Source organism: Flavobacterium suaedae (assembly GCF_014642915.1).
Lineage (GTDB): Bacteria > Bacteroidota > Bacteroidia > Flavobacteriales > Flavobacteriaceae > Flavobacterium > Flavobacterium suaedae.
On sequence record NZ_BMJE01000009.1, the window covers coordinates 57,672 to 114,422 of the forward strand.

Genomic DNA, 56,751 nt, shown 5'->3' on the forward strand with positions numbered 1-56,751 from the left:
GTTTTTGTTTAGAAAACTTCTTCGCAAAATACTCAGCAGAAAAGGAGTATGATATATTTTTACCGATTAAACCAAAAACTTTTTTAGTGCTCAATTTCCTTGTATTACTGTTTTATAGTTAGTGTATATGGAATTTTTACTCTTACTCTTGCAGGCTTACCATCTACCTTACCGGCAACCCAGTTAGGCATTTTTGCCATAGCTTTTTTTATCTCGTCTTCAAGCACATCAATGTCACTATAAAGTGAAATGTCAGTATTCGTTTCTATATTAGTAATTCTTCCGTTCTTTTCTACCACAAACGAGATTATAACGCGTATTAAATTGGCTTTTTTTCTAATACTATTAGGAACCCATAGCTTTTTATGAAACAGTTTGTAAAACTCATTCATTCCTTCTTCATAATAAGGGTAAATATCAGCATCGTTAAACTCGTATATTTTATTAGGGTCTGCTTTTTCTTTTACAGGTGAAGTTTTAGGAACCGAATAGCGTTCAAATAAACCGTTTTGTGCAAAACTTACTGTAGAGTAAAGAGTTACTAGTAATAATAGAAATAATTTCATAGACTTATAAAAAAATACCCGACAAAGTTAACATTTCTGCTGACTTTGTCGGGTAAGGTTAAATTAAACTATAGTGAAGTTTATTTATTTCTATATTCGTTTATAACATCCTGCACAACTTTTAAGTTCCAAACCGTAGGGAAAAATTCTTCAAGTAATACATGGTTACGATAGTTATGTCTTAAAGCATTACTAAGGTGATATATTCCTTTTTCGTTTTCCATACGCATGAAATATAACCCTGCAAGGCGGTATTCTATTTCATACTCATCAGGGAAATACTCTAACGATTGTAATAAGGTTTGTATAGCAGTATCATCTTCACCTAAAAAGTGTAATGTATCTATCCAGAATAACCAAGTATCAAGCTGGTAGTCGCCATATTCTACCGCTTTACGGTAGCCTTCTTCTGCTTCCTCGTAATGTTTAAGCGTTTTATTGATTAAAGCATAACGTTTCCAGTACAGTTTATTCTCATTATCTATACCTATTGCTTTGTTTACATAATAAAGTGCTTTCTGGAAGTTTTTACGACGTACGTAAAAATCAGTTATAGCAATCCAGGCTTTATCCAGTAAAGGATCTTCGTGTACCGTTTTCAGGTAATACTTTAAAGCCTTTTCATGGTTGCCTAAACGCTCATAACACTTACCGACACGCAGTAGTGCAAAAGAGGTAGGATCATCTAAATCCATAGTAATGTTATAGCACCCAATTGCCTCCTCATATCTTTTTAGCCTTTCTAAAGTTTTAGCCTTTTCAAGAAATGCACCTAAAAAGCTATCATCAATAAGTGTGGCATAATCAAAAGCGCGTAGTGCTAATTCATACTCTTTAAGTGTATAGTGTTGCCTGCCCAGTTGGTGCCAAGCTACTTCGCTATACGGTTCTTTATCAATAAACTTGTTTAAAAATTCAACCGCTTCCTTGTTCTGGTCTAAAAAGTCAAAACAGTAAACTACATTATATAATGCAGAGTGGTCTTCAGTATCTTCTTCAAGACATTTAATAAAGCTGTCTTTAGCAAGCTCCAAGTTATCCATAAACAGGTATTCCATACCCATTAATGAATATACATCGGCATAGTCATCAGTATATTGTAAAGCTGTTTTTAACGATTCAACAGCTTTTTCATGCTGGTCGCGTTTCGATAAAATATTAGCTTTTTGTATATAGATTTCCTCATTTGTAGGCTCTATAGCATAAAGCTCATTTAAAAGTCTTTCTGCTATTTCAAGTTTATTGTCGAATACCAAAAGTTCTACCTGAACTAGTTTAAGACCTGTAGATTTAGGATGTTGTTCCTGTCCTAATTTAAGGGCTTTACGGGCAAGATTAATTTTTCCGGTATCAAGATAATGAAGAATAATATCTTCAAATTCTTCGGAGTCAAAGAAGAATACTTTGTTGGTTTTCAACATCGATTCGAACTTTGATAAGGATAAACTGTGGTTTTCTTCTTCGTGACTCAAATTCATACTCCTTCTTTTTTAAAATTCTCCTTCTTAAAGTTACTAAATGTTTTGCTTTTAAGGAATTTACTGCATATTGTTTTAAACAACTTATTAACAGCTTTTAGCTATATATATTAGTTTCTTTCTTTAAGAAGCTCATCCATAACTTCAATAATAATGCCACATCCTTCCTCGATTTCTTTTTCAGAAATAGTAAGCGGAGGGGTTATTCGTATAGCAGTACCTTCAAATAACAGCCAAAATAAAATCAAACCTTTTTTATGGCATCGTAATATAACTTCGTTAGTAATATCAGCGCTTTCAGTCATTGCAGCAAGCATTAATCCTTTACCGCGGACTTCCTTAATCAGTGGATGCACTAATAACTTTCTGAATAACTTTTCTTTTTCCAGCGCCTGCGCCATAATGGCAGTTTCTGTAATTTCCTGTAAAGTTGCCAAACAGGCAGCCGCAATAACAGGATGTCCGCCAAATGTAGTAATATGCCCCAGTTTCGGGTCATGGCTTAGTAAATCCATCATTTCAGCAGATGCTGTAAATGCACCTACAGGCATACCTCCGCCCATACCTTTACCAATTATAATTACGTCAGGAACAACATCATAGTTTTCAAAACCGAACAGTTTACCTGTACGACCAAAGCCGGGTTGTATCTCATCTAAAATCATTAGCGTACCGGTTTCATTACAGCGTTCTCTTATTTTTTTCAAGAAGTTGTTTTCAGGCTGTATAAAACCTGCACCTCCCTGAATAGTTTCCAGTACTATACCGGCTGTCTTTTCAGTAATTTTATTAATATCTTCCTCATTATTGAAAGTAATAAAATCAACATCAGGAATAAGGGGGCGAAATACTTGTTTGCGTTCTTCAAACCCCATTATACTCATAGAACCCATCGTGTTACCATGGTAAGCATTACGGCAAGACAGTAGCTGACTTCTGCCTGTAACCCTGCGTGCCAGCTTTATAGCACCCTCGGTTGCCTCTGTGCCGGAGTTGGTAAGGTAGGTTTTATTAAGTTGTGGTGGCAGGTGTTTTGCCAGTAGTTTACAAAATTCTGTAGCGGGATGTTGTGCATATTCGCCATATACCATTACATGGGTATATTTATCCAGCTGGTCTTTAATAGCTTGGTTAACTCTTGGGTTTTTATGCCCCAAACTTGTAGCCGAAACTCCTGCTACAAAATCAAGGTATGCTTTATTATCGGTATCATATATATATGAACCCTCGGCGTGTGAAACTTCAAGCCCCAAGGGGTGAGGCGAAGTTTGCGCCTGATATTTATAAAAATCTTTAATCATATGTATACTACTGTTGGGGAATAGAATAGTGGTTATAATAACATAACGAATAATCAGCCTTATTTATTTTCAGGCTTTTTATCACTGTTTTTCTCACTTTGTTCTTTGTCGTAATTAAGCGTTTCAGGAAGAACCTCCATAGGTTTGTCTTCCTTTTGTTTTTGCTTTTTACTTTGTTTCAGTATTTTTTCGTGCAGTTCTTTTTCTTCAGGAGGGAAAATGTCTTCTTTTGTTTTAATCCGCTCATCGCCCCGCCATACAAAATTCCTTAGCTTTCTTACGTTTTGAGGGAGTTCATCAGGAGGGTAGGATTTACTTTCTATTTTATTTATAGAACGAACGGAAACTATTTGATTATCCCGCAGCTTCATTTTTATTTGGCTGCTTACGCCTTTATCAATACCGATTAGTTCATCTTCATCATTATACATATAGTATATTTTCTCAGTATTTTTAACCATATCTACTTCATACAGCTCATTGTCTTTAAACTTACCGTAAAGGTTTTGTCCTTTTACTTGATTGTAGCCTGTGCCTAAGGTGTCTTTTTGTATTATAAACGCTTTGTTTAATACTTTTAAGGAATCAATTTGTTCTGTTTCAGGATTCGATATAAGGTGGATAACCTCTCCTGTCATTTGGTTTACACCATTCCATACTACAGGTTTGCCAATTAACTGTGTAAGTCCTGTAACTTCTTCAGAATGTATAGAGTCACATTTTCCACTCATATCCGTTTTATAGAAACGAGCATTATTATAACCTCTTATTACTCTTTCTCCTTCTTTACCCGTAATAACTATTCGCTTAGCATGGGTGTAAAGCGAATCGGTTTCAACCAGTGTGACAGCAACGGCATGCTTGGTTATAAACAGGGAATCTTTATTTCTGTATACCTCGGCATAGTGCCCGCGTACATTAAATTTATTTACAGTATCGGTTACTTTTACATTATTAGTAGCCGATGAAAACTCTCTTTTCCGGTCATAGTAAATACTATCTCCTTCTATAAGCTGCGTGTCATATTTTATATAGGAATTAGTGAGGAGTTTTGCAAAATTTAGCTTGGTATCATAGAAACCTTTCTCGGTATAGATAAGGTTCTCATCGCTTGTTATAGTAGTAGGGCCAAATACATAAGCATGTCCTGAATTGGTGTAATAATCTAAATGGTTAGACTTCATTACATACTCAGGGTTTGTTAGGGTAACAGCGGTTAAAAACTGATATTTTTGCTGATTTATATAATAACGCCCCGACCGACTTTTTAGGGTGTTATCCTCATTAACTATAGTGCCGTATGAGTTATAGTATGCCTCCTGTTTTCTCCGGTCAAAATAAATAGTGTCAGTTGTAAGCCTCATATCAGGAGAGCGCATTACTACATTTCCACTGGCAAAAGCTAAGTTTTCATTTCCGTTATATTCTGCATAACGGCTATCCATAAATATAGTATCCCCCTGATTTATTTTTACGTCACCAAATGCTTTTACATAGTTTTCATCAGGATACTGGTAGGCTTTATTACAAAACATTTTTACACCGTCGTGTACTATTTTTACATGCCCTGTAAAAACAATAGCCCCCGGTATTTCGGTTTGGTTACGGTCTGTAAAGTCAGCGTTTTCTATAATAACAGTCTTCTTTTCCTGTGCCTTAAGCATAGCAGGCATCAGTATAAAGCAACTTATAAGGAAGAAAAAAAGTTTTTTCAAAAGAGTTTAAATTTTAATGCAAATTTAGGTAAAATACATTAGAATATATTGTAGCTGTACAAGCATATAATTTAAACTTAAAATTTAGGCTTATAGTATTTATGGGGTAATAAAAAAAGCCGCTATTAAGCGGCTTTTTTTATATTATTTTATTATTGTTTGTTTTCTGTCAGGACCAACTGATATAACTTTAATTGGTACTTCCAGTTCTTTTTCAATAAACTCAATATATTCTTTAAATTCAATAGGAAGCTCGTCAAAACTGGTCATTTCTGTTAAGTCGGCTTTCCAGCCTTTTTTCTCAACATATACCGGAGTAACGTTTTCAGGCTCTATGTTATACGGTAGGTGATCTATCTTTTCACCTTTATACTCATAAGCGGTACATACTTTTAGTGTTTCAAATCCTGAAAGTACATCACCTTTCATCATGTATAGTTGTGTAACACCATTTACCTGTACTGCATATTTTAATGCAACAAGGTCCAGCCATCCGCAACGTCTTGCACGCCCTGTAACAGCACCAAACTCATTACCTACTTTAGCCATAGTAGCACCTACTTCATCAAAAAGTTCAGTAGGGAAGGGGCCACTACCCACACGAGTAGTATAGGCTTTAAAAATACCGAATACATCTTTTACTTTGTTAGGTGCTATACCTAAGCCCGTACAAGCTCCGGCAGCAGTAGTAGTAGATGAAGTTACAAATGGGTATGTACCAAAATCAATATCAAGCAAAGAGCCCTGAGCACCTTCTGCAAGTATTGATTTTCCGTTTTTCATTGCATTGTTCAGGTATTCTTCACTATCAATAAATGTAAGCTCTTTTAAAGCTTTAACAGCAGTAAAGAATTCATCTTCAAGCTCTTTTAAGTTGTATTGTAGGTCTACATCATAAAAACTAATCATAGCTTGGTGCTTATCTGCTAAAGCTCTGTAACGTGCTTCAAAATCAGCTAATTCAATATCACCTACACGAATACCGTTTCTGCCGGTTTTATCCATATATGTAGGACCAATACCTTTAAGGGTAGAGCCTATTTTAGCTTTACCTTTAGAAGCTTCTGATGCAGCATCTAAAAGACGGTGTGTAGGTAAAATAAGGTGTGCTTTTCTCGAAATTAAAAGTCTTGACTTAATATCAATATTAAATTTTCCAAGCCCTTCCAGTTCTTTTTGGAATACAACAGGATCCATAACTACCCCGTTACCGATAATGTTTATTGAATTTTCATGAAATATACCGGATGGTATAGTGCGAAGTACATGTTTAATACCGTCAAATTCTAAAGTGTGACCTGCATTAGGTCCACCCTGAAAACGGGCAATTATATCATATTTAGAGGTAAGTACATCTACAATTTTACCCTTACCTTCATCACCCCATTGCAATCCAAGCAGCAAATCTACTGTCATTAGTTTATGTTGTTTTGTTTATATGTAGTTGTTGTTTAGTTCTTATTCAAAACAAAAACCAATCCTTTTCAGGGTTGGTTTGCTGTTATTTTATAAGTCAGCTTAAAGATTTAATTTTCCTCTTCTGCTGTTTCTTTCTTTTTACTTCCGTATAAGTATAAAGAGTGATTGTGTATTTCTATACCAAAAATTTCTTCTATTGTTTTTTTAATAGATTGTATTCTTGGGTCACAAAACTCTATAACCTCTCCGGTATCAGTCATTATAATATGGTCGTGCTGTTTGTCAAAATAAGACTTTTCGTAATGTGCCTGGTTTTGCCCAAACTGGTGTTTACGAACTAAACCGCATTCCAATAACAATTCTATAGTATTATATAGTGTTGCACGACTAACACGGTAGTTTTTATTTTTCATTTTTATATACAGCGACTCAATATCAAAATGTTCTTCGCTATTATATATTTCCTGGAGTATGGCGTAGCGTTCAGGTGTTTTCCTGTGTCCCTTATCCTCCAGAAATTTTGTGAAGACATTTTTTACAATCTCCTGGTTTTTATCGTTATCCATTATCATAAATATGAAAACACAAAGATATATTAATTTTTGTGAAGTTAAAGACCGTTTTTATAAACCCTTACTTTTTATGCATTTGCAATTCGGGTAACCTTATCAATACCATCAATTTTTTTGATGTTTTCAATAAGTTTTTTCAGTATAGTATTGTTTTTTACCACAACAGTTAAATGCCCGTTGAATACCCCGGCATTACTGCTAAGCGAAATACTTTGAATGTTAACCGTCATGTTGTTAGATACAATTTTGGTAAGCTCGTTAGTAAGCCCCAGTGTATCCATACCTGTAATTTTAAGGGTAGCTTTAAACTCTTCCTGAGAGGAATCTATCCATTTGGCAGGGAGTATTCTATATGCGTAATTTGACTGTAACCTTATAGCATTAGGGCAGTCTTTTTTATGCACTTTTATACCCTCGTTTATGGTAATAAAGCCAAAAACTTTATCTCCCGGTATAGGGTTACAACAGTTTGCCAGTTTGTAGTCCAGTTTATCTTCATCTTTACCAAATACAAGCTGGTCGTAATTACGGCTGATTTCTTCTCTTTCAATTTGCTCCTGTGGTACAGAAGGCGAACGTTTAATTTTATTTTTAAAGAAGTTAACCAGCGTATTGTTTTTCTTAGCGGCGTAGTCCTTTAGCTGTTGGTTGTCAATAGTACCAACACCAACACGATAGAATAAATCTAAACTGGTTTTTAGCTTAAAGTAATTAACCAGTTCATTAACCACATTTTCATTTAAAGTAATTTTCAAGTGGCGTAGTTTTCTTGTTAACAACTCTTTACCGTCAGAAGCAATACGTTTAGTATCTTCATTCAGTACATTTTTAATTTTGTTTCGGGCGCGTGAGGTAGTTACATAATCTAACCAATGCGGGTTAGGTTTTTGGTTTTGCGATGTAATAACTTCTACCTGATCACCACTATTTAAAACATAGTTTAACGGTACCAGTTTACCATTTACTTTTGTACCTCTGGTATGCGTACCTACCTCTGAGTGTATACTAAAAGCAAAATCCAGAGAGGTAGCTCCTTTCGGCAGCGATTTTATTTCACCTTTTGGAGTAAATACATAAATTTCTTTAGAGTATAGATTTAGTTTGAAATCCTCTACAAAGTCTACTGCGTTGCCGGATGTAGTTTCCAGTGCTTCTTTCAGTAAGTTTAACCAAGTTTCCAGTCCATGCTCTTCTGTAACGCTGCCTTGTTTGTATTTATAGTGCGCTGCATAACCTTTTTCGGCTATTTCGTCCATACGCTCACTGCGTATTTGTATCTCTACCCAACGTCCTTTGGGTCCCATTACGGTAATATGCAGTGCCTCATACCCTGTAGACTTTGGCGAAGAAATCCAATCCCTCAGTCGGCTTGGGCTTGGGCGGTAGTGGTCAGTTACAATAGAGTATATTTTCCAGGCAAGAAATTTCTCTTCGCTTGGTTTTGCTTTATAAATTATGCGCAGGGCAAACTTATCGTACACTTCTTCAAAGCTAATACCCTGATTAAGCATTTTACGACGAATAGAGTAAATAGATTTAGGACGCCCTTTAATGGTATATTCAATGCCTTCGGTATCTAAAGATTCTGAAAGTATTTCGGATATATGTGCTATGTAGGCATCCTGCTCTTCCTTACTTTCTTTTATTTTACCTAAAATCTTGTTGTAAACACCGGGTTCTGTATATTTTAAACCTAAATCTTCAAGTTGATTTTTAATGTTGTATAGCCCTAGCCGGTGCGCTAAAGGGGCATATATGTACAGTGTTTCAGAAGCTATTTTGGCTTGCTTATAGTCTACCATAGAATCCATGGTCTGCATATTATGTAGTCTGTCAGCAATTTTAATGAGTATTACCCTTACATCGTCATTAAGAGTAAGCAGCATTTTACGGAAATTCTCTGCCTGTAACGATATTTCCTGATCGGTTTTTACCTTGGCTATTTTGGTTAACCCGTCTACAATTGTAGCAATTTTAGGATTAAACATTTTTTCAATTTCTTCTACCGTAATTTCAGTGTCTTCTACCACATCATGCAGTAAAGCACTGGCAATAGAGGTAGCACCTAAACCTATTTCGGCAGCTACAATTTTTGCTACAGCAATAGGGTGGAAGATATAAGCCTCTCCCGATTTTCTCCTTTGGTCTTTATGTGCTTCTACAGCAACATCAAAAGCTTTGCGTATAAGTTTTTTATCATCGTCGCTAAGTGTTTGATAACTGATGCGTAAAAGTTCTTTATACTCTTTTGCAATTGCTTTGTTTTCCTGCTCTATATCTATCTCTGTCATATACGGTATTCAATATAGATTAAAATTAGTGAAAAGTTTTTTCAGTAACAATAACGCATTACTGTTTGTTTAAGGAATAGCGGTAATTTTTTAAGAATATTTTTGTAACAGTACTTTATCTGTTCCTTTTTTTATTGCAGAACGATAAAACCACTCCGCAAAAGGTTTTATAACTTTAAAAAAAGGCGATGCGGGATGTGTGTCGCCCCACCTGTATAATAGTGCAGCGTGAAATGGATTTTTAGGGATTTGATTTTTAGAAAAGGTTTTGCCATCTCTTACTAAACCAAATAGTACCTTTATAAAATTTTCAAAGTCGGGTTGCCCTTTTATCAATCGTACTCTGAAAATTATTTCTTCATCACTATCATTAAAAAAACGATGAATATGGTGCGGCGGAACTAAAAAATGTTCTCCGGGTTTTAAGTAGAGTTTCTTTTTATTGTAAACCACCCCGAGGTTACCTTTTACAGCATGGAACTCTTCGCTAAAGCGGGTATGATAATGTAGAGGGTTTCCTCCGCCGGGTTTTAAACTTACTTCAAGAAAACTGTATTCTCCGTTAGTTTCATCAGAGGTTTTTAAAATACTGGCATATTCACCATTAATAGGGTTGTAATATGTTTTAGTTTTCTTCAAAACCGCGCTGCCTTTTCGCTTCAAAAATAAGTATGGCTGCTGCTACCGATACATTCATGGAGTCTATTTCACCCTGCATGGGGATTATAATATTTTGCTTGGCGGCATCACGCCATTCCTGTGTTAGCCCTGTTGCTTCTGTTCCTACAACTAAAGCGGTAGGGGTGGTGTAGTCTTGTGTGTGGTAATACGTCGAGTTTTGCAATGTAGCACAATACATATTTATCCCTTTTGTTTTTAGGTAGGCTATCACTTCATCAGTAGTGCCTGTGGCGATGTTATTAGTAAACAAACACCCAACACTGGAGCGGATTATATTCGGGTTATACATATCGCTCTTTGGGTTAGCGATAATAACAGCATCAACATTGGCAGCATCGGCAGTGCGGAGCATAGCGCCAATATTACCCGGTTTTTCAGGGGCTTCGGCCACTAAAATTAAAGGATTTTCATTCAGCGATAAATTTTCTAATGAAAGTTCTTTAGTTTCAGCTATGGCAATTACTCCCTCAGTAGTATCTCTGTATGCCAGTTTTTTATATACTTCTCTGCTTATTTCAATACGTTCCGCATTATACCCTGAAAGTTTTGTTGCTTCCTCTTCAGTAAGCATATCCTCTACAAAAAGTATGGTTTTTATGGTGTAACCGCCTTTTAAGGCAAGCATAATTTCACGTTGCCCTTCAATAATAAAAGTGCCTGTTTTTTTACGCTCTCTGCTTTTTTCCTGTAGCTGAACAAGTGATTTTATATAGGGGTTTTGTATACTGGTTATTTGTTTCATTACGCTATTTAAATTGCCTTCAGCAAAAGTAAGAACAAATTATAAAAGCCTATAGTATACCTCTTGCTTTAATTTCAAGGTATTTATTTATACTGTCTATAGTAAGGCTTTCAGGTTTTGTAAGTATTGAGTGTATACCGTATTTTCTTAGCTCATTTACTATAAGCCTTTTCTCAAAAGCAAACTTCTCGGCAATAACCTGATCATACACCTCCTGAGTGTTATCTGCTTTTTTATTTATAAGTTCTTCAAGCTCTGTGTTTTCAAAAAATACGACTACCAAAAGGTGGCTTTTTGCAATACCTTTAAGGTAGGGTAGTTGTCGGTTAAGCCCGTCTAAAGTTTCAAAGTTAGTATAAAGCAGAATAAGGCTACGCTGTGTAATGTTTCTTTTAATATCAGCATACAGCCTGCCATAATCACTCTCAAAGAAATCTGTTTTTATATTGTAAAGGTTTTCCAGTATGCGTTGCATTTGCGAGCCTCGTCTTTCTGCAACCACACGGTTTTCTATTTTTTTAGAGAAAGCAAATATCCCTGCCTTATCCTGTTTTTTTAGTATTACATTACTTAAAACTAGTGATGAATTTATGGCGTAATCCAAAAGGCTAAGCCCGTTAAAGGGCATTTTCATAACCCTTCCTTTATCAATAGCCATGTATACGCTTTGCGATTTTTCGTCCTGAAACTGGTTAACCATTAACTGATTTTTTTTAGCGGTGGCTTTCCAGTTTATAGTACGAATATCATCGCCCGAAACATACTCTTTAATTTGTTCAAACTCCATAGTATGCCCCAGCTTGCGTATTTTTTTAATACCATATTGATGCAGTTTATTAGAGAATGCTATAAGGTCATATTTTCGTAACTGAATGTAAGAAGGGTAGGTGGGAACCATAGTGCCTTCTTCAAAAATATAACGACGCGAAGCTAACCTAAGGGGAGAAGAAACATATATGTTCAATCGCCCGAAATGATATTCGCCACGCGCTACAGGGCGCAGGTTATATTCTGATGTATGTATTTTTCCTGCACTTACATTACGTTGTATATCAAAATCTCTTATTTGAAATTGCTCAGGCATTTCATCAATTATTTTTACCCTTAAAGGAAAAGAATAATTGTTTTCTACCGAAACTGCTACAGGGTTTTCATCTCCGTTAGAGAATTTTTCCGGTAATGTCCGCCATGCTTTTACACTTTGTTTAGTGGCAAAAAGCAATAGTATATCCAGTAATGTAAAGGCTGTAAAAACATAAAAGAGCAACCATACGGCATTATAAATTACCGGGAAAAAAGCAGACACGGTAAAGCATACTAAAATGCCGCAAAACACATAGAAAAAGAAATTGTTTAGGTATAAGCTCTTAATAAACTTCATTAACGCGGAATTTCTACAGAGTCAATTATTTGTTTTATAATATCAGGGCTTGTAAGTCCTTCCATTTCACGTTCCGGTGCTACTACAACACGGTGTTGTAATACAGGTACGGCAGCTTCTTTAATATCTTCCGGTGTTACAAAATCTCTGTTTCGCAGTGCAGCAAAACCTTTCGCTGCATTTAATATTGCTATTGAAGCACGTGGTGAAGCACCCAGATATAAAAAGGCATTTTCACGCGTGTTGGTTACTATTTTGGCAATATATTCTAGCAGGTGTGGTTCTACCATTATTTGCTTAACAATAGACTGGTATTTTACTATAGCCTCCTGTGTTAATACAGGTTTTATGTTTTCCAGCTTTTTACCGTCTTTCAGTGCATTTTCTCTTTCCAGTATAGTAATCTCTTCGTTTAAGTTGGGATAGTCTATACTAATTTTGAAAAGAAAACGGTCTAACTGTGCCTCAGGTAGTTTATAAGTACCTTCCTGCTCTACAGGGTTTTGTGTAGCAATGGTAAGAAAAGGTGCTTCCATTTGGTATTGGGTGCCCTCAACAGTTATCTGGCGTTCTTCCATAACTTCAAACAATGCAGCCTGTGTTTTGGCAGGAGCACGGTTAATTTCATCAATTAAAATAAAGTTTGAAAAGATAGGTCCTTTTTTAAAGTTGAATTCAGATTTTGAAAGGTCAAAAACAGATGTACCCAATATATCCGAAGGCATAAGGTCGGGTGTAAACTGTATTCTGCTAAAATCAAGTGACAGTGTTTTAGAAAGTAACTTGGCAGTAATAGTTTTAGCTACTCCCGGTACACCTTCTATCAGTACATGCCCGTTAGAAAGAATGGCAACTAAAAGCTGGTCTACCATTTTATGTTGCCCAACAATAACAGAGCCTATTTCCTCTTTTATTGCCACAATACTTTGCTGTAATTCAGAAAGGTCTATTCTGGACTGGAAATTAATGTTATCCTGACCTGTTTCAACAGTATTGTTCTCTACACCTGTATTTTCAGTTGTACTGCTCTCTGTTACGTTTTCAGAAGTGTTGTTTTCAGGGTTTTGCCCTGTTGGGTTTATATCTTCCGGCTTGTTGTTTTCAAATTCTGTCATAACCTTAATTTTTCAATTGCTTTGTTAATAGCTACCAAATCAGCTTCGGTAGTAGTAGGCCATTGCCTGTGTTTTTTAATCAGGTATACTGCGGCTTTAATATCTTCAATAGGTTTCCCTGTTTTTATGTGTAGTTTTTCTATAAAAATATCATCCAGATTATGAGTGTCAATCATATAGTCGGTTCGTACTTTTTCAAGAAAATATATAATTTTTTTATCGGCAATAGTATGGTGGTCACCCTCCTGATAGTATAAATTACCTATAGTTTTAGCAAAATCTATAGTAGTATTTCTAACAGGTGCTATTTCCTTCATAATACGCTGTTTTCTTTTCGCATTAAATATAATAAATATCAGTAGCGCTAAAAGACCAAAGTAATAAGCATTACGCAACCCGTCTTTAGACAGGATATATCGTAAAGGTGAGCCTGACAGCCGTTCGTTATGATTGCTGCCTGTATTCCAGTATATATTACCTTCAGGTAGGTGTGATAAGACTTTTTCTGTGTATTGGTAATGGTTACCTTTTAATAAGTGGTAGTTGGTAAAAACTACAGGCTGGTTATGCAGTAGGAAAGCTCCGTTACCGTAGGTAACTCTTATAAAGTTAGTTTTTTTCTGATGTAAAAAATCATGGTATCCTAAAACGGTAGTGTTTAAAGTGTCTACACTTTTAAAAAAGCTATAATTAGTTCCGGTTTTAAAGTAATACTTTTCTTTTTTGTTTGTTGAAAGATATAGGGGTATGGAATCGTTATAAAAATAGTTGTTTCCCATTTCTATTTTAAGAGTATCTAATATTGAAGAAGGAAACTCATTCATACTCAAAAAAACAGTATTTCCGTATTCGGCAAAATACATTAGCTCTCTTACAGATTCATCATCCATTGTATTTTTATCGCTAATATTTATTATACTGCCTTTTACGGTATAATTGTTTATATCATAGTCATAATGATTATCAAAGAATTCATAAGGTGTAATGTTAAACTTCTTGACTGTATCATTTTTAAATAAACCATCAATTTCCTGATCAAAAATATATAAACCAAAAGGTATTTTATCATTTACATTATAGGATAGAGACCAGTCAACAGGTTTAGGTTTAGAAGCATCAACAGCTATTATAATCCCCATAAGGATAACCAGCAACACGACATATATGGTAGCTTGTTTATTCATTGGTTATTATAATTTATGCAAGGTTTTTTTAAATGCACTTTGCACTTTGTTAAAAGCTTCTTCATCAATTGTAAATTCCCCATACCAAATGTAATCATACAGGTAGGACAGATAGCGGAACTCTTCTCTTAGTTCATTATTATTTATTTCATAATAGTAATCAGAGTTTGTTTTATCAGGATGCCATTTAATTACTTCACGTTCAGATAATTCTTTAAGTACCCATATATAGTAATAGCGAACGGCTAACCTGTAGTTACCTGATTTTATGGTTTTTTCAACCAGTGCCTTAGCATCCAGTTGTTGTATATTCTCTTCTGTTATGTCTTCTGCGGTAATTTTTTTACTTGATTTACCGAAAATCCATCCGCTTTCTTTATCAAGTATAGAGCGAACAATCATATAGACAGCGAAAATAACTATTACTCCGGCTAAAATATAACCAAGAATACTTAATATAGATGGTCCTTCGGATCTTCCTCTTTTTCTTCCAAAAAGGTCGTCAAAAAACTTAGCTACACTGTCCCAAAACCTATCCCATGCATTTTTAGCTTTTGTTTTAGGCTCATATTCAAACTCATCATCAGTATAATTATCCTTAATATTTTCTCCGAATTCCCTTTCTACATATACATCACTGCTATCTGCAATTGTGGTAACATTCACATTATTTGTTTCTTCTAACTGTAGAGCTTCTTCAACAGAGTTAACTACAGGTTGTGCAAATAATGTTACGCCCCAAAAAAGTAATATGTATAGTAAAGCTTTACTCAATGTCTTTTCCTATTAAATCAATGTCATCGTGAAGTGAGTTGTTTTCTCTTTGCTCAATATTACTATAGTAAATAACTCCTTGGTTTATCATAATAACATTCTGCATTAAAAACTGTATTATAGATGATATTATTAAGGTTATAAGTAGTACTATACCTAAGGTTGAAAAAGTTTCCTGTTGGTTAAATGAGTTAGGTTCACTACTGCTCATAGTAATAAAACTGCTAAGTGTAGAAGCAATAAATGTAATAGCAGTTTGTATTATATAACAAACAATTAAGAAAATGGCACTTGTACCTACATTAGGCCAAAACTTAGATGTTACCAGTGTATACCCCGTGCCAAACGACCAAAAATATCCTGTTTCTCTGTCGGTTGTATATTCATAAAAAGACTGGGATACCCAGTTAACCATAAGGGCGGTTACAAATATTATAAGTGGTATACCTATTAATATCAAAACGAGTAAACCACTAATAGCAAATAGTATAACTCCTATTGGCAGGAATGTTATACTAGAGAAAAGAATAAAAAGAATTACTTTCCAAATTCTTGCTTTAATACCTTTTATAATGTTTTTGGTAGTAATAGGCACTTTATCGGCTAAAAGTTTAAAGTATACTACAGGGAACAAGTAATTTATTGCAGAAATTAATAAAAGTACTAGTACGCATACTATACCAAATACAGCATAGTACCACTCATTATTACCAAAATAATTTTCCAGCATTTGCTCCTGCTGAAGGCTGCCTGTAAGGAAAATATTTTCAAAGAAAACATTTGAAAGCAGATATACAAGTAAAGCAAACAGCAATATAAAGCCACCTGCAATTTTTATATAATTACTAAAATAACCTTTTCCTTCTTGCCTGAAGAATATAAAAGTGTCATTAATTAAGTCGTTAAAATTTCTGTTTTTATAAACTTTAAACATTAGCCGGATGATTAACTTTTTTGTTTACCCTAAAAGGATATATTAAATAATAATAAGATATAAGTGCTAAGGTAAACAGTATAATAAATATATTTAAAAAGCGAGGCATGTCAGGAGAGTATCGCGTAACAAAACCTTCCAATATACCCGCAGCAATAGTAAAGGGCATAGTACTTAAAACTATTTTTAACCCGTTTTTAAGCCCCATTTTTAATGATGCTACACGAGAATATGTTTTAGGAAATAGTATAGAGGCTCCTAAAACCAGTCCCGCAGCAGCTTCTATAACAATTGCAAAAATCTCCATAGAGCCATGAATCCATATACCGCGTACACTTTCCCAAAAAACATCCTGTTCGTAAAAAAAATACTGGAAAGACCCAAGCATAATACAGTTCTGGAATAATACCCAACCTGTTCCTATACCTCCGAATATTCCCATTATAAATGAAAATATACCAACTCTTAAATTATTAAAAGTAATACCAAATGCGCTCCCCCAGTTACTCCCACTTTTATATACCGCTACAGGGTTGCCTTTCTCTATATTTTCTAATGTCATGTTTACATAGTGGTCGCCCATTATTAAACGAACAAAAGCTCCATCATTTGCAGCAGAGATAACCCCCATAGCTGTAAAAACAGAGAAGAGTATAAAAGCATATAATATATATCGCCTATTTTGGTAAACAATAAGCGGAGCTTCGGTTTTAAAGAAATAAACCAGCCTGTTAGTGTCCTGCCGCTTGGTTTTATATATTTTTTGGTAGATAATAGAAGCTAAGTGGTTTAAGTATACAACCGTCTTACTTTTAGGGTAATACGTTTGTGCATAGGAGAGGTCATTTACTAAATGGATGTAAAGGCTGGCAAGTTCGTCAGGACTTTTTTTTGATTTACCGAAAATAGCTTGCTCAAATTCAAGCCATTTTTCTTTATTTTGTTTAATAAAAGCAACCTCTCTCATAAGAGCAGCTAAAATAGGAAATATGTCACAACTTTCAATAAATACCACCCAAAATGTAAATATAAATTTTGAAGCAGCTTCCTTAGGTGAGCGAATATTAGCTTATCTGTTGGATTTGGTAATATGGATAGCTTACTCTATTGTGCTGAGGATTATTTTAAAATTAGCAGATTTTGATTCTTTATTATCAGGATTAGATAACTGGTCTGTAATGACAATATATATTATACTTTACCTGCCTGTTATATTTTATGCGCTTGTTATGGAAAGTTTAATGGAAGGGCAAACGCTTGGGAAAAAGATAATGAAGATAAAAGTTATTAAAATAGATGGCTATCAGGCAAGTTTTGGCGATTATTTAATACGATGGATTTTCAGACTGATAGAAGTTACCCCTCCGTTATCCTTTATAAGTGTTATTGCTATGATGGTTAATAAAAAAACACAAAGACTGGGCGATGTTGCTGCCGGTACGGCAGTTATTAGTCTTAAAAATAAGATAAATATTAACCATACCATTTTACGAGAGCTTCATAATGACTATATTCCCGTATATCCGTTAGTTATAAAGCTAAGTGATAATGATGTAAGGATAATAAAAGAAACGTTTGAGACCAGTATTAAAAATACTGATTGGGTTATGATTAAAAAATTACAGGATAAAATAGAATCAGTAACCGGAATAAAATCAACATCTGCTAACGCTACGTCTTTTATAGAAACGGTTCTGAACGACTATAACTACTATACTCAAAAAATGTAATGTTTTACCTGCTTGATATTTTAGGAACCCTCGCATTTGCTATTTCAGGTGTGCTTACTGCTATTAATAAAAAAATGGATTTATTCGGCGTTTTTATAATAGCCTTTGTAACTGCATTAGGAGGAGGTACTTTGCGTGATATGCTTATAGGGCATACTCCTGTAAGCTGGATGCGTGACCTTAACTATGTGTATGTAATTGCAGCAGGTTTTTTTATCGCTTTAATTTTCAGAGGCAGGTTAAGTAAGTTGCGTAAATCGCTTTTCCTGTTCGATACTATTGGGTTGGGAGTGTTTACTTTAGTAGGTTTGGAAAAAGGACTTATAGCAAAGCTAAATCCAACTGTTTGTATAGCACTTGGTACTATGACAGCTTGTTTTGGCGGTGTAATACGCGATATTTTATGTAACGAAATTCCTGTTGTTTTCCGCAAGGAAATATATGCTACTATATGTATTTTAGGCGGAACGGTATTTTTTATTTTAATGGAATTAGAGATTCCTATTAATGTAATATACTTAGTGACATCAGGCGTTATAATAGTAGTGCGGCTTATGGCTGTGTATTATAAATGGGCTTTGCCTGCTCCATACAAATACTAACAAGTATTATTTTAGCTATTAATACTTACTTTTTGTAGTAATTCATTAAGACCTTCTTTTTCAAAAAGTATTCTTCCTATTTTAATATCAGACCATCCCGGTTTTAATAAATAAGTAAACTTAGGCAGGTTGTTGTTTAGGTTACAATCTAAATAGTAACACGCTATTTTATTATTTGTTATTTCAGGAAGTTCTACCAGTTTGTGTAAGTGGCTGGATACTAAAAATGTGCTTTCGGGAAAGTTAAGCATTCCTTGTAACGTTGTACTGCTTATCTCTAAAGCATCATCTATATTAGTACCTCTAAACAGTTCATCAAATACAGCAAAGCATTTTTTGCTATTAGAGTTTTGTATTACTTTTTTCAGGTTTATAACCTCCGTCATAAAATGACTGTAGCCACTTTGCAAATCATCATTTAAGTTAATAAATACAGCAATTTCATTATATTTTGGTATTTGTGCCGCTTTTGCAGGTATGGCAAACCCTATGTTAGCAAGGTATACGCATATACTTATAGCTTTTAAAAGAGTAGATTTACCCGACATGTTAGGTCCTGTAAGTAAAGTGGTATTACTTGTAGCAGTAAAAGAATTTTTTACAGGGTTTTGGAGTAAGGGGTGATAAAAGTTGTTTATGGTAAAGGTGCTGTCAGTTATTTCCGGGAAGTTTAATTTATAAAAAGTTGTACCACGTGCAATAGATATATAAGCTTCAAACTGAGTAAATATTTTTTGAAAAGCATGTATTTCTTCTCGTTTTTTCTTTTCAGAAATAAGCGTGATAAACTCCTTTATTTCTTTAGCCTTAAAATTATTCTCTCTGATTAAGTTTTCATAATAATCTAAACGTAGTGTATTAAAAAACGTATCAATAAACCTAATGTCGTTTTTATATACTTCGGGGAACAGTGAAAGGTTAATGTTTTTAATATATAAATTGTGTAACCTGTGGTACAGTAATATAGTTTGTACACAATGCCCCCTGAATAAGTGAAATTTTCTTTTTGAAAAAGTTAGCTTTATTTTTAATCGTTTGGGCAAAAATATCTTGTCAGTATAGCTTTGCATAAAGTGATATACTTCGCGATAATCTATTTTAGAATAGGAATAACTTTCGAATATACTGATGTTAGCAATGAACCCTTTTAAAATATTTTGCCTGTCGATAATTTCCTGTTTTGCTTCAGGAACTTGAGTAATCATTTCTTTAACTCTTACTTTTGAATCTTCGTTAAGCGTAAAGTTAAAGAGGTTAAATATTTCAGAATCAATATTAAGGTCTTTTACCTGCATGGAATATTTTTAATTAAATATTCTTAAAGAACGATAAATAGCTGGAAAAATTATTTAGTTACATAAACCCACCCTACAATAGGTTCAGGATATTCAGGGTCATTTAATTCCAGTACAAAGTAGTATGTTCCTACGGGAACTGTGTTATTTTCTGCTCCTACTTTTTCAACACTAGCAATACCATCCCAATCTTCCTTATTATGATCACCTGTCCATACTAAATTGCCCCAACGGTTGTATATAGTCATTTTAAAATCGTAGAAAATATTACGCAAGCCTTCTACAAAAAAGGTGTCGTTATAACCATCTCCATTAGGTGTTACATAGTTGTAGGTAGTAGGAGGGCACTTTCGAGTGCTTAGTAAAAACGATGTAACAGTATAACACTCACCGTTGTCTATCCGCACATAAACTTGTTCGGGGTCTGTAGTATTATTATATGCTGTAGTGTTATATATGCGGTTTGCATCTGTATTCGCATCGGTTTCTGATGTGTAGAAGTACACATTTTCATTAGGTGTAGTTCTTAGTAAAGCCTCGTAATTTGAGAAGTCAAAAGTACTTATACCGTTACCTTCATTACATTCTATTAATGGTTCGGGTTCTACAGGCTCAGGTGAGAGTAATAATGAAATAGCTGTGACAGTTGAATTATTTTCTTCATCTGATTCGGTTACTATGCCTGTACCATCACCAATATCATCTACCACAAAAGTAAGCTCAAAATCTAATGGAATCGTATCAGGAATAGTTAGTGTTATAGTACTGTTTTCAGTTTCTCCTATGGCAATATCCAGTAAGGTTTCAGTGTAATCTATAAACTCTCCATTAGCAAATATGGAAACGGGAGTACCGGAAGGCAGTATGTCGAAACTATTAAAATTATTAATGGTGTAGGCTACAGTTATAATTCTGGAATTACATGATTTTGCTATATCAGCAATAGTAACAGTTCCATCAGGAAACAAGCAGTCTACAGCAATTAAGTCAAATTCTCCTATGGTATAACAACCATTTTCTCCTTCAAGGCGAACATATATAGTTTGAGGGTTTTCTCCGTTTGAGGTGTAACTGTCAATGTTGGTGATATCATCAACAGCATCATCTGCATTATCGTAAGAAGTATAGAAGGTTACCACATCCGTAGGACTGGTTTTTAAATCTTCTTCATAGGATGAAAAATCAAATACCCCTATGTTAGTACCATTATCAGTTTCGCAGGTTGTTATGTCTTGTGGCTCTTGCAGGGTGGGGGAAACGTATTGTGTTTCTTGTATAGTAACACTGTTATTTGTTTCGTCAGTTTCAATTACTATACCACCTGTTCCGTCACCAATATCATCTACAACTACCAGTATTTCATAGTCTACAGGTGTACCTGCCGGAATGTTTACTATAAAAGTACCACTTTCGCTATCGCCTATTGCTATTTCCTGACTGGTTACAGTTCCGCCTATATAATTACCCTCTATATAAAAAGCTATTGGTGTTCCCGCAGGTAGTACTTCGGTACTGTTTATATTATAAACCGTATAATCAATAGTAACAAAACCGGAATTACATTCTTTTGCAATGTTATCTACTATAATAGTAGCATCGGGTAGCTGGCTGTTTAGTTTTGTAACTATAGCATTTACCATTACAAAATCCTGCCCTGACTCTAAGGTTATTTCTGCGCTCTCATCACCTATTTGTATATTATTCTGAATGTCATAAATATCCAAATCCATATTGTATAACTCATTAGAGCCTGTTACAGAGTTGGTTCCATTAAAGGCATTGTTTATAGGGTTAAGCGCATTACTTAATGGATTTCCGTTAATACTAAGGGTTTCAGTAACAGCTAATGATGCGTCACCCTCCCATGCTAAAAAACCTATTTTAGCACCTGCATTATCAATCACATTAAGGCTTGGCAGTGTTACACTTATAAATGGCGGGACATACTGTAAACCATCATATAGGTTGAGTTGGTTAAGTGGTAAGTTAGGGTTTTGATAAAATACTATAATAGCCCACCCCCCGAAATTGGTTTTTATATTACAATATAAGGGATCTGTTACTATATCAGTTAAATCAAGCTCTGATACGGTATAGGTACCATTTCCCGTTGTTTGTACAAGCGAAGTAACATCAGCAAATGCGCTAAAGTATTCTCGGGTTAGTCCATCAGTATTTAAAGCACTTAAGGGAAAGTTGCGTTCTGCAGTTATAGGATTTCCGTTTAGTTCTATATCAAAATCTCCAGTTCCTGAACCTGCCCAATACAAATAAGCAGCAATTACTTGGTCTGCCGAATCTAAATTTAACTCAGCGGACGATGAGGTTAGAATATCACAAGTAGGGGAAGGATTATTTTCAACAGGGTTCAATGTATTTCCGACAAAAGTGAAATCATATCTGCCATTAAATTGCTCATAAAGAGAAATATCCTGCGCAGTAGTATATATAAAAGTAAAGCTGAAGAGAATTAAATAGAGTAGTTTTTCTTTCACGGCAATTTCTCTTTTTTGCTTAAAATTAGTAATTATTTAATAAAAGAGAATTTTTTAATTAAAAACAATACATGCTTAACATAATCGTTTACCAAAAACATATAGTTACATCCCCAGATTATTTTTATAATTTTACGCAATAGGTAAAACTTGGATTATTCTTATTATATGTACACAACAGAGCGTTACAGTAAGTTACATTATGATATTTGGAATGAGTTTGTAAGAAGCTCTAAAAATGGTACATTTTTATTTCATAGAGATTTTATGGAATACCATAGTGACCGTTTCAAAGACTATTCTTTAATGGTTTTTAAAAAGCAAAAGCTAGTTGCGGTATTGCCTGCACATATAAACGGAACAACTGTGTCTTCTCATCAGGGGCTTACTTATGGCGGTCTTGTATATGGTAATAAAACGAAGTTAACAGATGTAATAACAATTTACAAGGAAATGCTTAAGTTTTTAAATGAGAATAATATTGAAACTTTGAGTTTAAAACCTGTACCAAGCATTTATCATAAAGTACCTGCACAAGAACAAGAATATGTATTATTTTTATTAAATGCTAAACTTGTACGCAGGGATGGGCTGTCGGTTATTCAATATGATAGTAAGTTGCCTATAGTAAAGTCAAGAAGACAAGCTGCAAGAAAAGGTTCGGATAATAATCTTAAAATAGTAGAAGAATCAAACTTTAAACTTTTTTGGAAAGAAATATTAATACCAAATCTTAAAAAAAAGCATAATGCGTCGCCCGTGCATACCGTTGAGGAAATAGAGCATTTGCATAAACTATTCCCAAAGTATATAAGGCATTTTAACGTGTATAATGATAATGAAATAGTAGCCGGAACTACTATGTTCTTAACTGATAATGTAGCGCATCCGCAATATATATCGGGACAGGAAGATAAAAACGCTCTTGGTAGTATTGATTATTTATATTCTTTTTTGATAGAAACTTTTTCAGTTAAGAAATATTTTGATTTAGGACCTTCTACCGAAGAGCAGGGCAGGAAGTTAAACGAAGGTATTTTGTTTTGGAAAGAAAGTTTTGGGGCTCGTGTAATATGTCAGGATTTTTATGAAGTAACTACTGCTAACTATACTCTTCTGGAAGAAGTACTTAACTAATTTTTATTAGTGTCGGATAATAAAAACTCATATAAAAAAATATTTAAAACTACTTCGTTATTCGGAACGGTTCACTTTATAAATATGGTGATTTCTGTTATAAGGTCGAAGTTTTTGGCAGTGTTTATAGGTGCTGAAGGCTATGGAATTTATAGCCTGCTTAACTCTACTATTGAACTTATAAGAAAAGCGATAGGCCTAAACATAGAAACCAGTGGAGTTAAAAAAATAGCTCAAGCTAATACTGAAGGTGAATTACAGAATATTTCCGTTCAGGCTAATATCTTGTTATGGATAGCTGTTATTACAGGCGGGATAGGTAGTTTTTTTGCAATTGTTTTTTCAAATCAACTTAGTGTATGGACTTTTGGTGATTATGGTAAAGCTGTTGCGATAGGCTGGATTGGTATTACTATCTTAATTAAACAGTTAACAAGTGCTAAAACTGCTATTATGCAGGGTATGGCTAAATTAAATTTTTTAGCTAAATCAAGTTTGTATGGAAATATAATAGCACTACTGATTAATTTACCTCTTTTTTATTTTTTTAGATTAGACGCAATTGTTCCTGCTATAATTATAGCATCATTATTAAACTATTTGTGCTCTCTATTTTTCTTTAGAAAAATGAATATAAAAGTTACGCTTTATAAGCCTAAAAAAATATTTACTGAAGGAAAAGAGGTTATGCTATTTGGTACATTATTATCTTTAAGTGCCTTTTTACCTGTTTTAGTAAATTATTTAATACAGGTATTTATACGTTATAAAGGAGATTTAAACTCAGTAGGTTTATTTAGTGTAGGAATGGTGGTTATAAACGCTTATGTAGGTATAATTTTTACGGCAATGAGTACAGAGTATTACCCAAGGTTAGCCAGTTTTAATAAAGATAAAAATTTAGAAAGTGAAGCACTAAATCAGCAGGCAATAGTTTCATTACTAATTATAGGACCGGTTATAGTTTTATTTTTATTCTTTAAAGAATACATTATTCATTTTCTGTTTTCAGAAAAATTTGTTCCTGTTTTGCCAATGCTTAAATGGGCAATACTGGCAATGCTGTTTAAAGCTGTGTCATGGTCTATGGGGTATATAATAATAGCTAGAGCAGATTCAAAGGTTTTTACTAAAACAGCCATAGGATATAATACGCTTCATCTTTTACTTTGCGTAGGCGGGTATTATCTGGATGGTTTACGTGGTTTAGGAGTAGGGTTTTGTTTGTTTTACCTTGTACATTTAATAGGAAACTACATACTTGTTTTTTTTAGATATAAAATACAGCTATCAGTTCCGCTATTTAAAATTTTTGGAATAACTTTTATATTATGTTCCTTATCATTTTTATCCTCTGATATAGAGCATCTGGTGTATAAATATTTATCATTTATAGTTTTATTTTCACTTATTACCTATTATTCATGGGTAGAAATAAACAAGAGGGTAGATGCTGTTGGTTTTATAAGTAAATTTACTAAGAGAAAAGGGAATAATAAAAATGATTAAAAAGTTGAAAGACATATACCATAGGCTTAAATTTTACTCTAAAATAAACTGGGTAAAAACGCTGTATTTTAATTATAAAAAGTTTCCTTACTCTATAGCTAGAAAATTACCTGTATTTTTTTACGGAAGCATTAAGTTTCAAAATATAAAAGGAGACGTTGTAATTGAAGCTCCAATAAAGAGAGGCATGATTGGTTTTGGTCAGCCTTATGAAAAAAATACACGACATAAAGGAATAGCAGAAGTAGCGATAGCAGGAAAATTAGTTTTTAAAGGGCATGTACAGTTTGGTAAGGACTACTTTTTCTATATAAGTAAAGGTTCCTATGCAGAGTTCGGACACATGTCATCTATGGGAAGTACAGGTAAAATAATATGTACAAATAAGATTATACTCGGCGATTATGCTCGTATAGGTTCCGAATCTCAAATAATGGATACAAACTTTCACCAAATGATAGATACTGAAACCGGAGAAAGGTTTCCTATGACAGGGTCTGTAATAATTGGCAATTACAACTATATTGGTAACAGAGTGTCTTTAATGTCTAACACTGTTACTCCCGATTTTTGTACTGTTGCTTCTAATTCTTTATGTAACAAAAACTACTCTTCTTACGGAAATAATATATTAATAGGAGGTATACCTGCTAAACTTTTACGTAATAATATATCCAGAGATTGGGAGCTAGAGAAAGACTTACTGGATGAATGGCTTATTATTTAAAACTTTTATTTTCCTCATAGACTTTTATTTTAAAATCTATTTTTTTATAAGTTTCACGTTCTAAAATATCACACCCTTCATATATATAGCCTATATAATCATGAAAATATAGGTTAGAATATATTAGCTTCATACCTTTTTCAGGAATAAACTCTTCATAATAATTTATATCATCAACAGGGTAATAATAGCATGAGTTTGTTATGATGTAAGTCCTATTTACTTTTTCAGGACTATGCTTTTCATGTATATAATCAAGCATGTCTCTAATAGGCTTTTTGTATTCACAATACCCTTTAACTTCAATGCTGTTATCTTTTTCGATTAATCGCCATGCAGTATCTCTTGGATATGCGTATTGAGTTTTATAGCTTATGAAATTTATTAAAAAGCTAGTAATAAAAACAACAGCTAGGGTATAAGTAACTATAATTTTATATTTAGGGTTTTTAGATAAATATGTTATACTATAAGCAGCTAGTATAGGTAACAGAAAGAAAAATTGATGTAATAGCCTGCCATACCATACCATTTTATGAAAGAAATATCCCAATGAAGCATAAAATAAAAATAAAATGCAGGTTATTACAAACAAGTAATTAAGGCTTGTAAGTTGTTTTTTATTAATGATGGAATAAATAGTAATAAAGGTATAAGCTATTAACCCTAGTGTGATTAATATACCTCCAATTTGTTCAACATTGTATAGGTACTTAAACAGAAATGTATAACCTTCTTCAAAAGAGCCTTGTGTTATTGTTTTGGATAATATTATAGAATCTTGTATGTAAGAAGTATTACCTATCCTAGCGATACCTTCAAAAATAGCTAAGCACACTATACAACCCAATATATATATAATACTATGTTTTAATCGTTTTTTTGCACTCTCTATTTTAGAATTATTAATTACAAACATTAGGAATAATACTCCAAAAAGTAAAATATACCCAGGGTATACTACATACCCGAAAAATGCTGTTAAGCCTAGTAAAAAGCTTTTTTTATAGGTAAAGCTATTGTTTTGAGTGGTTTTAATGATATTAAATAAGGTAAACAATAATATTAGCAAGCTAGAGTCATAAGGCAGAGTATGCCTTAAATATATATAGCTGTTAACTAAGCAACAGTATATAATAACAGAAAGTAATGCTGTAGTTTTATCAGCCAGTATGGTATAGGCTATTTTATAAATATATTTAAGTACAAAGCAGTATATAATAAAGTTAAAAAGAAACAGTAAATAAGAATTTTGTCTCTCGTACGTTTCAAGCCCAAATAACTCAGCAGAAATAAATTGTAAAGCAGATGGTATGGTTTTAATAAGGGTTTCTCCCGGTCTTCCTTGTGTTTTGTTAAGATTAGCAGCAGCTTCAGTAATATTAAAATGAGATAAACTTTCCAAAACATGACCAGAAGCCATGTATCTTTGCTCATCAGGGAAAGCTAAAAAGCCATCTCCGGCTAATAACAATTTAGAAAGTGTTAGTATTATAATTACTCCTAATAGCAATTTATTTATACTGATTTTACCCATTTATTTTGCTTTAAACAATCCATACTTCAATATGCAGTATAATGCTCTAAAACCATCTTTCCAGTTTATTTTCTTTCCTTCATCATATGTTCTGCCGTAATAAGATATTCCTACTTCATATATGCGTATTTTCTTTATACGGCTTATTTTAGCAGTTACTTCAGGTTCAAAACCAAATCTATTTTCTTTAAGATTTACATTTTTAATTATATCAGCCTTAAACATTTTGTAACAGGTCTCCATATCAGTAAGGTTTAAGTTACTAAACATATTAGAAACGAAAGTTAAAAACTTATTGCCTATGGTGTGCCAAAAGAAAAGTATTCTGTGTGGATTTCCTCCCATAAATCTGGAACCGTACACTACATCAGCATGCCCATGCAATATGGGTTGTAGTAGGATATTGTATTCTTGAGGATCATATTCTAAATCGGCATCTTGAATGATGATGATATCACCTGTAGCTTCTTTTATACCTGTTCGTAATGCAGCACCTTTCCCCATGTTTTTTGGGTGTGCTACATATTCTATTTTTATATCTGAATTTAGTGTTATATACTCTTTTATCTTCTGTTCAGTATTATCTGTAGAGAAGTCATTAACAATTATAATTTCTTTATCTAAGTTACCGATTAAGTTTGTTAATTTTACTTTGTCTAGAATTAAATGGATTGTATTCCCTTCATTATAAGCGGGAATTATTATGGAAAGTTTTTTCATATTTAGGTTGTCCAAGCGTCTATATACTTTTCTGCAATTTTAATATAATTATGTTCTTTTTCAATAAAATTTTTAGTCCTTTTACTAATTTCTACAATTTTTTCAGGGTTTTCAATTAAAACAGAAAGCTCTTTTACTATGTCATTTACATTTGGTATAGCATTTATAGCTACAGACTCTTCTAGCTGATAATGCTTAATAAATTCGGTTTCAGCTCCTGTAAAAACAACCTTTCCTTTTGCCATAGCTTCTAGTGCATTATAGCCTTGGTCGTACCCGTATACCTGATCCAGTAATATATGTGCTCGGTCATATAGCTTTATATATTCGGCATAAGGAATATTTTCAGTTATAATAATTTCAACCTTGTCTTTATATTTCTCTTCAATTACTTTGAGGGCTTGTTCAAAAAAATGTATTCCCTTTTTTAAATAACTAAGTCTGTTAATACCTAAAAATATTATTATTTTATTGTTTATTTCAGGATGTATATAACTTATTTTATCAGTGTTTATTGGGTTAGGGATAAAAGTTGTTTTGTACTCCATCTCTTTCATAGGGATTTCATAATCTAAATCAGAGGTTATAAGCACTTTTGAATGTTCTTTAACCCACTCAAATAGTTTTTTATAGTTGTTGTTTAGGTATTTTAAAGAGTATAAAAATATGTTTTTCAGACTTTTATCTTCCATATAAGGACTAAGTACAGAGTACTTTAGTTCTCCCTTTAAGTTGTACTCAACAATAGGTGTTTCATCCCCACAAACCAATAAACTCATTTGTTTGTTTTGTTTGAGCAGTTTCTTGTATAGTTTTATTTGGAAATTGGGATGTGTTTCTAAAGCATCAGAATTAATTAACTGTATATGGTCAAATCCTTTTAGGTTAGGTAGTAAAGAGTTAAAACGTAATCCTTGTTCTGTTTTTTCTATATTAAGCTTAGTAAGCTTGTAAATTACTTTTTTAGCGAGTTTCCCTAATAGAGTATTTTTAGTAAGTTTCGGGTATATAGTATAGTCTACATTATATTTTTTAAAGTCATCTCCAGAGCCTACAACAGTTACTTGATGCCCTAGTTTAATAAGACCTTCTTTTAATGAGTTATGAAGCCTGCTATATTCACCTATTAAAAGTATTTTCATTAGCTTTTCTAAATCTATATATTTGTGTAAATATATAAACATTTTGACGGACATATTTAAAGAATCGGATATAGAGGTGCTTGTGGCCACCATGAATAGAGATAATCTTGATTTTTTATTTGATATGTTTCCGTCTATTAATTATACTTCTCTTAATCTTCTAGTTGTTAACCAAACCACTGAAGAAAAAAAAATACATTCAGAATATAATAATATCCGAGTTATAAATGTTTTTGAAAAAGGACTTTCCAAAAGCAGGAATAAGGCTTTAAGAAATGCAAAAGGAAAATTATGTATTATTACTGATGATGATGTTATCTTTAAACCGGATTTTCAGCATAAAATAGTAAAGGCTTTTAATGATAACTCTAATGCTGTAATTATCAGTTTTAGAGTTGAAGATGAAAATGGTAAATTATATAAAGAATACCCAGATTACACGAAAGATAATACCTCTATTTTTGATAGGCTCAATATAATGTCAGTTGAGATGGTTCTCAATAGAACTGTATTTGATAGTTTTAACATTGAGTTTAATGAAAATTTTGGCTTAGGAGCAACTTTTGAAATGGGCGAAGAGGCTATTTTTATTAATGAGGTATACACTAAAGGAGGAAAAGTAATACTGGAGCCTGAAACGTTACTGTCTCATTCATCAGCAGATACTAATAAAAAAATAGTAGTTGAAGATAAATATTACATACAGGGAGCTTTATTTTCAGCTCTTTTCAGGGGGAATTTTCTCTTATGGGTATATATTAAAATACTATTTGATATTAAACAAAAAAAAATTACGATAAAACAAATACCTGTACTTTTAAAAAGAGCTAAAGCAGGCAGAAAAAAATATTTACAACTGGATGAAAACAACGGTTAATACGGCTGAAATAATTTCACTTCCTAAAATAGAAGATCGTAGAGGAAACCTTTCCGTTATAGAAGGGAAGATTTTACCATACACTATAAAAAGAGTGTATTATTTATATGATGTTCCAGGTGGTGCAGAAAGAGGAGGGCATTCACACATAGAACAACAGGAATTTTTGATAGCACTTAGTGGAAGTTTTGAAGTAGTTATTAAGGATGGTAAAGAGGAAAAAACATTTATGCTGAATCGTCCCGATCAAGGATTATTAATTCCACAAGGATTATGGAGGGAGTTAATGAACTTTTCTTCAGGAGCAGTGTGTTTAGTAATAGCTTCAGGTGAATTTTTAGAAAAGGATTATATACGCGATTTTGATACTTTTTTGGAATCTAAAAAATGAATGTAGTTTATATAACAAATAAGGTAGCAGGGGCAGGAGGTATACAACGTGTACTTTCGGTTAAAGCGAATTATCTTGTTAAAGAACTGGACTATAAAATAACTATTATAGTTACGAACGCTAAGCCGGAAGAAAAACTGCACTATGATTTTGACCCTAAAATTAAAATTATAGAAATAGCTCCCGATAAGAAGAAAGGGTTATTTACCTATTTTAAGTCGTATAAAAAGTATATAAAAAGCGTATTACATACTTTACAGCCTGATGTTGTGGTAATGTGTGATAATGGACTTAAAAGTTACTTGTTGCCCTATATAACCGGTAAAAAATACCCATTGGTTTATGAATTACATGTTTCTTTACACATAGAACTTCAATCTATTAATAGCTTTAAAAAGTTTTTTAATAAAAATATTCTTCAGCCGTTTTTATTAAAAGTATTATCAAAGTATGATAAAATTATAGTACTTACTACTGCTGCTTTAACAGAACTTAAAATAGAGAATACAGAAGTAATTCCAAATCCATTATGGTTAAAAATTAAAGAGGAGGCAGAACTAAAAAATAAAATAGCAGTAGCTATAGGGAGGCATGTTTATGAAAAAGGTTATGACAGACTTTTTAAAGCATGGAAAAATATCCTGAAAAAATGCCCGGACTGGCAATTATATATTTATGGTAGTTTTAACCCTGAATATGATGTGCGACAAATGGCAAAAGAAACAGAGGTTAGTAACATAACATTTTATAAACCTACAAAAAACATACAGTCGGTATATCAAAATGCTTCTCTTTGTTTACTTACCTCTCGTTATGAAGGGTTTGGTATGGTGTTGCTGGAAGCAGCAGCTTGTGGGGTGCCTTCTGTCGCTTTTGATTGTCCTGTAGGCACAAAAGATATAATAAATAACGGAGAGAGTGGTTATTTAATTGAGGATGGAAACATAGAGGCTTTTGCAGAAGCTACTATTACTTTAATGCAAAACAATAAACTCCGAGGAGAAATGGGGCGAAAAGCAAAAGAAAAATCAGAAGAATACGCACTTGAGCCTATAATGAAAAAATGGGATGGTTTATTAAAATCACTTAAGCGTACAGATATAGCCTAGCCTGTAAATATCTAAAAAAAATAAGTTAGGTTTCTTTTTTAATATCATCCTTTTAAGGATAGGTTCTGTTATTTTAAAACCTATACCTACCACTTTTTTAAGACCTACTTTAGATAACTTTTTGTAATATTTCATTAATCCGTTTACAGCATCAATATCAGGTGTTTTATGTAGTAATTTATGTCTTACAGCTACAGCTTCTATTGATTTTTTAAAGAAAACCTCATTTTTCTCTAAACCTAAATGATAGATAGGATTGTCGATATGGATAACAGGAATATCATTTACATATAGGTTATAGCTGAAATAGACATCCATTCCGTAAAAGTTTTCATTTTCAGCGTAATTATACTTTATAAAAATAGCTTTACGGATTAGTATATTTCCTGAAAAAACATAGCCATAAGGAGTTTTATTACGTACAGAAGCGGGTTGCTCTTCTCTTTCTTTTCCATACATATAACGTAACATTTTATCACTTTCTGGCGGGTTGTCCGTATAAGCATACCCACCCAAAACAACTTCTGTCTTGTTTTCTATATATAATAGATAATCTTTTATAAAGTTTTCACTAACAGGTATAACATCGGCATCAAGAAACAGTAACATTTCAAAAGTTGCTGTTTCAGCTAATAATTTTCGGGATAATGTCCTTCCTAAGTTTTTAGTGTTTTCCAGTAGCCTGGAATTTTCAAGCATATTAATTGCTCTGTTTTCTTTAAGAAATGATTCAGTCGAGCAATCATCAATAGCAATTATCTCAAAAACAATATTGTTTTGAGTACATTGCTTATAAACCTCATTTACAAGTGCTGTAATACTATAATTGTATGTAGGTATAAGTATAGACAGCATTTTAGGAGTTACGTTTTTAGTAATGGTTGTTTTATAATTCTTTCTATTAAAGGTTTAAAAGTAAGTAATAAACTTATAATCAGTATAGATTCAAATGGGAAAATAAAGCGGGAATTTTCTCCAAAAGTAGACATAGCCTGTGCCACAGAGGCAGCAAAAACAATCATAACTATAATAAATTCAGGCGTAGTCTTTCTGTTTTTTATATACAGGAAAATATGATATGGTATTATTAATACAAAAAGTAATTTTAATATTTTCAGTATAGCACTTTCTATATACCAAATACTTAAAAATACCTTGTTGGTGTATTTAAAGTTGAAATCATCATAATTCCAATATATGTTAGTTCCCCAAAACCCCAACCAAGCCCGTAATACTTGTTTGCCGTATTCTATCGGGTTTTCTTTTACTGTGGCTTTACTAAATTCATTTAGTTTCTCAGAAATTTCAATGAGGTTAAGCCCTGTTTGTTCTTCCATTTTATACCTTACACGCCAGCCGGTCATAGCTATATCTCCATCATTTTCTACAATTTCCTCACGGCATTTAATATAAAGCTCTCGTGTTTCACTGTATTCATCAGGAGCTTTTTCTGCAAAATAGGTACATATTTGGGAGGCGTAAACACCATATATTGTAGTACACACAAAACGTCCTGTATTTTGGTAATTAATATAAGAACTGGCTAAAAATGCTAGTATAGGAAACACAAAAATAATAGCCATACGATCGATGATTCTACCTATTTTAAAATTGGTAATTGTATATAAACCATATATTAATAATGGTAAAAACATGTAAAAAGGCTTAATAAAAGCAAGATAACCCAGTAATAGTCCCAGTATTAAAAACTGTTTCCAGCTTTTACTGTCATGGAAAAATATTTTACATAAATTATAGAATACAAGTGTTACAAATAGTAATGTAAGTGTTTCAGTGAGTATGTTAGTTTCATAAAACAGTGAATGTATAAAACTACTTAATAGTAGTGTTACCGGTAATGCAATGCCTTTCCTGAAATTAAGCAACAACATTATTTTGTATACATATACAGATGTAATTATACCAATTACAAATTGTAAAAATATGGTAAGTGGGAGATGGCTGTTTGTTAAAGATATGAATGCAGGGTAACCTAATGTGCGTACACCATTATAGTCAGAAAGATCCATTTTTAAAATCTGCTGCGATGCATGTATATAATCATCAGAGTCAGGGAAAATAGTTACATGACAATAGAAACTTAAAAGTAATAGCCTTACAATAATACCAAATAGTATAATTGTAGTTATAGGTCTTTCAGAAATATAATTAGAAATGTTTTTAAAAGTCATGCTCTGCAGCAAATTAAACAGTACGCTGTACTACTTCAAATAAAGTCCCGCTGTCACACTTTAAAGTTTTAGAAGGGAACTTCATTAACAATGCATAATCATGAGTAGCCATTATTATGGTTTTACCATTTTGGTTAATTTCCCTAAGCAGGTTAATTACCTCTACACTGGTTTGTGGGTCTAAGTTTCCTGTAGGTTCATCGGCTAAAATAAGTTCAGGGTCGTTAAGCAGGGCACGGGCTACTGCAACCCTTTGTTGCTCTCCACCTGATATTTGATGTGGCATTTTGTGTACGGCATTCTTCATGCCTACCTTATCAAGTACTTCATTAATTTTAACTTCCATTTCCCTTTTATCGCTCCAGCCGGTAGCTTTTAGTACAAATAAAAGGTTGTCGTAAACCGTTCTGTCAGGAAGTAGTTTAAAGTCCTGGAAAACAATACCGATTTTTCTTCTAAGGTAAGGTATCTGTTTCTCTTTCAGTCTTTCAAGCTCATAATCTACTATAGTACCCTGTCCTGATTTTAAAGGCAAGTCGCCATAAAGGGTTTTCATAAAACTACTTTTACCTGATCCCGTTTTACCAATTATGTAAATAAATTCACCATGATTCACTTCAAGGTTTACATTAGTAATTACTGCATTATTACCTTGGTATACGGTAACATCTTTTAATGATAGAACAGGTGTAGACATATATACTGTACAATTTAGATTGGTAAAAGTAATAAGATAACGTTTCCTTTCAAAATTTTATTTTCTTGTTATCATAATAGTATATTTACGTGTTAATACCATACTAAAACGTAAAGAATACACGTTAAAAAACAATAAGAATTGATATATTTGGCTATTCTAAATAAGACAGGAAATATGCGTAAAATACACAAGCTGTCGTTAGCTGCACTGCTGCTATATGGCTTAAACGTTTCAGCACAACAATCTACTATTTATACTCACGAGCTTAAAGATTTTGAAAAAGGTGTAGACCTGTATAATCAAAAACAATATCAGGCAGCACAAATTTTGTTTGAAAAAGCAAAAAAAGAAAATTCCGAGATGGAAGTACAGGCAGACTGTGCTTACTACATAGCAAATTGTGCCATTCGCCTTAACCAGATGAATGCCGATGTGCTTATGGAAGATTTTGTAGAAGATTATCCTACCAGTACCAAAAGAAATCAGGCATATTCAGAAGTTGCATCATATTATTTTGAACAAGGTAAGTATGCGCAAGCATTAAAGTGGTATGATAAAGTTGACGCCGGAAGCATGACTAATGCAGAGCGTGAGCGTTATAACTTTCAGAAGGGATATGGTTACTTTAATAGTGGCGATAAAAAGCAGGCAGAAAAATACCTGAATAAAGTTGTTAACTCAAAAGAATATGGTTCGCAGGCTAAATACTATTTAGGCTATATAGCTTATGATAGTGATGACTATACTGAAGCTAATCAATATTTTGAGCAGGTGGAGGATAATGACAGGTATAAAGAAGATATGTCCTATTTTCAGGCAGATATGAATTTTAAGCTTGGAAACTTCCAAAAAGCTATTGATTTAGGTTTGGAACAGTTACCAAAATCAAATGCAATCGAAAAATCAGAACTGAATAAAATAATAGGGGAGAGCTACTTTAACTTAAAGCAGTACGATAAAGCTATTCCTTACTTAACAGAATACAGAGGTAAAAAAGGCAGATGGAATAATACTGATTTTTACCAGTTGGGCTATGCTTACTATAAGCAGGGCGATTATGAAAAAGCTATAGCAGAGTTTAATAAAATAGTAAACGGTAACGATGCTGTTGCTCAAAACGCTTACTACCATTTAGGGGAGAGTTATTTAAAAACAGGTAAAAAACAGCAGGCACTTAATGCATTTAAAAATGCGTCGGAAATGAATTTTGATGCTAAAATTCAGGAAGATGCTTACTTAAACTACGCTAAGTTAAGTTACGAGATAGGTAACCCGTACCAAAGTGTACCTGAGGTTCTAAATAGTTTTTTAGATAGATATCCTGACAGTCCGTTTAGACAAGAGCTACAAAACCTGTTAATCAGCTCTTATATTACTTCTAAAAACTATAAAGAAGCATTATCACTCTTAGAAAAGAATAAATCTCCTGAAAACAGAGAAGCCTATCAAAAAGTGGCTTTTTACAGAGGTATGGAGCTATATACTGATGGTGATTATCAGGCTGCTTTAAACCTGTTTAAAAAATCTATTGCAGAACAGCGTAATCCACGCTTTACAGCACGTGCTACTTTCTGGAAAGGCGAAACAGAATACGTTTTAAGTCAGTTTAACGAAGCGTTATTAAGTTTCAAACAGTTCTTGCAATTCAATGAAGCTAAAACAACTCCTGAGTACGATAATATTAACTATAACTTAGCGTATACCTATTTTAAGTTAAAGAATTACGACCAGGCATCGCAAAACTTTAAAACCTATGTAGAGTCAGGTAAGGCAGACCAAATAAGGCTTAATGATGCTTACTTAAGGTTGGGAGACAGTTACTTTGTTTCGGGTAAGTACTGGCCGGCAATGGAGGCGTATAATGAAGCGATAGCCATGAATGGGATAGATGCTGATTATGCTTTATTCCAAAAAGCGATTAGTTATGGTTTTGTGGCTCGTAACGAAAGAAAAATAGAAGACTTAGAGCAATTTATACAATCGTATCCTAAATCTAAATTTGCAGATGATGCTTTATACGAATTAGGTAATACTTATGTTACTGAAAATAATACTGCCAAAGCATTACAGGCATACGACAGGCTTATCGATAATTACAAGAATAGTTCTTACGTAAGTAAAGCTATAATGCGTCAGGCATTAATTTACTACAATGCGCAGCAAGATGATAAAGCATTAACGAAGTTTAAAAAGGTAGTAGCGGAATTCCCGAATACTCCTGAAGCTATGGAAGCGGTATCTACTGCAAGGTTAATATATGTAGACAATGGTCGTACGGATGAGTATGCAGCTTGGGTAAAAACATTAAGTTTTGTTGATGTAAGCGATGCAGATCTAGATAATACAGCATTCGAGTCTGCTGAAAAGCAATATATGCAAAATAACACTAAGCAGGCAATAGCATCGCTTAACAGTTATATCGCGAAGTTCCCTAACGGAATATCAGCCCTAAAAGCGCACTTCTATTTGGCACAGGCATATTTTGCTGATGATTTACCTAATAATGCAGTATCGCATTACGAGTATGTAATCTCTAAACCACGTAATGAGTTTACGGAGCAGGCGCTGGCAAGACTTTCGCAAATACACCTTAAAAATAAAGATTGTGCAAAGGCGACCCCTGTATTAAAAAGACTGGAAACAGAAGCAGAGTTCCCGCAAAACGTAACATTTGCACAAAGTAATTTAATGAAGTGCTACTATGATGAAAAGGACTATGCTAATGCTGTAGTATATGCCGATAAAGTAATGGCTAACAGTAAAACAGAAGACAGAATAAAAAGTGATGCACAAATTATAATAGCGCGTTCTGCTATAAAAACGGATAACGAGGAGAAAGCAAAACAGGCTTACGCTAAATTGTTAACCATTGCAAAAGGAGAGTTAGCAGCAGAAGCGTTATACTATGATGCTTACTTTAAAAATAAAGAAGGTAAATATGAAGCCTCGAATGAAGCAGTACAGAAACTTTCAAAAGACTATTCGGGTTATAAATACTTTGGTGCAAAAGCACTGGTAATTATGGCTAAAAACTTCTATGGGCTTAAAGACAGCTTCCAGGCAACTTATATACTGGAAAACGTAATTAAAAACTTTACAGCATACCCTGATGTGGTGGAAGAAGCACAAAAGGAACTTGATGCCATAAAGGCCCAGGAAGCAAAACGTAACTCTTCTGTACAAAACTAAATTTAAAGCTATCTCACATTGTTGACTATGAATATTAAAAAAGAATATAAAATAGCACTTATTATCGCCTTGGCATCGTTTCATGGTATGTATGCTCAAAAAGATGATGAAAATATAGGAACTGAGGTAATTAATGTAGTAAAACCTTATACCCCCACTATTTCAGATGCTTTTAAAGTAAAAGAAACTCCTGTTATAGAGGATGAGGAGAATACAGAGAAAGAAAATATAGAGTATAACATTTTTTCATTTCCGGTAGCTTCTACTTTTACTCCGGCAAAAGGTAAGGCAGCAGGAGTAGAGCGAGCTAAACGGGAAAAACTGTTTAATAATTATGCTTTACTTGGGGTAGGTAATTATGGTACTGTAAACGCAGAATTATTTATTACTGAAAATCTTGACAGAAATTCATATGTAGGCGGTATGCTACGACACCTTTCCTCTCAGGGAGGTATAGATGATGTAGCCCTTGATGATAAATATTACACTACAGGTTTAGATTTAACCTACGGAAGCAGACAACGTAGTTATAGCTGGAATGCCGATTTAGGTTATCAGAATCAAGCGTATAATTGGTATGGTTTACCAATTTCGATTGTAAACTTTACTGATGAGCAAATATCAGGTATTGATGAGCAGCAAACCTACCATACCATAAATGCAGGGGGTAATATCCTTATGAAAGATGATGGGATTTTTGAAGGTGCATCTCTACAGTTTAAACGTTTTTGGGATGCTTTTGATGCTGCGGAAAACAGGTTTATTGCAAAACCATCATTTGATGTAAGCGTACTTAGCGAAAAAATAAAACTTGACTTTATATTCGATTATGTAGGTGGTGAGTTCGATAATAATCAGTATGTAGGTGCTACTGATAATACTGCTCTGGATTATAACTATTTTAATGCAGGCTTCCAACCTAGCATATTATTCCAAAGAGATGAATTCTCTGTAAACATAGGTGCAGGCTTATTTTACAGCATGGGTAAGCTAATGGGGGAAAGTGATAACAAGTTTTATATATATCCGCAGGTAAAAGCATCGTATAAAGTAGTAGGTGACTTAATGGTGGCTTATGCGGGAGCAGAAGGTACACTGCAACAAAACTCATATGAGCAGTTTGTAGGACAAAACCCGTTTGTAGGTTCAAGTCTTATTGTAGCACCTACCGACCAACAATATGATATATATGTAGGTTTAAAAGGTAAACTGGCAGACAATGTAGCTTATAACGTGCGAGGTTCGTATATGAACGAAGATAACCGTGCTTTTATACGCCATAATAATTCTCTTATTGATTTTGATTCTGCGGATGGAAAAGGGTATGATTATGGTAACTCCTTTAATATACTATACGATAAGCTAAGAACAATAAGCTTTTTTGGAGAACTTAAAGCAGATTTTTCAGAAAAAGTATCAGCAGGAATAAGTGGTTCATATTTTAGCTACGATACCGATTTACAAGAAGCATGGAACTTACCGGAAATGAAATTTTCTGCTAATTTTGATGTAGATATTACTGAGAAATGGTATGCCGGAGCTAATCTTTTCTTTGTAGGAGAAAGAAAGGATTATGTGGCAACATCTTATGATGCGGATATTGACTTCCCTTCAGCTCCTTTGATTGTAACGCTTGATAGCTACTTTGATATTAATGCTAATGTAGGGTATAAGTATAACGAACGTTTATCAGGTTTTCTTAGGTTAAACAATATAGCCAATCAGGATTACCAGCGTTGGGTAAACTACCCGGTGCAAGGATTCCAGTTTATGTTGGGAGCAACTTATAAATTCAATTTATAGAAAAATATAAATAACGTATTTTTACAAAATAACAGCCTGCATGTTTCATGCAGGTTTTTTATTTAAACTATTATGCAAGAGTTAAAGCAAAAAGTAATAGCGTATTATAAGCAGCAAATACAAGATAAAGAAGATGCTTTCCGAGATATGATAAATGCCCTTACCGAAGGGGCTGCTAATGATGCTAAGGGTTCGGCAGGTGATAAGCATGAAACGGCACTCTCTATGATGCATTTAGAGCAGGAAAAACTAAATGCCAAACTTGCTGAAATATTGCACCAAAAAGCCATTTTAAACAAAATAAAAGAAGATGAAATTCACACTAAAATTGTTTTAGGTAGCTTAGTAAAAGCAAATACTATGTATTTGTTTGTAAGCGCAGCATTGCCTAAAATTACGGTAGATGGTTGTACTGTAATTGCACTTTCTCCGCAGTCACCGCTAGGTAGTAAACTTATAGGAATGGAGGTTGACGGTACTTTTGAAATAAGTAATACGAAATATCTTATAGAAAAAATCGTTTAAATTTTAAAGAGTACTAACCAAACCAATTATTACTTATGAAAACCTTGTATTTATTTATGGCATTGCTATGCGTAACAGTATCTGTTGCTCAAAGCGAAGAGTTTGAAGGTGAAAATGGTCTTATATATTCTGATAAGGCTATTAAAAAGTTGAGTCATATTGTAGACTCTCTTAATCTAAAGTTTAAAGTATGTGAGGCTAAAACTTTTTATTCTCCTTTGCAGGGAAATGCATCATATATAAACATTTCCGGAGAAAAAGCTGCAAAAGCAAAAACAGATATTGATAATGGGGTTGACTTTGCTGTAATAAAACAAAAGTACTTTGATGAGGCTGAAGTTATTGAAAAAGTATTAGTAGTACGAAATACTTATAAAGATTATGAAAATAAAGATGTCTTGTACTTTGATGTTTTAGGTAGCGAAATGCAAGATAGAAATGGATATGATGACTTTTATTATAGAGGGGATAACTTTAAGAAATATAAGGATAAAAACCAAGGTTGGCTATATACTTACTATGAAAAATCAAAATATTCAGAAGGTGGAATAGCCGCTATTTATATAAAATCACCGTTAAAGAAGACAGTTTTGGTTGATAAATATGCAAGAATAGTTCAATATTCAGAATGTCTTGTAGATACTACTGCTACAGTATATTTTAAAGATGCTGAAAGGTCATACTATGGAAGTGTAGAAGGAATTGTGGCTGAGTTTACAGAATACTTACACGAGAAGCTAAAAACGCCTACGTATAACTATGAAGAACTTTATACAGCTCAAACAGATACTATTGCTATGGATACAATAACATTGGCAGCAAAAGAGAGAGAGTTTGACGAGTATATTGAGTTGATGGAGATATGGGAATCTAAACGTTTATCAAAGGTTGATTCATTAATGCAGCATGATAAAAAATGCAAACAACTTTTCGATAAAGCTCTTAAAAGTGCTTTATCAGGTAAGGATGTTTCAAATGATGAATTTGAAGAATATGTGGGCATATACTCTTCTAAGAAAAATGAATTGTTTTTAAAACGCAGCAGAATTGTTGTTGGCGGGTGTAGTATGGATGACAGTCCTCGTATACACGCGTTAAGTATAGCTGAATTAGCAGGAGAAACGGCTAGTTGGGAAATATTTCTTAGATCTCATTTGGATATTATGAATGATAGGTTTGAACGGGTAAGTGACGGAAGTTATGCATGGGGAAGACGAAAAACATATATAAAAGAACTAGAAGTTCTGAATATTAATGTTAGTGACTTACTACTGGGAATAGTTTTAAGGGTAGATAACCCTTCTGAAAACCACTATTTCGGAAATGTTAGGAGGATAGGTCGTTCACTGTCTGAATCAAAAGACAGAGATATTATTGAGAGTGAAATGTTGAGTATGATTAAAAGTAAAGAGTTGGATGATTATAATAGGTTGTTAGTGTATTACCTGTTTTTAAACTACAATTATTATCTTGATAATGAAGTGGAGAAAGATGATAATAAAGCTAAGTTAAAAGAGGCTGTTGCATATCTGCCTAAATATATCCAACCTAAAGATGAACTTAATTAATCTTAAATAACATTTTATCACTCCTTATTTGTTTTAATAAAATGTTAATAACTTGAGTGCTAAAGTGCTTTGTAAATTGTATTTATCCCTTGTGTTTTCTTATATTTGTGTGTTAAACTTAAAAATTCGTTAACATACATTTTTTATGAGTGAAGAAGTAAAAAAGAACAATTATTCGGCATCTAGTATACAAGCTCTTGAGGGGATGGAACACGTTAGGATGCGTCCATCAATGTATATTGGCGATGTAGGAGTGAGAGGGTTGCACCACCTTGTATATGAGGTTGTTGATAACTCTATTGATGAGGCACTTGCCGGACATTGTGATACGATAAGTGTTATTATTAATGAAGATAATTCAGTTACTGTAGAAGACAACGGACGTGGTATTCCGGTTGATATACATGAAAAAGAAGGCGTTTCGGCACTACAGGTTGTAATGACCAAAATTGGTGCGGGAGGTAAGTTTGATAAAGATTCATATAAAGTATCAGGTGGTCTTCACGGTGTGGGGGTATCTTGTGTTAACGCACTTTCAGACCATTTAAAAGCAACTGTTTACAGAGACGGTAAAATATACGAACAGGAGTATGAAAGAGGTAAAGCCTTATACCCTGTTAAACAAATAGGAGAAACCGATAAAAGAGGTACAGTAGTAACCTTTAAGCCGGATACTTCAATATTTACACAAACGGTAGAATACTCTTATGACACCCTTGCAGCACGTATGCGAGAGTTATCTTTCCTTAATAAAGGTATTACTATAACTATTACCGACAGGAGAGAGAAAGATGATAAAGGAGAGTTTAAGGGAGAAATATTCCATTCTGATGAAGGACTTAAAGAGTTTGTAAAGTTCCTTGATAAAAGCCGTGAGCCAATTATTGCTGATGTAATAAGTATGGAATCAGACAAAGGAGATGTTCCTGTTGAGGTAGCTTTAACGTATAATACTAGTTATACTGAAAACATATTCTCCTACGTAAATAATATTAATACACACGAGGGAGGTACACACCTTTCAGGATTTAGGAGAGGTCTTACCAATACCCTTAAAAAATATGCTGAAAACTCCGGAATGTTGGAAAAACTGAAATTTGAAATTTCAGGAGATGATTTCCGTGAAGGACTAACAGCTATTATATCAGTAAAAGTATCAGAACCACAGTTTGAAGGGCAAACCAAAACTAAACTAGGTAACAGAGAGGTTGTAGCTCCGGTAAGCCAAGCAGTATCAGAAATGCTGGAAAATTACCTTGAGGAGAACCCTAACGATGCAAAAACTATTGTACAGAAGGTAATACTTGCAGCTCAGGCACGCCATGCAGCTAAAAAAGCTCGTGAAATGGTGCAGCGTAAAACCGTTATGGGCGGCGGCGGATTACCGGGTAAACTATCCGATTGCTCTGAACAGGATCCTGCAAAATGCGAAATTTTTCTTGTAGAGGGAGATTCGGCAGGGGGGACTGCAAAACAAGGTCGTGACAGAAACTTCCAGGCAATACTTCCGTTAAGAGGTAAAATACTTAACGTGGAAAAAGCAATGCAGCATAAAGTGTTTGAAAACGAAGAGATACGAAATATATTTACAGCGCTTGGCGTAAGTGTAGGTACTGCTGAAGACAGTAAGGCGCTTAACCTTGAAAAGCTGCGTTACCATAAAGTAGTAATTATGTGTGATGCCGATGTTGATGGTAGCCACATTGCTACACTTATATTAACGTTCTTCTTCCGTTATATGAAAGAGCTTATAGAAAACGGACACGTATATATAGCTACTCCGCCATTATATATGCTTAAAAAAGGGAATAAAAAAGAGTATGCATGGACAGATGACCAGCGTGATCAAACTAATGAAAGAATGGGCGGTGGTGCTAATGTGCAGCGTTATAAAGGTCTTGGTGAGATGAATGCTGAGCAGCTTTGGGATACCACTATGGATCCTGAATACAGAACACTACGACAAGTAACTATAGATAGTCTTGCAGAGGCTGATAGAATATTCTCTATGCTTATGGGGGATGAAGTACCGCCAAGGCGTGAATTTATAGAGAAAAACGCAGCATATGCTAATATTGATGCGTAAGCGTTTTAAGATAAAGCAGCTACTAGTATGTATATTCGCTTTAACGGCGGGTAAAACAGTAGCGCAATCAGACATAGAAGTTATGGAACAAATGGGGCATCTAATTAATGATGCCCTATTTTTTTCTGACCAATACATAACTCCGGCTACTGATGCTGCGGTATACCAAGCAGCCTCAGGATGGATAGCATCTCCTAAAAAGAGAGAGTTGTGGGATGTTTCTATAAGCTTGCGTACTAATGTTTTTTTCACCCCTCAAAGCGACAGGGAGTTTACTATTAATAATAGTGATTTTACATTCTTTCAATTAGAGGAAGGAGAGTCTGCAACTGTTCCTACCGCATTGGGGAATAAACATCAGGTATATTTATCGGGGCAGTTAGGCGATAGCGAAGTGCGTTTGGAAACCCCACAGGGTATAAATATGCAAACAGTGGCTTACCCGTACTTACAAGGTGCTATAGCCTTATGGGGCGGTACTGAGCTTATTGCAAAATACTCAACCAAAGTAAAGCTGAAAAAGAGTAATTATCAGGTATATGGTTTTGGTTTGCAGCATAACATTAGCCAATACTTTAAAAAGCTTGAAGCGAAAAAACTTCACCTTGCTGCAATGGTAGGATACTCTAATGAAGAAGTATCATTTAACTTTCTTGATATACAAACAGATTACGGTACGCTTGGCATAAGCGAAATAACAGGGCTTGTAGATACTTGGCAATTTCAACTGAGTGGGTCTAAAGAGTTTGGTAGTTTTGAGGTTATGGGTAGTTTTATTGTTAACACCAGTGGCGTAGAGTATGAAGTAGGTGGAGAAAAGGGGAGTATTGAGGAGATACTGCCACTACAGCAGGTAATAAATACCCGATTAAAAGAAATTTATAAAACAAGAGTGAATTATATAGGAGAAGCAGGGATTTCTTATAAATTTAATAATTTTTCTATACAATCTATACTTGCTTTTGGTAAATTTGTAAATACGAATATCGCTTTTGGATATTCTTTTCAATAAATTAACCATATAAAAAATATATTAATTATGAAAGTAACTATTGTTGGTGCCGGTAATGTAGGTGCTACCTGTGCAGATGTAATTGCTTACAGAGGAATTGCTAGCGAAGTAGTATTGTTAGATATTAAAGAAGGCTTTGCAGAAGGTAAAGCTATGGATATTATGCAATGTGCAACTACTACAGGTTTTAATACAAGAGTAATTGGCAGCACAAACGATTATACTAAAACAGCTAACAGTGATGTGGTTGTAATAACTTCGGGAATACCAAGAAAACCGGGTATGACAAGAGAAGAGCTTATTGGTATTAATGCCGGTATTGTAAAATCGGTAGCTGATAACGTATTACGGCACTCTCCTGAGGCTATTATTGTAGTAGTATCTAACCCTATGGATACTATGACATACTTAACACTAAAAGCCACAGGTTTACCTAAACACAGAGTTATAGGTATGGGTGGTGCTTTAGATAGCTCTCGCTTCAAATACTTCCTTTCTCAGGCTTTAGAGAAGCCGGGTAACGATGTGCAGGGTATGGTAATAGGTGGTCATGGCGATAAAACGATGATACCGCTTACAAGAATAGCATCATATAACGGTAGTCCCGTATCACAATTCCTTTCTCAGGATGTGTTAGATAAAGTAGCTGCCGATACTATGGTTGGCGGTGCTACATTAACAGGTCTATTAGGTACATCAGCATGGTATGCTCCGGGAGCTTCGGTTGCTTATTTAGTTGACAGTATTCTTAACGACCAAAGAAAAATGATTCCTTGTTCTGTAATGCTTGACGGAGAGTATGGTCAGAGCGATATATGTATAGGAGTACCTTGTATTATAGGTAGAAAAGGGTTAGTTGAAATAGTTGATGTTAACCTTGATGATAAGGAGAAAGATTTATTTGCTAAAAGTGCCGATGCGGTACGTAATATGAATGCTGACCTACAGTCAGTATTAGCATAATATAATAATTTTATTAAAAAGCTGCCATTCGGCAGCTTTTTTTTTAAGATATTATTTAGAAATAAATTGTTTAATCTTCGTGTAAATTATATATTTGCTCGGTTTTAAAAACTGGGATAATTAATATTTGTACTAATGCAAAACAAAGGACTCGTTAAGTTTTTCGCAATATTGATTGCGATAGTTTGTATCTACCAACTTTCATTTACGTTTGTTTCAAACAGTATTAAAGAGGATGCAAAAGAATACGCCGAAGGCGATTCTGCAAAAGAAGTTGAATACCTTAATATGATGAAAGACTCAGTTGTATATCCTGTATTGGATTATACATTTGATGAGGTAAGAGACAAACAAATCAACAAAGGGTTAGACCTTGAAGGAGGTATTAACGTAATTCTTCAGATATCAGTAAAAGATATTATTAAAGGACTTGCTAACAATTCTTCAAACCCTGTTTTAAATAAGGCTTTAGATAAAGCTACAGAGGACAGACAAGGTAATCAGGATTATCTTGATGCTTTCTTCATTGCTTTTGATGAAGTATCAAACGGAAGCGTTAAACTCGCTTCTCCTGAACTGTTTACTAACAGAATAATGGGAGATGATGTTAACATTAATATGACCAATGAAGAGGTTAAAAATGTTATCAAAAATAAAGTAAGCGAATCGGTTGATAGTGCTTATAGAGTACTTTCTGAGCGTATTGATAAATTTGGTGTAGTACAGCCTAACATACAAAAGCTTGGAGAGTCAGGAAGAATATTAGTAGAGCTTCCCGGTGCAAAAGATATAGACCGAGTTAAAAAACTATTACAAAGTACAGCACAGTTAGAGTTTTGGGAAACTTACAAGATAAGTGAAATTCAAAACTTTTTACTTGCTGCTAACCAAACACTAAGAGAAACTGAAAAAACAGCAGATACAGAAGAAATAGATACTACTGAAGAAACACCTTCCACAGGTATAGATTCACTTCTTACAGATTCTGCTACAGACTCTCTTGAAGCTGCAAGAGCAAATAACCCGTTATTCGCAAAATTATCTCCGGGTCAGTTTGGTCCTGTATTAGGTGTTGCAGCAGTAAAAGATACGGCAACAATAAATAAATGGTTAAAAAGATCAGATATTCGTTCATTACTTTCAGGTGAGCAACGTTTTGCTCGTTTCGTTTGGGGTAAAGAAGACTCTCAGAGAAGTAAAGGTTTCCTTGAACTTTATGCTTTAAAAGGTAACAGAAGTAATACACCTCCACTTAGTGGTAACGTTATTACAGGGGCAAACGAAGCATTTGACCAAATGGGTAAACCATCTGTTGAAATGCAGATGAATACTAAAGGAGCTCAGAAGTGGGAGGAGATGACAGGAAAAGCATTTTCTAGTCAAGGTTACATTGCAATTGTACTGGATAATGTAGTGTACTCTGCTCCGGGAGTAACATCAGGTCCTATTTCAGGAGGTCGTTCTCAAATATCAGGTAACTTTACAGTATCAGAAACAAAAGATTTAGCAAACATACTTAGAGCAGGTAAACTTCCTGCATCAGCAGATATTATTCAGTCAGAGGTTGTAGGGCCATCATTAGGTCAGGAGGCTATTGATAGTGGTATTATGTCTGCATTAGTAGGTTTATTACTTATATCACTTTGGATGATATTATACTACGGTAAGTCAGGTTGGTTTGCTATTATAGCACTAGCAGTTAACTTACTTTATATATTTGGTGTTCTTGCCAGTATAGGTGCAGTGTTAACACTACCGGGTATTGCAGGTATTGTATTAACAATGGGTACAGCGGTAGATGCCAATATTATTATCTATGAAAGAGCAAAAGAAGAGCTACGACTAGGCAGAACGCTGGATGAAGCTTTAAAAATTGCATATAGCTGGAAAGGTGCAATGTCAGCAATTACTGATGCTAACGTAACAACTTTCCTTACAGGTCTGGTACTATTAATATTTGGTACAGGTCCGGTAAAAGGTTTTGCAACTACATTACTTATAGGTATTCTTACTTCATTATTTACAGCAATATTCATTACAAGAATATTCTTAGATATGAATAAAAACGGTAAACTTACTTTTGATACTCCAATGTCTAAGAACTGGTTTAAGAACTTTAACTTTAACTTCTTAGGTAAAAAGAAAATTGCTTATGTAATTTCAGCTATCTTAATAGCTGTAAGTTTTGTATCATTCTTTACAAATGGTCTTGACCAGGGTATTGATTTTGTAGGAGGTCGTACATTCCAGGTTAGGTTTGATAAAGAAGCACCGGTTGAAGAAATCAAAGCAACGCTTTCAAGTCCTGAAGTATTTGATAGTGGAGTTGATGTAAAAGTATTCGGAGAAAGTAACCAGTTAAGAATAACTACTAAATATAAAGTAGATAAGCATGGTATAGAAGCTGATAAAGAGGTTAATCAGATGATGTATGATAACCTTAAAAAATACTACTCAGAAGATATTACTTACGATAACTTTGTAAATACTTACGAAGGCAAGCAACTGGGTATTATGCAGGCTTCTAAGGTAGGTCCTACCATTGCAGATGATATTAAGACTAACTCATATTGGGCTGTGGCAGGATCACTATTTATTGTATTCCTTTACCTAATGATTAGTTTTAGAAAATGGCAGTACAGTTTAGGTGCGGTAGCAGCAGTGGCGCACGACGTTATTATTGTGCTTGGTATTTACTCACTATTCTACAAGTATGCTCCTTTCCAAATGGAAATGAACCAGCACTTTATTGCTGCAATTCTTACCGTAATTGGTTACTCGCTTAACGATACCGTAATTGTATTCGATAGAATTAGAGAGTTTGTTACAGGTAACGAAGTATCAGGTAAGTTTGAAGATGTGGTAAACAAGTCTATTAACGCTACTATTACCAGAACAATAAACACTTCACTTACAGTAATATTTGTGTTACTTATTATGTTCATATTTGGTGGAGAGTCTATACAAGGATTTATATTTGCTATGTTAATAGGTATTTTTGTGGGTACATACTCATCACTATTCATTGCAACACCAATACTTGTAGATACTACACCTGAAAAGGAAAAGATTGCTGTTGAAGAAAAAGAAATTATTGCTGAGTAAGCATAATCAAAATATATAAATCAGAAAAGTCTGCTTATTAAAGCAGGCTTTTTTGGTTTAGGTAGTTAATGTATCGTAAAAGTGCCGTGTTTAGAAGCAATTTTTAAACTATATTAGCGTTAAATTTTTAAAACAAACTTAAAAGTATAATTTTCTATGCTAAACATTCAGGATGTTGACAGCCTATCAGTTGCTAATGATTCATTGCAGGAAGGCGGAGAATCTGTTGAGAAAACATTGTCTATTTGGGAGCTTTTAACCAGTGGCGGTATCGGAGGTCAAATTGTAATAGCAGTACTTGCAGTACTTCTGTTTGTAGCAATTTACCTTTACATTGAAAGGTTAATGGCGCTAAAAGAAGCCTCTAAAATTGACAAAGGCTTTATGAACCAGATAAAAGACCACATTACAAACAGGCGTTTTGATAGCGCTAAACTACTATGTCAACACACTAACTCTCCTGTATCTCGATTGGTAGAGAAGGGTATAACGCGTATAGGTAAGCCGTTAGAAGATATTAATTCGGCTATAGAAAATGCAGGTAAGTTGGAAATATACAACCTTGAAAAAAATACCAGTATGCTGGCAACTATATCAGGAGCAGGACCTATGATTGGTTTCCTTGGTACTGTGGTTGGTATGATAGTTGTGTTTTTTGAAATTGAAAAAGGTGGAGGTCAAATACAAATAGACCTTCTTGCAGGAGGTATTTACACTGCTATGACCACTACAGTAGTAGGGCTTATAGTAGGTGTATTTGCATATATAGGTTACAATCACCTTGTAGTAAAAACCGATAAGATTGTAAACAAAATGGAAGCTACAGCAGTAGAATTCCTTGATTTATTAAATGATCCCGTATAACTATGCAGTTTAGAAGTAGAAATAGGGTAACCCCTGAATTTAACATGTCATCAATGACGGATATTGTATTCCTGTTATTGATATTCTTCATGCTTACTTCTACCATGGTTACCACAAATGCGTTACAACTTAACCTGCCAAAAGCAGAAGGTAAAACAGAAAATAATCAAAATATATCTGTAAACATTACTAAAGATTTAGAGTATTATATAGACCAAGAGCCTATTAAAGAAGAAAATCTGGAAGTACAAATTACAAGTGTAATGGGCGGTGCAGAAGACAAAGCTATAGTGCTTCGTGTAGAGCAGGGAGTACCTATAGAAAAAGCCGTTACCGTTATGGATATAGCCAACAGGAATCGTTATAAAATAGTGTTGGCGGTTAACCCTAAATAATTTTAAGGTTATGAAGTTTTTAGAAACAGATCGTGAGAAAAAATCCTTTGGAATTACAACAGCAATTATTGCATTATTGCTATTGCTGTGTATATTCTTTGGGTTGAGCTATATGGATCCGCCACCGGAAAGTGGTATTGCTATAAACTTTGGTACTACCGATGCCGGTATGGGTGCAGTACAACCTACTACACCTATACAATCGGCACCACAACCAACACAGTCTGAACCTGAACCTACTCCTGTAGAAGACGAAGTAGTAACACAAGATGTAACAGATGCTCCTGTGATAAACTCTGAAGAGCCTAAGAAGCAACCTAAAGAGAAAACGGAGAAGCCTAAACCAAAACCAGACCCAAAGCCATCTAAAAGCACAGAAGATGCTTTAAATAACCTGCTTAATGGTCCCAAATCGGACGGTGAAGCTAACTCAGGACAGGGTGATGATTTAACTCCGGGTGATGAAGGTAAAATTAATGGTGAACTGAATGGTAATTATGGTAACGGAGGAAAAGGAAGTGGCGGTACAGGTGATGGAAACTATCAACTGGGTAATCGTAGAGCATTAGCTAAACCACAACCGCAGTATACCTGTAATGAACAAGGTAAGGTAGTAGTACAGATATCTGTAAATAAATCAGGAAAAGTAATATCAGCTACAGCAGGTGCAAGGGGTACTACAAACTCGGCAAAGTGTTTGTTAGACCAAGCGAGAGCAGCTGCAATGAAAACAACTTGGGAGCCTGATCCTAATGCTCCTGATAAGCAAATAGGGAGAATAGTGTATAACTTTACATTAACCGAATAAAAGAGAAAAATATATTAAGTATATAAAAAAGCAGGCTCTTAGCCTGCTTTTTTATTTATGCTAAACGCTTTTATTATAGCGTTTCTGTTTTGTTTTTAGAAGTAAATATTAAATAGATGCCTGCTAATATAAACGGTATGCTTAACCATTGTCCTGTTAACAGGATAGGGTTCTCACCTTCAAAGCCCCCTTGGCTTTGTTTTACAAACTCTACTAAGAAACGTACTGTCCATAATAATACTAAGAAAACACCGAATATAAGCCCTCTTCTCTTTCTTGCATCTGTTTTCCAGTACATATAGTAGATGATTAAAAATACTATTACATAGCCGGCTGCTTCATATAACTGTGCAGGGTGGCGGAAAGGTATATTGGCTAGGGTATCTGCAAACTGAGGGTCCTTTTCTATAAGATCATAGGCTTTATTATAATCCTTAACATTCGTTACCTTCATAGCTTGGTACTTGTTAAGGTTATCCTCACCACGAATGAATTTTACAGCAGTAGGGAGGCTTTCGCTTGTTTCTTTTCCAAGTATTTCGGAGTTCATAAAGTTACCAATCCTAACAAAAATTCCACCACTGGTTACAGGTATTACCACTCTGTCTAAAATCCATAGTAATGGGCGGTGTATAATTTTTTTGCTGTAATATATCATAAATAATATAATGGCTATAGCAGCACCATGGCTGGCTAAACCTGCAAAGCCTGTAAACTCAAAATCGCCGTTATCATTCCAGCGGAAAGGTAATAGTATTTCTGCCGGATGCTGGCTAAAGTAATCCCAGTCATAAAAGAAAACATGCCCTAAACGAGCACCAAGTAGCGTAGCTATTAAAGTATATATAAAAAGCTTGTCAAGGTTTTCCATGGATTCGCCTTCCCGCTCAAATATTTTCTTCATTATATACCAGCCTAAACCAAAGGCTACTACAAACATAAGGCTGTAATAACGAATCATAAAAAAGCCTAAGTCTATCCCTTCGGAGGGGTTCCATACAAAGCTTAAAGCGTGTGTCATTATATTTTTTTATTTATTACGTGGTAAATTTAAATAATTGATGAGTACTACCCATAAAAAAAGTATTAATGTTTATGAGAACATTTTTTCTCGGGTACAGGGTCATAGCCTCTGCCACCCCATGGGTTGCATCGGGCAATTCTTTTCAAGCCAAGCCATCCGCCTTTAAAAAGGCCGTGTTTTTGTAATGCTTCAATAGTATATTGAGAGCAAGTAGGGGAGTAGCGACAGGCAGAAGGAAAAAAAGGCGATATAGCACTTTGATAAAAGCGTATTAAAGCAATGAAAGGCGATATGACTATTTTACTCGCCTTCATTGTTTTATACTATTGAAAAAGTTGTTCCTTCTTTAGAGTCTTTTATTTCTATACCTAACTCTTTAAGTTGGTCTCTAATCTGGTCAGATAAAGCATAATCTTTATTGGCACGTGCTTCGTTTCTCATACCTATAAGCATATTAACCAAGCCTTCCAGTTTGTCTGATGTACTATCATTGCCTGCTAAATCATTTTTAAGACCAAGTACATCAAAAGTAAATTCTTTTAAAGTTTTGCTCAGTAACTCAAGGTCTTTAGCAGTTATAGTTTCTTTTCCGTCTTTTAAGAGGTTGATGAAACGTACGCCTTCAAAAAGTTGAGCTATAAGTATAGGGCTGTTAAAATCATCATTCATAGCATCGTAGCATAGCTGTTTCCATGCTGTAATGTCTAATGATGATTTTTCCTGTGTTTTTATAGTATCTAAACTATCAATAGCTTCCATTAAGCGGTTGAACCCTTTTTCGGCAGCTTCAATAGCATCATTAGAAAAGTCTAATATACTTCTGTAATGTGCCTGAAGTATAAAGAAACGGGTTACTGTTGGACTAAATGGCTTACTAAGTATAGTATTGTTCCCTGAAAATATCTCTCTTGGTAATATATTGTTACCTGTGGACTTAGACATTTTCTTACCGTTAAGGGTAAGCATGTTGGCATGCATCCAGTAATTTACAGGTGTTTGCCCTGTGCTGGCTTCATTTTGTGCAATTTCACATTCGTGGTGAGGGAATTTTAAATCCATACCACCGCCATGTATATCAAAATGATTACCAAGGTATTTGGTACTCATAGAAGTACACTCTAAATGCCACCCCGGGAAACCATCTCCCCAAGGAGAAGGCCAACGCATTATATGCTGTGGTTCCGCTTTTTTCCAAAGTGCGAAATCCTGAGGGTTTCTTTTTTCAGTTTGCCCGGCAAGGTCTCTGGTGTTCGCAATCATTTCTTCAATGTCGCGTCCGCTAAGTTTACCGTATTTATGGTCTTTATTGAATTTTACGACATCAAAATACACAGAACCTTCAGACTCGTATGCGTAGCCGTTGTCTATTATGGCTTTAATAGTTTCAATCTGCTCTATAATATGTCCTGTTGCGGTAGGTTCAATACTTGGAGGGAGTGTGTTAAAAAGCTCCATAATTTGATGAAAATCTATAGAGTATTGCTGAACAACCTCCATAGGTTCCAGTTTTTCAAGCCTGGCTTTTTTAGCAATTTTATCTTCACCGTCATCACCGTCGTCTACCATATGCCCTACATCTGTTATGTTACGGACATAACGCACTTTATACCCTAAATGTTTAAGATATCTGTACACAAGATCAAAAGAAATAAACGTACGGCAGTTACCTAAGTGTACATTGCTGTATACAGTAGGCCCACATACATACATGCCTATGCTGACTTCGTGTATTGGTTTAAATAATTCTTTATCTCCGTTTAGTGAATTGTATATCTTTAATTGCTGTTCCTGGTATAAGTGCATGGTAAATCAGTATCTAACTTTTTATCTGCAATATATATTAAAACTGAGTATCCAGCTTAATATAATCTAAAAATTCTCTTCGTACTTTATCCTCTTTAAACTTACCTCCAAATTCAGAAGTAACAGTACTGCTTTCAATATCACGTATTCCGCGAGAGTTAACACAAAGGTGTTTAGCATCAATCACACAAGCTACATCTTCAGTATTTAAAACCTTTTTAAGTTCTTCAACAATTTGTATAGTAAGCCTTTCCTGTACCTGTGGTCGCTTAGCGTAATAATCTACAATTCGGTTCATTTTAGATAGTCCCACAACAGTACCGTTAGATATGTATGCAACATGAGCACGTCCTACTATTGGTAAAAGGTGATGTTCGCAAGTAGAGTATACAGTAATGTTTTTTTCTACAAGCATTTCACCATACTGGTATTTATTTTCAAAAGTAGAAGAGCTGGGCTTTTTAGCAGGGTTTAAGCCGCCAAAAATTTCTTTCACAAACATTTTTGCCACACGGCTTGGGGTGCCTTTAAGGCTATCGTCAGTTAAATCCATACCAAGAGTATGCAGTATACTTTCTACATCTTTTCTTATAGATTCTATTTTCTCATCATCATTAAGTACAAAAGCATCTTTTCTTAAAGGTGTTTCTGCACTTGTAGCGATATGGTTTTCTCCAATTTCGTCTCTCAAATCTTCGCTATAAGTCATTATATCTAAATTCAATTAAGTGTAATTTACATCAAGTTGCAAAGATAGCTATAAAAGTTGATTTTACAGGATATACTTTAATTGTAAATTTTGCGTTTAACTATTAAATAATTTACGTTAAGTTAACATTGAAGTTTACGCATTAATTTACCCTCTAAAAGTTAAATTTCATAAATAAACCGAAATTTTTATGAATTTGAGGTAGGGGAAGGGATAGATGAATTGTTATATTATAAAAAAAATGGGCTAATTATGTTTTAATTGAGTCAATTTTATGTAAATTTCGCGTTTCAAAAATATCATAAAAATGAAGAAAAATTATTTGTTGCTGTTTTTAATAATTTTTGTATCTGTAGGAGCATACGCTCAGGCACCCGGATGTCCTGACGTGTTTGCTAACAGTGTTCAGCCAATATGTCAACCTGCAGATCCGGGAGAGGAATGTAGAACATTGTCGGCTAACTATTTCGAAACCGGGGGTACAACCTCTTATTCGGTTTCGTCAGTGCCATATGCACCTCCATTTCCATTTGTAGGGGGTACACAGGTTTCTGTAGATACAGATGATGTATGGTCATCGGCCGTTTCACTTCCGTTTGATTTTTGTTTTTATGATAATAACTATTCAACAGCCTATGTGGGTTCAAACGGAGTTATAGGTTTTAATACTGTTGCAGGTGGCAGTAACTGTCCCTATTCATTTTCGGCTTCTATTCCTAGTACAGGTTTCCCCATTAAAAATGCAATATATGGAGTGTATCAGGATATAGACCCAAGTATTAATAACTCTTTCGCTGACCCTAATATTAACTATCAGGTACTGGGAGAATATCCTTGTCGTACCCTTGTAGTTAACTTTTCAGAAGTAGCACAATTTGGAGGTTCATGTAATAATAATGCCACTATAGGAGCACAAACTTCACAAATTGTACTGTACGAAACAACAAACGTTATAGAAGTATATGTAGAAAGAAGAGTACCTTGTAATTCATGGCAAGGTGGAGTTGGTGTTATAGGTATACAAAATGCTGCCGGTACACAGGCAGTAACACCTCCCGGAAGAAATACAGGAAACTGGACTGCAATAGAAGAAGCTTGGAGATTTACACCAACAGGTCCTTCTATTGTAGATTTCGCATGGATGGAAGGTTCATCTGTAGTATCAACAGATACTAATATAACAGTATGTCCTACTGAAACAACAACATATACAGCAGTTGCTACTTATAACAGATGTGATGGAAGTACTGTAGTAAAAGAAGCTGACGTAACAGTAACTGTTTTAGATCCTATTGAACTTGGAGAACCAGAAGATTTAACAATATGTGATCCTAATGGAGCTCCGTACAGTTTTGATCTTACTGAGAATAATGAAGAAATTTTAGATGGGCTCAATGAGTTTACCAATATAATAACCTTCCATAATTCAGAATTAGATGCAACAGAAGGTTATAGCCCTGTACCTGATGCAGAAACAACAAACTATGTTAGCGATGGTACAGAAGAAGTTATTTGGGTTAGGGTAGAAGACTACTTTACAGGATGTAAAGCAGTAACTTCCTTTGTTATAAAAGCAAGTCCGGCTCCTGAACCGGGAACTCCTGATGATTATCAATTATGTGATGAAAATTATGACAATACTGAAATTGTAGATTTAACAACATTTGATGGAACTATATATGCAGGAGAAAATCCTAACGATTATGTTTTAACATACCATGAAACCTTAACACAAGCTGAAGATAATACAGGTGAAATAACCGCTCCTGAATCTTATTCAGTAGCTGTAGGTACTACCACTATATATGCTCGTCTTACCAATGTAGATGACGAAGATTGCTATGGAGTAGTTAACTTCAATATTACTTTAACAGAAACACCTGATGTAGTAGCTCCTGAAGATGGTTCAGCATGTGCCGATATAGGCTATACTTTACCTGTATTAACTCAGGGAGGTAACTATTATACAGGATCTGGAGGAACAGGTACTATATTAAATGAAGGAGATGTAATTACTACTACACAAACTATATATGTATATGCAGCCAGCGGTACTACACCAAACAACTGTGCAGATGAAGATAGTTTCGAAGTAACAATATATCCTGCACCGGTTCCGGGTACACCAATGGCTACACAAGTGTGTGATGACGACTATAGTGGAGATCATATATTTGATCTTACCACATTCGACGGTACTATATATGGGGGAATCGACCCAAATGAATATACAGTCACCTACCACGAGAGTTTGGTACAAGCCGAAGACAACCAAGACGCTATAACATCACCTGAGACCTACACCGTAGGCCTGGGCACCACCACAGTATACGCAAGACTCACCAACACCAACGACGAAGACTGCTACGGCACCACCAGTTTCAACCTCACCCTAACCGAAACCCCCGAAGTAGCAGCACCCGAAGACGCCTACGCCTGTAGCGATACCGGTTACACCCTGCCAGCCCTGACAAGCGACGGCAACTACTACACAGAATCCGGCGGAACAGGAACCATGCTAAATGAAGGCGATGTAATCACCACCACACAAACCATCTACGTATACGCCGAAAGCGGAACC

At 34.4% G+C, this 56,751-nt stretch carries 48 protein-coding genes (1 of these 48 cut by a window edge); 20 read left to right on the forward strand and 28 right to left on the reverse strand.

All coding sequences use genetic code 11. From position 1 onward, the window contains the following. From IEW45_RS14250 to IEW45_RS14325, 16 genes are all read right to left on the reverse strand, one after another. A protein-coding gene (locus IEW45_RS14250) for a shikimate dehydrogenase family protein (protein ID WP_188621944.1) crosses the window boundary here: on the reverse strand, positions 1-94 show its start. 656 nt of this gene lie to the left of the window's left edge; 94 of the gene's 750 nt are visible here — the first part of the coding sequence; the start codon lies at positions 92-94; its stop codon lies off the left edge, out of view. A gap of 10 nt (positions 95-104) precedes the next feature. After that, the gene (locus tag IEW45_RS14255; protein ID WP_188621945.1) at positions 105-566 is read right to left on the reverse strand and encodes an energy transducer TonB; all 462 of its coding nucleotides are present in this window, start codon (positions 564-566) and stop codon (positions 105-107) included. An 80-nt stretch (positions 567-646) separates the two neighbouring features. Next, positions 647-2,044: a tetratricopeptide repeat protein gene (locus tag IEW45_RS14260; RefSeq protein ID WP_188621946.1), complete on the reverse strand. Its 1,398-nt coding sequence runs from the start codon at positions 2,042-2,044 to the stop codon at positions 647-649. Between the two features lie 110 nt (positions 2,045-2,154). After that, entirely contained in the window at positions 2,155-3,345 is a 1,191-nt protein-coding gene (locus IEW45_RS14265) for an aspartate aminotransferase family protein (RefSeq protein WP_188621947.1), read from the reverse strand. A 59-nt stretch (positions 3,346-3,404) separates the two neighbouring features. Further along, entirely contained in the window at positions 3,405-5,060 is a 1,656-nt protein-coding gene (locus tag IEW45_RS14270) for an OstA-like protein (protein ID WP_308421063.1), read from the reverse strand. 144 nt (positions 5,061-5,204) lie between these two features. Next, complete coding sequence (locus tag IEW45_RS14275; protein WP_188621948.1) at positions 5,205-6,476, reverse strand: adenylosuccinate synthase; 1,272 nt, start codon at positions 6,474-6,476, stop codon at positions 5,205-5,207. A gap of 110 nt (positions 6,477-6,586) precedes the next feature. Next, complete coding sequence (locus tag IEW45_RS14280) at positions 6,587-7,045, reverse strand: Fur family transcriptional regulator (protein ID WP_188621949.1); 459 nt, start codon at positions 7,043-7,045, stop codon at positions 6,587-6,589. A 74-nt stretch (positions 7,046-7,119) separates the two neighbouring features. Beyond that, positions 7,120-9,342 carry a RelA/SpoT family protein gene (locus IEW45_RS14285; RefSeq protein WP_188621950.1) on the reverse strand — a complete coding sequence of 741 codons (2,223 nt, stop codon included), beginning with the start codon at positions 9,340-9,342 and terminating at the stop codon, positions 7,120-7,122. Positions 9,343-9,432: 90 nt separating this feature from the next. Beyond that, positions 9,433-9,981 (reverse strand): cupin domain-containing protein, encoded by a 549-nt coding sequence (locus IEW45_RS14290; protein WP_229665962.1) that lies wholly within the window; start codon positions 9,979-9,981, stop codon positions 9,433-9,435. Then, complete coding sequence (locus IEW45_RS14295; protein ID WP_188621952.1) at positions 9,968-10,765, reverse strand: TrmH family RNA methyltransferase; 798 nt, start codon at positions 10,763-10,765, stop codon at positions 9,968-9,970. Before IEW45_RS14295 ends, IEW45_RS14290 begins: the two co-directional genes overlap by 14 nt. Positions 10,766-10,814: 49 nt before the next feature. Continuing rightward, entirely contained in the window at positions 10,815-12,146 is a 1,332-nt protein-coding gene (locus tag IEW45_RS14300; RefSeq protein WP_188621953.1) for a DUF58 domain-containing protein, read from the reverse strand. Continuing rightward, positions 12,146-13,261, reverse strand: a complete 1,116-nt coding sequence (locus IEW45_RS14305) for an AAA family ATPase (protein ID WP_188621954.1) — start codon at positions 13,259-13,261, stop codon at positions 12,146-12,148. Before IEW45_RS14305 ends, IEW45_RS14300 begins: the two co-directional genes overlap by 1 nt. Further along, positions 13,258-14,445 carry a DUF4350 family protein gene (locus IEW45_RS14310; RefSeq protein ID WP_188621955.1) on the reverse strand — a complete coding sequence of 396 codons (1,188 nt, stop codon included), beginning with the start codon at positions 14,443-14,445 and terminating at the stop codon, positions 13,258-13,260. The genes IEW45_RS14305 and IEW45_RS14310 overlap by 4 nt, the downstream gene beginning before the upstream one ends. A 6-nt stretch (positions 14,446-14,451) precedes the next feature. Next, on the reverse strand, positions 14,452-15,219 hold the full coding sequence (locus IEW45_RS14315; RefSeq protein ID WP_188621956.1) for a DUF4129 domain-containing protein: 768 nt from the start codon (positions 15,217-15,219) through the stop codon (positions 14,452-14,454). Next, a complete protein-coding gene (locus IEW45_RS14320; protein ID WP_188621957.1) occupies positions 15,212-16,153 on the reverse strand; it encodes a hypothetical protein in 942 nt (313 codons plus the stop codon). The genes IEW45_RS14315 and IEW45_RS14320 overlap by 8 nt, the downstream gene beginning before the upstream one ends. Continuing rightward, positions 16,146-17,120 (reverse strand): stage II sporulation protein M, encoded by a 975-nt coding sequence (locus tag IEW45_RS14325; RefSeq protein WP_188621958.1) that lies wholly within the window; start codon positions 17,118-17,120, stop codon positions 16,146-16,148. The genes IEW45_RS14320 and IEW45_RS14325 overlap by 8 nt, the downstream gene beginning before the upstream one ends. 22 nt (positions 17,121-17,142) lie before the next feature. On the opposite strand from IEW45_RS14325, the gene IEW45_RS14330 reads away from it, so the two are divergent. Then, positions 17,143-17,883 carry an RDD family protein gene (locus IEW45_RS14330; RefSeq protein ID WP_188621959.1) on the forward strand — a complete coding sequence of 247 codons (741 nt, stop codon included), beginning with the start codon at positions 17,143-17,145 and terminating at the stop codon, positions 17,881-17,883. Continuing rightward, positions 17,883-18,485: a trimeric intracellular cation channel family protein gene (locus tag IEW45_RS14335; RefSeq protein ID WP_188621960.1), complete on the forward strand. Its 603-nt coding sequence runs from the start codon at positions 17,883-17,885 to the stop codon at positions 18,483-18,485. Before IEW45_RS14330 ends, IEW45_RS14335 begins: the two co-directional genes overlap by 1 nt. Positions 18,486-18,496: 11 nt before the next feature. On the opposite strand, the gene IEW45_RS14340 is transcribed toward IEW45_RS14335, so the two are convergent. Both IEW45_RS14340 and IEW45_RS14345 read right to left on the reverse strand, forming a co-directional pair. Further along, on the reverse strand, positions 18,497-19,780 hold the full coding sequence (locus IEW45_RS14340) for a MutS-related protein (RefSeq protein ID WP_188621961.1): 1,284 nt from the start codon (positions 19,778-19,780) through the stop codon (positions 18,497-18,499). Positions 19,781-19,830: 50 nt separating this feature from the next. After that, entirely contained in the window at positions 19,831-22,275 is a 2,445-nt protein-coding gene (locus IEW45_RS14345; protein ID WP_188621962.1) for an FIDD domain-containing protein, read from the reverse strand. Between the two features lie 168 nt (positions 22,276-22,443). On the opposite strand from IEW45_RS14345, the gene IEW45_RS14350 reads away from it, so the two are divergent. From IEW45_RS14350 to IEW45_RS14360, 3 genes are all read left to right on the forward strand, one after another. Further along, a complete protein-coding gene (locus IEW45_RS14350; RefSeq protein ID WP_188621963.1) occupies positions 22,444-23,412 on the forward strand; it encodes a GNAT family N-acetyltransferase in 969 nt (322 codons plus the stop codon). 120 nt (positions 23,413-23,532) lie between these two features. Continuing rightward, positions 23,533-24,921, forward strand: coding sequence for an oligosaccharide flippase family protein (locus IEW45_RS14355; protein ID WP_229665964.1), 1,389 nt, complete (start codon positions 23,533-23,535; stop codon positions 24,919-24,921). Next, complete coding sequence (locus IEW45_RS14360) at positions 24,914-25,648, forward strand: acyltransferase (protein WP_188621965.1); 735 nt, start codon at positions 24,914-24,916, stop codon at positions 25,646-25,648. Before IEW45_RS14355 ends, IEW45_RS14360 begins: the two co-directional genes overlap by 8 nt. Here the strand turns inward: IEW45_RS14360 and IEW45_RS14365 are convergent. Genes IEW45_RS14365 through IEW45_RS14375 form a run of 3 tightly spaced genes read right to left on the reverse strand, consistent with a single transcriptional unit; the run spans position 25,641 to position 29,047 of the window. Beyond that, on the reverse strand, positions 25,641-27,185 hold the full coding sequence (locus IEW45_RS14365) for a hypothetical protein (protein ID WP_188621966.1): 1,545 nt from the start codon (positions 27,183-27,185) through the stop codon (positions 25,641-25,643). The genes IEW45_RS14360 and IEW45_RS14365 overlap by 8 nt on opposite strands. After that, positions 27,186-27,905 (reverse strand): glycosyltransferase family 2 protein, encoded by a 720-nt coding sequence (locus tag IEW45_RS14370; RefSeq protein ID WP_188621967.1) that lies wholly within the window; start codon positions 27,903-27,905, stop codon positions 27,186-27,188. A 2-nt stretch (positions 27,906-27,907) separates the two neighbouring features. Beyond that, positions 27,908-29,047, reverse strand: a complete 1,140-nt coding sequence (locus IEW45_RS14375) for a glycosyltransferase family protein (protein WP_188621968.1) — start codon at positions 29,045-29,047, stop codon at positions 27,908-27,910. A gap of 43 nt (positions 29,048-29,090) precedes the next feature. Between IEW45_RS14375 and IEW45_RS14380 the strand changes: the two genes are divergently transcribed. The 3 genes from IEW45_RS14380 to IEW45_RS14390 are packed head-to-tail and all read left to right on the forward strand — an operon-like array spanning position 29,091 to position 31,424. Further along, positions 29,091-29,924, forward strand: coding sequence for a glycosyltransferase family 2 protein (locus IEW45_RS14380; protein WP_188621969.1), 834 nt, complete (start codon positions 29,091-29,093; stop codon positions 29,922-29,924). After that, entirely contained in the window at positions 29,908-30,315 is a 408-nt protein-coding gene (locus IEW45_RS14385) for a sugar 3,4-ketoisomerase (RefSeq protein ID WP_188621970.1), read from the forward strand. Before IEW45_RS14380 ends, IEW45_RS14385 begins: the two co-directional genes overlap by 17 nt. Continuing rightward, positions 30,312-31,424, forward strand: a complete 1,113-nt coding sequence (locus IEW45_RS14390) for a glycosyltransferase family 4 protein (RefSeq protein WP_188621971.1) — start codon at positions 30,312-30,314, stop codon at positions 31,422-31,424. Before IEW45_RS14385 ends, IEW45_RS14390 begins: the two co-directional genes overlap by 4 nt. On the opposite strand, the gene IEW45_RS14395 is transcribed toward IEW45_RS14390, so the two are convergent. From IEW45_RS14395 to IEW45_RS14405, 3 genes are read right to left on the reverse strand one after another with little or no spacing between them, the layout of a single operon-like run. Next, positions 31,398-32,279, reverse strand: a complete 882-nt coding sequence (locus tag IEW45_RS14395; RefSeq protein WP_188621972.1) for a glycosyltransferase family 2 protein — start codon at positions 32,277-32,279, stop codon at positions 31,398-31,400. The genes IEW45_RS14390 and IEW45_RS14395 overlap by 27 nt on opposite strands. 8 nt (positions 32,280-32,287) lie before the next feature. Continuing rightward, positions 32,288-33,616, reverse strand: coding sequence for a hypothetical protein (locus IEW45_RS14400; RefSeq protein WP_188621973.1), 1,329 nt, complete (start codon positions 33,614-33,616; stop codon positions 32,288-32,290). 13 nt (positions 33,617-33,629) lie between these two features. Further along, a complete protein-coding gene (locus tag IEW45_RS14405; RefSeq protein ID WP_188621974.1) occupies positions 33,630-34,313 on the reverse strand; it encodes a cell division ATP-binding protein FtsE in 684 nt (227 codons plus the stop codon). 177 nt (positions 34,314-34,490) lie between these two features. On the opposite strand from IEW45_RS14405, the gene IEW45_RS14410 reads away from it, so the two are divergent. The 11 genes from IEW45_RS14410 to IEW45_RS14460 all read left to right on the forward strand — a co-directional run bounded on the left by IEW45_RS14410 (position 34,491) and on the right by IEW45_RS14460 (position 50,634). Continuing rightward, complete coding sequence (locus tag IEW45_RS14410; RefSeq protein WP_188621975.1) at positions 34,491-37,505, forward strand: tetratricopeptide repeat protein; 3,015 nt, start codon at positions 34,491-34,493, stop codon at positions 37,503-37,505. A 27-nt stretch (positions 37,506-37,532) separates the two neighbouring features. Further along, entirely contained in the window at positions 37,533-39,308 is a 1,776-nt protein-coding gene (locus IEW45_RS14415) for a porin family protein (RefSeq protein WP_188621976.1), read from the forward strand. A gap of 72 nt (positions 39,309-39,380) precedes the next feature. Continuing rightward, the gene (locus tag IEW45_RS14420) at positions 39,381-39,833 is read left to right on the forward strand and encodes a hypothetical protein (RefSeq protein WP_188621977.1); all 453 of its coding nucleotides are present in this window, start codon (positions 39,381-39,383) and stop codon (positions 39,831-39,833) included. Between the two features lie 35 nt (positions 39,834-39,868). Continuing rightward, a complete protein-coding gene (locus IEW45_RS14425; protein WP_188621978.1) occupies positions 39,869-41,401 on the forward strand; it encodes a hypothetical protein in 1,533 nt (510 codons plus the stop codon). Positions 41,402-41,546: 145 nt separating this feature from the next. Then, positions 41,547-43,487, forward strand: a complete 1,941-nt coding sequence (gene gyrB, locus IEW45_RS14430) for a DNA topoisomerase (ATP-hydrolyzing) subunit B (RefSeq protein WP_188621979.1) — start codon at positions 41,547-41,549, stop codon at positions 43,485-43,487. Beyond that, a complete protein-coding gene (locus tag IEW45_RS14435) occupies positions 43,468-44,499 on the forward strand; it encodes a DUF6588 family protein (RefSeq protein ID WP_229665963.1) in 1,032 nt (343 codons plus the stop codon). Before gyrB ends, IEW45_RS14435 begins: the two co-directional genes overlap by 20 nt. A 27-nt stretch (positions 44,500-44,526) precedes the next feature. Further along, positions 44,527-45,462: a malate dehydrogenase gene (locus IEW45_RS14440; RefSeq protein ID WP_188621980.1), complete on the forward strand. Its 936-nt coding sequence runs from the start codon at positions 44,527-44,529 to the stop codon at positions 45,460-45,462. Positions 45,463-45,597: 135 nt separating this feature from the next. Further along, the gene (secDF, locus tag IEW45_RS14445) at positions 45,598-48,567 is read left to right on the forward strand and encodes a protein translocase subunit SecDF (RefSeq protein WP_188621981.1); all 2,970 of its coding nucleotides are present in this window, start codon (positions 45,598-45,600) and stop codon (positions 48,565-48,567) included. 156 nt (positions 48,568-48,723) lie between these two features. Continuing rightward, the gene (locus tag IEW45_RS14450) at positions 48,724-49,431 is read left to right on the forward strand and encodes a MotA/TolQ/ExbB proton channel family protein (RefSeq protein ID WP_188621982.1); all 708 of its coding nucleotides are present in this window, start codon (positions 48,724-48,726) and stop codon (positions 49,429-49,431) included. A gap of 2 nt (positions 49,432-49,433) precedes the next feature. Beyond that, a complete protein-coding gene (locus tag IEW45_RS14455; RefSeq protein WP_188621983.1) occupies positions 49,434-49,826 on the forward strand; it encodes an ExbD/TolR family protein in 393 nt (130 codons plus the stop codon). 10 nt (positions 49,827-49,836) lie between these two features. Further along, positions 49,837-50,634, forward strand: coding sequence for an energy transducer TonB family protein (locus IEW45_RS14460; RefSeq protein WP_188621984.1), 798 nt, complete (start codon positions 49,837-49,839; stop codon positions 50,632-50,634). Between the two features lie 73 nt (positions 50,635-50,707). On the opposite strand, the gene lgt is transcribed toward IEW45_RS14460, so the two are convergent. The 4 genes from lgt to folE all read right to left on the reverse strand — a co-directional run bounded on the left by lgt (position 50,708) and on the right by folE (position 54,170). Beyond that, positions 50,708-51,655 carry a prolipoprotein diacylglyceryl transferase gene (gene lgt, locus IEW45_RS14465; protein WP_188621985.1) on the reverse strand — a complete coding sequence of 316 codons (948 nt, stop codon included), beginning with the start codon at positions 51,653-51,655 and terminating at the stop codon, positions 50,708-50,710. A 65-nt stretch (positions 51,656-51,720) separates the two neighbouring features. Continuing rightward, the gene (gene yidD, locus IEW45_RS14470; RefSeq protein ID WP_188621986.1) at positions 51,721-51,972 is read right to left on the reverse strand and encodes a membrane protein insertion efficiency factor YidD; all 252 of its coding nucleotides are present in this window, start codon (positions 51,970-51,972) and stop codon (positions 51,721-51,723) included. Between the two features lie 4 nt (positions 51,973-51,976). Then, positions 51,977-53,461: a cysteine--tRNA ligase gene (cysS, locus tag IEW45_RS14475; RefSeq protein WP_188621987.1), complete on the reverse strand. Its 1,485-nt coding sequence runs from the start codon at positions 53,459-53,461 to the stop codon at positions 51,977-51,979. A 37-nt stretch (positions 53,462-53,498) separates the two neighbouring features. Then, on the reverse strand, positions 53,499-54,170 hold the full coding sequence (folE, locus tag IEW45_RS14480; RefSeq protein WP_188621990.1) for a GTP cyclohydrolase I FolE: 672 nt from the start codon (positions 54,168-54,170) through the stop codon (positions 53,499-53,501). 307 nt (positions 54,171-54,477) lie between these two features. Here folE and IEW45_RS14485 point away from each other — a divergent pair. Beyond that, positions 54,478-56,751 (forward strand): FIDD domain-containing protein (locus tag IEW45_RS14485; RefSeq protein WP_505692159.1); only part of this gene is annotated, 2,274 nt, incomplete at its 3' end.

Excerpts from the sequence above, each read along its gene's own strand:
- IEW45_RS14255 (WP_188621945.1), bottom strand. The coding sequence starts at position 566 with ATGAAATTATTTCTATTATTACTAGTAACTCTTTACTCTACAGTAAGT.
- IEW45_RS14260 (WP_188621946.1), bottom strand. The coding sequence starts at position 2,044 with ATGAATTTGAGTCACGAAGAAGAAAACCACAGTTTATCCTTATCAAAG.
- IEW45_RS14265 (WP_188621947.1), bottom strand. The coding sequence starts at position 3,345 with ATGATTAAAGATTTTTATAAATATCAGGCGCAAACTTCGCCTCACCCC.
- IEW45_RS14275 (WP_188621948.1), bottom strand. The coding sequence starts at position 6,476 with ATGACAGTAGATTTGCTGCTTGGATTGCAATGGGGTGATGAAGGTAAG.
- IEW45_RS14280 (WP_188621949.1), bottom strand. The coding sequence starts at position 7,045 with ATGGATAACGATAAAAACCAGGAGATTGTAAAAAATGTCTTCACAAAA.
- IEW45_RS14285 (WP_188621950.1), bottom strand. The coding sequence starts at position 9,342 with ATGACAGAGATAGATATAGAGCAGGAAAACAAAGCAATTGCAAAAGAG.
- IEW45_RS14295 (WP_188621952.1), bottom strand. The coding sequence starts at position 10,765 with ATGAAACAAATAACCAGTATACAAAACCCCTATATAAAATCACTTGTT.
- IEW45_RS14300 (WP_188621953.1), bottom strand. The coding sequence starts at position 12,146 with ATGAAGTTTATTAAGAGCTTATACCTAAACAATTTCTTTTTCTATGTG.
- IEW45_RS14305 (WP_188621954.1), bottom strand. The coding sequence starts at position 13,261 with ATGACAGAATTTGAAAACAACAAGCCGGAAGATATAAACCCAACAGGG.
- IEW45_RS14310 (WP_188621955.1), bottom strand. The coding sequence starts at position 14,445 with ATGAATAAACAAGCTACCATATATGTCGTGTTGCTGGTTATCCTTATG.
- IEW45_RS14320 (WP_188621957.1), bottom strand. The coding sequence starts at position 16,153 with ATGTTTAAAGTTTATAAAAACAGAAATTTTAACGACTTAATTAATGAC.
- IEW45_RS14325 (WP_188621958.1), bottom strand. The coding sequence starts at position 17,120 with ATGAGAGAGGTTGCTTTTATTAAACAAAATAAAGAAAAATGGCTTGAA.
- IEW45_RS14330 (WP_188621959.1), top strand. The coding sequence starts at position 17,143 with ATGTCACAACTTTCAATAAATACCACCCAAAATGTAAATATAAATTTT.
- IEW45_RS14335 (WP_188621960.1), top strand. The coding sequence starts at position 17,883 with ATGTTTTACCTGCTTGATATTTTAGGAACCCTCGCATTTGCTATTTCA.
- IEW45_RS14340 (WP_188621961.1), bottom strand. The coding sequence starts at position 19,780 with ATGCAGGTAAAAGACCTTAATATTGATTCTGAAATATTTAACCTCTTT.
- IEW45_RS14350 (WP_188621963.1), top strand. The coding sequence starts at position 22,444 with ATGTACACAACAGAGCGTTACAGTAAGTTACATTATGATATTTGGAAT.
- IEW45_RS14360 (WP_188621965.1), top strand. The coding sequence starts at position 24,914 with ATGATTAAAAAGTTGAAAGACATATACCATAGGCTTAAATTTTACTCT.
- IEW45_RS14365 (WP_188621966.1), bottom strand. The coding sequence starts at position 27,185 with ATGGGTAAAATCAGTATAAATAAATTGCTATTAGGAGTAATTATAATA.
- IEW45_RS14370 (WP_188621967.1), bottom strand. The coding sequence starts at position 27,905 with ATGAAAAAACTTTCCATAATAATTCCCGCTTATAATGAAGGGAATACA.
- IEW45_RS14375 (WP_188621968.1), bottom strand. The coding sequence starts at position 29,047 with ATGAAAATACTTTTAATAGGTGAATATAGCAGGCTTCATAACTCATTA.
- IEW45_RS14385 (WP_188621970.1), top strand. The coding sequence starts at position 29,908 with ATGAAAACAACGGTTAATACGGCTGAAATAATTTCACTTCCTAAAATA.
- IEW45_RS14390 (WP_188621971.1), top strand. The coding sequence starts at position 30,312 with ATGAATGTAGTTTATATAACAAATAAGGTAGCAGGGGCAGGAGGTATA.
- IEW45_RS14395 (WP_188621972.1), bottom strand. The coding sequence starts at position 32,279 with ATGCTGTCTATACTTATACCTACATACAATTATAGTATTACAGCACTT.
- IEW45_RS14400 (WP_188621973.1), bottom strand. The coding sequence starts at position 33,616 with ATGACTTTTAAAAACATTTCTAATTATATTTCTGAAAGACCTATAACT.
- IEW45_RS14405 (WP_188621974.1), bottom strand. The coding sequence starts at position 34,313 with ATGTCTACACCTGTTCTATCATTAAAAGATGTTACCGTATACCAAGGT.
- IEW45_RS14410 (WP_188621975.1), top strand. The coding sequence starts at position 34,491 with ATGCGTAAAATACACAAGCTGTCGTTAGCTGCACTGCTGCTATATGGC.
- IEW45_RS14415 (WP_188621976.1), top strand. The coding sequence starts at position 37,533 with ATGAATATTAAAAAAGAATATAAAATAGCACTTATTATCGCCTTGGCA.
- IEW45_RS14420 (WP_188621977.1), top strand. The coding sequence starts at position 39,381 with ATGCAAGAGTTAAAGCAAAAAGTAATAGCGTATTATAAGCAGCAAATA.
- IEW45_RS14425 (WP_188621978.1), top strand. The coding sequence starts at position 39,869 with ATGAAAACCTTGTATTTATTTATGGCATTGCTATGCGTAACAGTATCT.
- gyrB (WP_188621979.1), top strand. The coding sequence starts at position 41,547 with ATGAGTGAAGAAGTAAAAAAGAACAATTATTCGGCATCTAGTATACAA.
- IEW45_RS14435 (WP_229665963.1), top strand. The coding sequence starts at position 43,468 with ATGCTAATATTGATGCGTAAGCGTTTTAAGATAAAGCAGCTACTAGTA.
- IEW45_RS14440 (WP_188621980.1), top strand. The coding sequence starts at position 44,527 with ATGAAAGTAACTATTGTTGGTGCCGGTAATGTAGGTGCTACCTGTGCA.
- secDF (WP_188621981.1), top strand. The coding sequence starts at position 45,598 with ATGCAAAACAAAGGACTCGTTAAGTTTTTCGCAATATTGATTGCGATA.
- IEW45_RS14450 (WP_188621982.1), top strand. The coding sequence starts at position 48,724 with ATGCTAAACATTCAGGATGTTGACAGCCTATCAGTTGCTAATGATTCA.
- IEW45_RS14455 (WP_188621983.1), top strand. The coding sequence starts at position 49,434 with ATGCAGTTTAGAAGTAGAAATAGGGTAACCCCTGAATTTAACATGTCA.
- IEW45_RS14460 (WP_188621984.1), top strand. The coding sequence starts at position 49,837 with ATGAAGTTTTTAGAAACAGATCGTGAGAAAAAATCCTTTGGAATTACA.
- lgt (WP_188621985.1), bottom strand. The coding sequence starts at position 51,655 with ATGACACACGCTTTAAGCTTTGTATGGAACCCCTCCGAAGGGATAGAC.
- yidD (WP_188621986.1), bottom strand. The coding sequence starts at position 51,972 with ATGAAGGCGAGTAAAATAGTCATATCGCCTTTCATTGCTTTAATACGC.
- cysS (WP_188621987.1), bottom strand. The coding sequence starts at position 53,461 with ATGCACTTATACCAGGAACAGCAATTAAAGATATACAATTCACTAAAC.
- folE (WP_188621990.1), bottom strand. The coding sequence starts at position 54,170 with ATGACTTATAGCGAAGATTTGAGAGACGAAATTGGAGAAAACCATATC.